Origin of the sequence: Parafrankia sp. Ea1.12, from assembly GCF_900465275.1 — a bacterium.
GTDB classification, from domain to species: domain Bacteria; phylum Actinomycetota; class Actinomycetes; order Frankiales; family Frankiaceae; genus Parafrankia; species Parafrankia soli.
In genome coordinates this window covers 1-57,671 of the sequence record NZ_UBIZ01000458.1, presented here as the reverse complement: position 1 = coordinate 57,671, position 57,671 = coordinate 1, and the positions used below count along the sequence as shown (strand labels likewise).

Here is a 57,671-nt window from a genome sequence, read left to right as displayed (position 1 = left end):
TCGCGAGCCCTGAAAGCAACCGCGCCCGGGACTGTCCCGGCGGTGTCGGGAGCCGCCGGGACCCGCCAGCGACCGTCCCGTTGGTGACCCCGTGATCGGGGGCAGACTGGACGAGCGGGCAGCACGCTGCTCGGTGTGGGGGTTTGCGGATGGGGATCCCAGCAGACGCCACCGAGCCGGGACCCGCCGGCGATGGTGCGGACGGAGCTGTTGCACGAGACGGCCCGGACCAGGGTGACGAGGCTGCTGCTCCCGGCCGGGAGCGTGATCCGCAAGGAACCGCTGGGTCCGGGCGCCCGGTGGCGGCTGCGCCACGAGGTCGACATCCTCGAGCGGCTGGCCGGGGTCGAGGGGGTCGCACACCTGGTGGGCGCCGGGCCCGACGGCCCGGCCCCCGCCCTGCCGGCCGCCGAGCTCGACGGCGCGGGCTCCGCCCTTCTGGCCGACAGGGGCGGCGTCCCGCTGGCCGGCCTCGGCGGCCTCCTGCTGGCCGACGTCGGTGGCGCGGACCTGTCCCGGCGGGTCACGCCCATGGACCCGGCCGAGCTGGTCGACCTGGCCGGGGCGCTCGCCCGGGCGGTGGCGGGGATGCACGGGCGCGGTGTGCTGCACCGGGACATCAGCCCGGCGAACATCGTGGTGAACCGGGCCGGGAACCGGCCGTACCTGATCGACTTCGCGCTCGCGACGACCGCCACCGAGATCCAGCCCGGGTTCGCCCATCACAACGAGATCGTCGGGACGGTGCCCTACCTCGCGCCGGAGCAGACCGGCTGGACGGGGAGCCCCGTCGACCAGCGGGCCGACCTGTACGCCGTCGGCGCCACCCTGTACGAGCTGGCGACCGGCGCGCCGCCGTTCGGCTCGGGTGACCCGCTGCGGATCATCCACGACCATCTCACCCGGGTGCCCGTGGCGCCGTCGGTGGTGAACCCGGCACTGCCGGCCGGGCTGTCGGACGTCGTCATGCACCTGCTGGAGAAGGAGCCGGACGACCGCTACCAGAGTGCCGAGGGCCTGGCCCTCGACCTCGTCCTGGTGCACCGCGGCGCGTGCGTGCGGCCCGGCGAGCACGATCTTCCGGAGCGGCCGCTGACGCCGTCCCGGCTGGCCGGCCGGGAGCGGGAGACCGGCGAGCTCCGCGCGGCGTTCACCGACGCGGTGGCGGGCCGCTGCCGCGGGATTCTCGTCGCCGGGGTGCCCGGGGTGGGGAAGACGTCCCTGGTGAACGAGCTGCGGTCGATCGTGGCCGGTGCCGGCGGCTGGTTCGTGACGGGCAAGTTCGACCAGTACCGGCGGGACCAGGAGTACGACGGGGTCCGCCAGGCGCTGCGGGCGCTGGGCCGGCTGCTGCTGGCCGAGCCGGAGGGCTCCCTGGACGAGGTCCGGGAGCGGCTCCTGGGCGGGCTGGGCCCCGGAGCCGGCATGGCCGCCGCTGTGGTGCCCGAGCTGGCCGTGCTGCTGCGGATCCCGCCGAAGGCGGGCGACCCGATGACCGCGCAGGTACGTGCGCAGCGCGGCGCCGCCGAGACGCTGCGCGCCGTCGCGTCCCGGGAACGTCCGCTGGTGATCTTCGTCGACGACCTGCAGTGGGCCGGTCGGACCCCGCTCGGCGTGCTCGACCTGATCCTCGGCGGAGAGAAGGACCACGAGGGGCTGCTGGTCGTCGGCGCCTACCGGGACGACGAGGTCGACGCCACGCACCCGATGGCGCCGATGCTCGCGCGCTGGCGGCGCCAGCCGGCCGGGCCGCGCCACCTGCGGCTGCGGAACCTGCCCCCGCCCGACCAGGCCGCCATGGTGACCGACCTGCTGCGGCTGCCTCCGGAGCGCGGCCGGCAGCTCGCGCGGCTGATCGCGCCGGCCACCGGGGGCAATCCGTACGACACCGTCGAGCTGGTCAACTCGCTGCGCCACGACGGCCTGCTGACCCGGGTGGCCGGCCGCTGGCGGTGGGCGCCGGAGACGCTGCGCGCCCGGCTCGCCCGGGCGGACGTGATCGAGCTGCTGCGCGCCCGGGTGGCGGCGCTGGCCCCGCCCGCCCGGGAGGCACTGGCGGCGGCCGCGTGCCTGGCCGGCCAGGTGGAGTTCGAGCTCCTGGCGGCCGCGACCGGGCAGGCGGCGTGGGAGCTTGAGCGGCGGCTCGCCCCGGCGTTCGCACGCGGGCTGCTGGTGCTGGAGACCGACGGGCGACGCGGCGTGCGCTTCCGCCACGACCGGGCGCAGGAGGCCGTCCTGGCCGGCCTCACCGGGCCGGCGGAGCGGGCTCTGCGGCTGGCCCTGGCCCGGCGGCTCGCCGGCCGGCCCGAGTATCTCGCCGTCGCGGCCGCGCAGTACCTGCCGGTGCTCGACGAGGTGCGCCTGCCCGCGGAGCGGCGGTTGACCGCCGACCTGCTGCGGCGTGCCGCCGACGAGGCCACGCTGCTGAGCAACTACCCGCTGGCGGAGCGGCTGCTGGCCGCCGCGGTGGCGTTCACCGACCCGGCGGACACCGACCAGCTGATCGAGGTGCACACCGGCCGGCACGCCGCCCTGTACATGCCCGGCCGGCTGGAGGACGCCGACGAGGAGTACGGGACCCTCGGCCGGCTGTGCGCCGATCCGGCGCGGCGCACGGCCGCGACCCTGGTCCAGGTCAGCAGCCTCACCAACCGGGGCCGGGCGGGGGCGGCGCTGAGTCTGGGTTACCAGCAGTTGCGGTGGCTCGGCCTCGCCATCCCGGAGCGGGACGACCTCGACGGGGAGATCGACCGCGGCCTGGACACGCTCGATCAGTGGCTCGAGCGGACCACGACGGCCGACGACCTGCGGCGGGCCCGTGGCGCGGACCTGGCGGGGTCCGGCGCCGCCGAGCTCATCAACCGGCTCATGCCCGCCGCGTTCTTCGAGGACCAGCAGATGCTGGCCTGGCTGGCCATACAGACACTGCGGATGTGGATCCGGGACGGTCCCGGCCCGGCCCTGGCCGGCCCTGCCGGCCACGCCGGGTTCGCCGCCGTCGTCCGGCGCGACGACTATCGCACCGGGTGGCGGGCGCTGCGGCGGATCATCGAGGTCTGCCGGGCCCGCGGCTACGAACCCGCGCTGTGGCAGGTGCGTTTCCTGTATGTGCTCGGCGCCGGTCACTGGTTCGACCCGCTCGAGGAGAACGTGGGCGCGGCGCGCCGCGCCCTGGAGGGCCTGATCCGCAGCGGCGACCTGCAGAACGCGTGCTGGACCCACTACGCGCTGGTGTACGGCCTGTTCGACTGCGCGCCGTCCCTCGACGTCGTCGCCGCCGAGGTCGACGAGGCGCTGGCGTTCGCCGCGTGCACCGGCAACGGCCACGCCGAGGAGACGTTCTGCATGTACCGCCACCTGACGGACGTGCTCCGCGGCGCGGCCGGCCCCCCGGCGGCCGACGGGACGTCCGACCTGGGCCGGCTGGGCGCGGAGCTGCTGGCCGCCAACCCGCTGGCCGCCGCCCAACTGCACATCACCCGGGCGGTCGCCGCGGCCATCCTCGACCACCCGGTGGAGCTGGCCCGGCACACCGCGGGGGCGATGGCGGTGCTGCCGGCCGTCCAGGCGCACTACTCGACGGCGCTGGCGCGGCTGCTGCGCTCGCTGGCGCTGGCCGGCCAGGCCCGGGCCGCGGTGCCGTCCCGGCGTGCCGCCGTGCTGGCCGAGCTGGACGAGCTGGACGAGTCGATCGACTGGCTGGCGGCGCGCGCGGCCGACGCGCCGTCCAACTACCTGCACCTGCTGCGCCTGGTGGAGGCGGAGCGGGCCTGGGCGGCCGGGGAGTTCCGCGAGGCGGCTTACGCGTACGACGTGGCGCAGCGGGAGGCCGCCACCCGGGCCCGGCCGTGGCACCAGGCGCTGATCCTGGAGCGCGCGGCGCGGTTCTACCTGGCGCACGGGCTGGAGGAGGCCGGCCACGTGCTGCTCGCCGCCGCCCGCCGCCACTACCTCGCGTGGGGCGCGACGGCGAAGGTCGCCCAGCTTGACTGGGCCCACCCGGCGCTGCCCGCCGGGCCTGTCGAGCTCACCGGGCCCGGTGGACTCGTCAGGCCTGAGAGCATCACCGGGCCCGGCGGACTCACCGGGTCCGACGTGGCGGGTCCGGCCGCCGACGTCGCCCGCCCGGCGCCGGTGCCGGCGAACGCGTCGGGCGCGGACCCACCGGCCGGGCGGCGCGCCGTCCTGACGACCGGGACCATCGATCTGCTCGGCGGCGTCGCGCACGCTCAGCTCCGAGACCAACGTCGGCGGGCTGCGGGCCAGGGTCGCGGGCATCCTGTCGGAGATGGCCGGCGCGACCGGCGTCCACCTGCTGCTCCGTGACCAGCAGGATCAGGGTTGGCTGGTGCCGGTCGGGAACGGCGGCTCCGTGCCGCTGCCCGAGGCCGCCCGGCGGCGCCTGCTGCCGGCCTCGGTCGTCCGCTACGCCGAACGCACCCGGGAGCCGGTCGTCGTCGTCGACTCGATCCGCGACGACCGGTTCTGCCGCGACCCGTACTTCACCGACATCGACCGCTGCTCCCTGCTGGCCGTCCCCCTCATGATCCGGGGCAGGCTGCGGGCGATGCTGCTGCTGGAGAACCGGATGATCCGCGGTGCGTTCGCCACCGAACGCCTCGAAGGGATCATGCTCATCGCCGGGCAGCTGGCCGTCTCTCTCGACAACGCCCTGGTGTACGCCTCGCTGGAGCGCAAGGTCGCCGAGCGCACCCAGCAGCTCGCCGCCGCCAACCGGCGGCTGGAGCAGCTCTCGCGTACCGACTCGCTCACCGGCCTGGCGAACCGGCGGCGCCTCGAGGAGGTCCTCGACGCCGAGTGGCACCGCGCCCGGCTGCACTCGACGCCGATCGCGCTGGCGATGATCGACATCGACCACTTCAAGCTCTACAACGACCACTTCGGGCACACCGCCGGTGACCGGTGCCTGCAGCGGGTCGCCGCCGGCCTGGCCGCGAGCCTGCGGCCCACCCATACGGCGGCGCGGTTCGGCGGGGAGGAGTTCGCCGTCGTCATGCCCGACACCGGCCCGGAGACCGCCGTCGAGCTGGCCCGGCACCTGCGCCGTGCGGTCGTCGAGCTGGCCGAGCCGCATCCGCTGGTGATCCACCGGATCGTCACCGTGAGCATCGGGGTCGCGGCGACCATTCCCGCCCCGGGCGACGAGGTGGCGGCGTTCGTCGAACGCGCCGACGTCGAGCTCTACCGGGCCAAGCGCGGCGGCCGGGACCGGGTGGAAGGCCCCCTCCCGCGCCCCGTCACCCGTTGAGCACCCGGATTACCACGGCGCGGGCGAGAGGCCGGGCTCGAACGCGGCCGCGCTCCCTTCAACGGCGGCTGAGCGCACCGAACGGGACCTCGACACCGTGCCCCACGGCCCCGTACCCGGCTGTCAGAGCTGTGGTCATCGTGCGCCTCCGGTCTCCTGTATCGCGGCGACGAACCGCCGCGCCACGTCGATGAGCTCGTGCCCGGGGACGTCCCCGGGCACGTCCCCGGCCGCGTTGTCGAGCGCGCCCGCCATCAGCGTGACGTCCTTGGCGAGTGTCGGGCCGGCCGGTGTCGCGGCGATGGCGGCCAGGGAGCCGGCGCGCAGGCGCAACCCGGAGGCGACGCACGCCGAGCTGCTGGTCGTCAGGATCGCCGCGAGGCCCTCGGGGTCGACGCCCAGGGATCCGCCGGCCGCCATCGCGGCGTCCGTGAGCGCGATCTGCGCGGCGAACAGCGTGTTGTTGATGAGTTTCGCGTGCGATCCGGCCCCGACCGGGCCGAGGTGGACGACGTGGTCGGACAGCGTCGACAGCAGCTCGCGCGCCGCGGCGACCGCCTCGGTGTCCCCGCCGATCATGATCGTCAACTTGCCGTCCAGTGCCCGGGGGGCACCGCCGCTCACCGGCGCGTCGAGGACGCGCAGACCGTGCTCCGCCGCCCGCGCGGCGATCTCCCGGATCTGCGTGGGGGAGACGGTGCTGTGCACGAGCACGACGGCACCGGGCCGCAGGGTGCGGACGAGGCCGTGTGGGCCGAACACGACCTCCTGGACGCCGTCCGCGTCGAAGACGCAGATCCCGACCGCGTCGAGCCCCGGATCCATCTCCGCCGGCGTCGCCGCGACGGTCACGCCGGTGCCCGCGAACGGCTCCAGCGAGGCCGCCCGCCGGGCGTACAGGGTGAGATCGTGGCCCTCGGCCTGGATCCGCTGCGCCATCGGCAGCCCCATGCTTCCCAGCCCGACGAAACCCACCTTCACCGCGTCCTCCTTCGGCAAGAATTGACCTGTATCCAACACGCGGGTTCCCTGGTCAGAGGTGACCCCGCCGTACCAGCGCCGCCATGACGCAGGCCGAGGGCGCGAGCGGGATCCACACCGTGATCAGCCGGTACCCGAGGACGGCGGCGAGGGCGGAGGTGGGTGACTGCCCCGCCGCGACGATCGCCGCGGTCAGCGCCGCGTCCAGCGAGCCGAAACCACCCGGCGACGGGATGAGCGCGGACGCGCTGCTGGCCAGGTAGTAGATGGCGAACACCGCGCCGGCGGCCAGCGGGAGATGCAGCGCCCGCACCACGAACAGCAGGGTCGCCGCGTGCAGGAGCGGGATCGCGGTGGAGCCGCCCCAGAGCATCACCGCCCGGCTCGGCACCCGCAGGATCTCCGCCAGCATCCGGGCCTGGGCCGTCACGTGCGTCCAGCCGCGCCGGCACGCCCGCCGGACCGGCGGCAGGGCCCAGCCGACCGCGAGCAGCCCGGCCACCACGGCGGCCACCGTGGCGATCAGCCCACCAGGTGGCCCGCTCATGTGCAGGAACCCGCCGGAGAGCAGCGCGACCAGGACCGCGACATGGGTGATCATTCCGGCGGTGGCGTCGAGTCCGACCGCGGCCACCGCCTCGCGCAGGGGGACGCCGTGCCGGTTGAGGAAGCGCAGCTTCACCGCCCCGACGCCGAAGCCGGCGGGCAGCACGTGGTTGGCGACGCTGCCCGCCACCTGCACGGCCAGCATCGGCCCGACGGGCAGCCGCCGGGCGACCGCCCCCTGCAGGCTGGCGGCTCCCGCGATCCAGGTCGGCAGGGCGGCGAGCATCGCGACGACGAGCCAGCCCGGGTGCGCGGCCGTCAGGTGGCGGACGCTCGCCGTGACCGTCGACCAGCTGTGGAGCAGCCAGAGCACCGCGAGCAGCGGGACGACGCAGGCGAGGGCCGTCCGCCACCGGTGGCTCGCCGAGCCCGCCGGCGGCCGCCGGCCGTACGCGGGCTCGGGCCCTACGGCCTCGGCCGGCGCCTCAACGACCATCGCCGCGCTCCGGCACCGTCATGCCCACCCGGGCGCCGCCCACCGCGACAGCCGTCCGGGCCCCGGCCTCGGCATCTGCCCCATCCTCGGCATCTGCCGCGGTCCATGCCGCATCGGCGGCGGCGCCGGCGCCGGTCGGGGCCTGCCCGCTGAGGATGCCGGCGAGGCGCAGGCTGAGCGTCTCCCAGCTCCACGCCGCCCGCATCCACGCGCGGCCGGCCGCGCCCATCCGCTCCGCCTGCCGCGGGTCGTCGAGCAGGTCGATGACGGCGGCGGCCACGGCCGTGCGGTCGTGCCCGTTGACGGCCACGCCGGTGCGGCCGGGGATGACGACGTCCGGTGCGCCGCCCTGGGCGCCGGTGATCACCGGCAGGCCGCTGGCCGCCCCCTCGAGCGCGGAGAGCCCGAGGCCCTCCAGGTCGAGCCCGCACAGCCGGGTGCGTGACGGCATCGCGAAGACGTCCGCCGCGTCGAGGTAGGCGGGGAGGAGCTCCTCGGGCACGGGACCGGCGAAGTGCACACCGTCGGAGACGCCGGTCCGCGCGGCCAGGCGGCGCAGGCGGTCCTCGGCGGGCCCGCCGCCCACGAGCAGCAGCCGCGCGTACGGGTGCCGGCGTCGGACGTCGTGCCAGCCCCGGATGAGTGTGTCCTGGCCCTTGCGGGTGACGAGGCGGGCCACGCAGATCACGACCGGCTCGTCCGACCAGCCCAGGCCCCGGCGGATCTCGTCCCCGCCGGCGCCCGGCTGGAACCGCTCGGTGTCGACGCCGCCGGTGAGCCGGGCCAGCTCGGTCCCCGGCGGGGTGACCGCCGCGAGCCGGCGGCGGGTGAACTCGGTGAGGTAGGTCAGCACGTCGACCCGCGCGCCGACGGTGGAGACCAGCAGCCGTCCGAACGGCAGCCGGGACCAGGCGACCTCGTGCCCGTGGCTGGAGGCCACCACCCGCTCGACGCCGGCCTCGCGCAGCACCGGCGCGAGCACGCCGAGCGGGGCGGCGGTGGGGAACCACGCCACCTCGCACCCGTGCGCCCGGACGGCGGCCCGCAGCTCCCGCCGGCCACGCGGCGAGGTGATCATGCCGTGCTCGGTGCGGATCACCGGAAAGCCGAGGGTGCGGTCGAACTCGGCGTCACCGGGCTGGGTCGGGGCGAGGACGACGGCCCGGTCTGGGGGCAGGCCGGCCGTCAGCCGGCAGGCGAACGTCTGGATCCCGCCGATCGTCGGCGGGAACTTGTCCGCCACCACCAGCCCCCCGCGCGCCCCGGTGATCGCCCGGCAGCGGGAGCCCCTGCCCGCCGTCCACGACATGCCGCGTGTGCTGGTGATGGCAGTGGACAACCTCTCACGAAGGGGAGCTTCGCCGCTGGATCGTGTGACGCTGATGAGAGCGCTCCAGGCGCGCGGGTCACCGCTTGTCCCTCGGGCCGGCTCCGGGGTCGAGGGCGCGCATCCCACGATTTTGCCGTCCGCCTGTGGCCGCCTGGTCAGGGCGTTGCCGCCGGCTTCCCGACACCACCGTCCGGCGCGGACATGGGACTCCTCCAGGTTCTACCGGTCCGGCGGGGAACCGCCCGCGGCGGGCAGCGTGAGCGTGACGACGGCGCCGCCGTCGGGATGGTTGGCGGCGGTGGCGGTCCCCTGGTGGGCCCGCGCCACCGCCGCGGCGATGGCGAGCCCGAGCCCGGTGCCCCCGAGGCCCGTCCCGCCGCTGTTTCCGCTGGTGCCGGCGCCGCCGTGGTCGCGGGTGCGCGCGGCGTCGGCGCGGCTGAAACGTTCGAAGGCACGCGGCAGGAAGTCCGGGGGGAACCCCGGGCCGCGGTCACGCACCCGCACGACGACGGTCCTCCCGGCCTCACCCGGCCCGGCCCGGACGTCCACGGCGGTGCCGGGCGGCGCGTGGCGGATGGCGTTGGCCACCAGGTTGTCGACCGCCTGGCGGAGCATATCGGGGTCCGCGTCCACGGCGAGGGCCGGGTCGGCGTCCAGGTGGAGGCGGACCTGCCTGGTCTCGGCGTGGCCGGTCGCGGCGCGGGCGGCCCGCTCGAGGAGGTCGCCGACGTCCAGCCGCCGCGGGGCGGTGATGCCGCTGTCCATCCGGGCGAGCGTGAGCAGTGACTCGGAGAGCCGGATCAGCCGCTCGGTCTCCTCCGCCGCGCCCGCGACCGCGTCGACGAGCTCGTCACGGGTGCGGGCCGGGCGGCCGGCGAGCTCGAGCTCGGCCTTGAGGTTGGTGAGCGGGGTCCGCAGCTCGTGCCCGGCGTCGGCGACGAACGCCCGGTCGCGGGCGCGGGCGGCGTGCAGCCGGCGCAGCAGGTTGTTCATCGTGGCGGCCAGGGCGGCGATCTCGTCGCGGGTCGGGGGCACGTCCAGCTCGGCGGAGCTGTCCGACTCGCTGATGGCGGCGGTCTGCCGGCGCATGCGGTCGACCGGGCGCAGGGCGGCGCCCGACAGCAGCCAGGCCGCGAGCCCGGAGAGCGCGACCATCGGCGCCGTCGCGCTGACCATGATGTTGCGGACGCGGTCCTCGGCCGAGTCGGTCAGATCGGTGCTCGTCGCGACGACCAGAACCCCGCCCCGAGCCCCGGTCCGCACCGGGACGGCCAGCGCGCGCGCGTCGTCGTCATCGTCGCCCGGCTCCTGCAGCTCGCCGGATGTGAGCAACTCCGGGCGGACGAGCGCGGTGGCCACCTGCTCGGGCTCGAGCAGCGGCTCGGGACCGGCGCTGTCGTTCGAGGCGGCGACGGAGCCGTCGGGGCGCAGCAGCTGGGCGGGCCCGGCGCCGTATGCCCGCAGCTGCGCGGCCGGGTCCGCCGCGGCGGGGACCTGCACGGCGAGCACGGCCATCCGGGTGCGCAGGTTCGCGTCGACGGAGTTCCGCAGGTTGGTGCGCAGCAGCGCGTAGAACAGCACGCCGGCGGCCGCGAGTACCAGCGTGGTGCCCAGGACGAACAGCAGGGTCAGTCGTACCCGCAGCGGCACGGGCGCTACGTCCCCGTCTCGGCTGTGTCAGCTGTGTCGGTGGTCTCGGTGGTCTCGGTGGTCTCGGTGCGGAGGCGGTAGCCGGCGCCGCGGACCGTCTCGATGCGCGACAGGCCGTCCGCCGGGTCGATCTTCCTGCGCAGGTACCGCACGTACTGGTCGACCACGTTGGACGTGCCGCCGTAGCCGAGGTCCCACATGTGATCCAGGATGTAGCTCCTGGTGAGGACCTCGCCGGGGCGCCGCATCAGCAGCTCCAGCAGCGAGAACTCCTTGGCCGACAGGTCGACGGGCTCGCCGGCCCGCCGCACGCTCCGCGCGGCGGGGTCGAGGTGGATGTCGCCGACCCGCAGCGTGGCCGGCCGCTCGACGGCACCGCGGCGGATCAGCGCGCGGAGCCGGGCCGTCAGCTCACCGAAGCTGAACGGCTTGGCGAGGTAGTCGTCGGCGCCGGCGTCGAGGCCGTGGATGCGGTCGTCGACGTCGCCGCGGGCGGTGAGCATCAGGATCGGGGACCACCGCCGGGCCGCCCGGAGCCGGCGGCAGACCTCGAAGCCGTCGAGGCCGGGCAGCATCAGGTCGAGCACGATGGCGTCGTAGGAGATCTCGCCGGCCTGCCAGACCGCGTCCGTGCCGTCGTGCACCAGGTCGACGGCGTAACCCGCTTCGGTCAGGCCCCGGCGGAGCAGGTCCGCGGTGCGCTCCTCGTCCTCCACGACCAGTACCCGCACCGCTCGATCGTAGAAGGCCGGCGCCGTGTCGGCCGTCGCGCCGGATGGGCCGATCGTCACGCCGGGGACGCCGGCGCCGCCGGCCCGCGGTGTCACGTGGTGAGCGTGCCGGTCGCCAGCAGCCCGATCAGGATGACGGCGACGGCGACCCGGTAGCCGACGAAGAGGTCGAACGAGTGCCGGGCGACGTACCGGAGCAGCCAGGCGATCGAGGCGTAGGCGACGACGAACGACACCAGCGTGCCGACGGCGAGCGGGAGCACGGAGACTCCGCCGCCCACCGCGTCCTTCAGCTCGTAGAGCCCGGCTCCGGTCAGCGCCGGGATCGACAGGAAGAACGACAGCCGGGTCGCCGCCACCCGGTCCAGGTCGCGCACCAGCGCCGTCGACATCGTCGCGCCGGAGCGGGAGAAGCCGGGGAACAGCAGTGCCAGGATCTGCGACGAGCCGACCGCCATGGCGTCGGTGAGGTCGATGTCGTCCTCACCGCGCTTGCGGCGGCCGAACCGGTCGGCGAACCACATCACGGCGCTGCCGGCGAGCAGCGAGCCGGCGACGACCCACAGCGAGGCGAGCGGGCCGTCGATCAGGGACTTGGCGGCCAGCCCGACGGCGACCACGGGCAGCGTCGCGTAGAAGACCCAGCAGGCGAACTTGAAGTCGTGGCGCTGCCGGGCCTCCCGGTCGACGAGCCCGTTCGCGAAGGCGCCGACGAAGCGCCGGATGTCGGCGAAGAAGTACAGCAGTACCGCGGCGATCGCGCCGACCTGGATGACGGCGGTGAAAGCGACGACCGACCTGTCGTCGACGGGGATGTCCATCAGCCCTTCAGCGATCTTGAGGTGGCCGGTGGAGGAGACGGGCAGGAACTCCGTCACCCCCTCGACGATCCCGAGGAGGACGGCCTGGCCGACGCTGATCGCACTCACCGGATTGGATCCTCTGGCTGGTTCGGGCACGGCGGCGCCGCGCGCGGTCATGTGCCAGGCAGAGTAGGACGGCACCCATGTGAGGACGATGTGGTGGTCTCCGAAGACGCAGGTGGGAGCCCTGGAACGGCTCTGCGGGACCGCTGCCAGGCCCCGGGCAGGGCGTCGGAATACAGTTCCCGACATGAAGAGCGAAGTTCTGCGGATGTCGCGGGACGTCGCCGCGCGCATCGAGCGACGGTGACGCCCGGGCCCGGGTCGGGCGAGGACAGGTCGGGCGAGGACAGGGTGCGGCTGGTGCGCCTCGAGGGCGCCGTCAACGTCCGTGACCTGGGCGGCTACCCGACCACGGGCGGGGGCCGGGTGCGCTGGGGCCGGGTCTACCGGTCGGCGGCGCTGCACCGCCTCACCGCCGCCGACCTGGCCACCGTCGAGCAACTCGGCCTGCGGGTCGTCTACGACCTGCGGACCGAGGCCGAGATCGAGCGGGCGCCGTCGCTGCTACCCGGCGGGGTCCGGTGCGAGCGGCTCGCCATCGGCGGCAGCGCGGCGCGGACCAGGGAGTTGACCGATCTCGTCGTCGCGGGCCGGCTGGCAGAGGTGCCGCCGGACTTCCTCGCGCGCGTCTACGACGCGATGGCCGAGACGGGCGCACCGACGTTCGGCCGACTCCTCACCGGGCTCGCCGAGCCGGACGCGACGCCGGCCCTGTTCCACTGCACGGCCGGCAAGGACCGGACCGGGGTCGCCGCCGCGCTGCTGCTCTCGCTTCTCGGCGTCGACGAGGCGGTGATCCTCGACGACTTCGAGCTCAGCGCCGTCCACTACACCGACCCCAAGATGGCGCGGCTGCGGCGCCGGCTCGACGGCACCGACGTGGACGTCGAGCGTTACCGGGCCGTGTTCGGCGCGCCCAGGGAGGCACTGGGCACGCTGCTGGCGGCCCTCACCGAGCGGCACGGGTCGGTGCAGGGCTACCTCGAGGAGGCCGCCGGGATCGCCCCCGACCTGCCCGAGCGGCTGCGAGCCCAACTCGTCGAGCCGCTCGGGCAGGGATGAGGATGCCTCAGGAGGCGCCCTCGACCACCTCCACCGCGTTGCCGTCCGGGTCCTGCAGCACAGCGATGCGCACACCGGGCCCGATGGACGCGGGGCCGTGCGTCACCTTGCCGCCGTGGGCGGTGGCCCGCTCGACGATGCCGTCGAGATCGTCCGAGTAGAGGGTGATGTACCGCAGCCCGGTCGCGGCGAAGAAGTGCGTGGCCGGCTCGGTGGCCGCCGGCGCCCGCTTGGGGACCATCACCTTGATCACGATGTCGGACGTCCGCAGTCGGTGCACGACTCCGGGGCCCGCCTCGATGCCGGGCAGGCGCTCCATCCCGAACGTGGTGGCGTAGAACTCCGCCAGGGACTCGTCGGTGCTGACCAGCCCGACCTCGATCCGCTGCAGCGTCAAGGCACTCCCTCAGTAGGTCTGCCGGCTCTCACTCGGCCGGCTCTGTTCGTCCGGTACTCGTTCGTCCGGGTCCCGGCCCCGGTCGTTCTTCGGTGCCCGTCGCGCGGGCGGGGTCACCTCGGCGTCGCCGTGACCGGGAGCTTCGCCCAGCCGCGGACGGTGGAGGTGCGGGCCTGGACGGCGCGGTCGTAGTCGACCTCCCAGTGGTCCCAGCGCTTGAGCACCTCGTCCAGCGCCACCCGTCCCTCGAGGCGGGCGAGCGCGGCGCCCAGGCAGAAGTGCAGCCCGCGGCCGAAGCTGACATGACGGCTGATCGACCGGTGGATGTCGAAGCTGTCGCCGTTGACGAACTGGCGCTCGTCGCGGTTGGCCGAGCCGTTGAGTAGCACCATGACACTGCCCTCCGGCACCGTCTGGCCGTGCACCTCGACGTCCCGGGCGACGTAGCGGGCCTGGATCGGGGAGGGCGCCTCGAAACGGAGCACCTCCTCGATCACCTGGTTGACCAGCGAGCGGTCCTGCGCGACCTGCCGCAACTGGTCCGGGTGCTCGGCGAGGATCTTCCCGGTCCAGCCGATCAGCCGGGCGGTCGTCTCGTTGCCGGCGCTCGCCAGCATGTTCACGTAGGTCAGGACCTCGGCGCGGGTCAGCCGGCGGGTCGTGCCCGTCTCGTCCTCGAACTCGGCGGTGATCAGGTCGGTCATGAGATCGTCCGAGGGGTTGCGCGCCCGCCAGTCGAGGTAGTCGGCGAACATGCCCTCGGAGCGGGCGAGGGGATCAGCGGGCAGCGGCTTCGGCGCGCCCTCGGTGAGGGTGAGGCCCTCGTCGATGGCGTCGCGGATCGCCTCCTGGTCCTGCTCGGGGATGCCGAGCAGCATGCCGATCGTCCGCATGGGCATCTGGGCGCCGAGGTCGGCGATGAAGTCGAAGTCGCCGGCGGCCACCAGCGGGTCCAGCGAGCGGGCGCAGAACTCGCGCACCTCCGGCTCGATCGCGAGCATCCTGCGCGGGGTGAAGACCCGGCCGAGGATGCCGCGGTGCAGGTCGTGCAGGGGCGGGTCCTCGAAGAGGATGTTGCCCGGAGGGAAGCGGATGTCCGACCTGATCAGCTCGATGAGCGTGCCGCGGCCCGAGAGGAAGATGTCCGGCTCGCCCATGGCCTTCTCGACGTCGTCGAACCGGCTGACGGCGTAGAAGTCGTATTTGACGTTGTAGTACAGCGGCACGGAGTCCCGCATCCGCCGCCACACCGGGTACGGGTCGGCGTCGATCTCGAAGTCGTACGGGTCGTAGTAGACGTCGCCGGCGGCGTCGCTGGTTTCCGTCGTCACCGTCGTCATCGCCGCGCCCCCGCCGGTGCGGTCGCCAGCGCGGTCGCGCGGGTCCGCCGGTCCGCCGGCGTCCTCGAGGGCGCTGTGATCTCGGATGCGTCCGCCACGGTCCGTGCTCCTTGTCGCCGTCCTGCCCGGTGCGTGCCGACGCACGCCCCCGGCCCAACCGTCTGGCCTGGGCATATCGTGCGTCGGGTGACGCCCCTCACAGAATCATCTAATTGTATGGCGCAGTCAACATTGTCTCCGGGGCTGACCTTCGCCGCCGGACGACCGTCGACAGGCCGGCACGGCTGATACAGCATGGGGGCGTGACCGGTGCGTCCGTGCGGGTGGTGCTGCTCCAGATCGCCTGCCCGGACGACGAGTCGCCGGCCGACCGCGGCGCGCGGGTCCTGGCCGATCTGCGCGGGCTCGGCGCGGGCGAGGCCGACCTGGTCGTCCTGCCCGAGCTGTGGCGCACCGGCTACTTCCACTTCGACCGCTACAGCGAGGATGCCGAGGAGCTGGCCGGCCCCACGATCGGCGCGCTGCGGGAGGTGGCGGCCGAGCGCGGCCTGCACATCGTCACCGGCAGCATCGTCGAGCGCGCTCCCGGTGGGGCGCTGCACAACACCACCGCCCTCGCCGGCCCGGACGGAGCCCTCCTCGGCCGGTACCGCAAGATCCACCTGTTCGGCCACGAATCCGCCGAGGCGACGCTGCTCACCGCCGGCGACGACGTGTTCGTCGCGCCGACGTCGCTCGGGGCCGTCGGTCTGGCCACCTGCTACGACCTGCGGTTCCCCGAGCTGTTCCGGCTGCTGGTCGACCGCGGCGCCGAGGTGGTCGTGGTGGTGTCGGCCTGGCCGCTGGCCCGCCTGGAGCACTGGGAGCTGCTGGTGCGGGCCAGGGCGGTCGAGAACCAGGTCTTCGTCGTCGCCTGCAACGCCGCCGGCCGGCACGGGGGAGTGGAGCTGGCCGGCACCAGCCTCGTCGTCGACCCGTGGGGCACCGTGCTGGCCCGGGCCGGTACCGGCCCGCAGACCCTGCGGGCGGTGCTCGACCGGGCCAGGCTGGCCGCCGTGCGCGCCGACTTCCCAGTGCTCGCGTCGCGGCGCCTTGCATCACCCGATGTAGGGCGGCCCCGGCTGATGTAGCCGCACCACCCGGGGCCTCGGACACGAGACCCGTGGAGGTCCCGAACGGTGCGATCCACGTCCAGCGACGCCCGTGTCCGGCCGTCCTGCTTCGCCAGTGCGCCGGCGGCGACCGACCACGTGAGCCCGGCCGCCTGGGCGTCACCCGCCTCGACGGCCAGCGACGCGGCCATGTCCGCCGTCCGGGCGGCGTCGGCGTGCTCGCCGAGCGCGCTGGCCACCGTCGCGGACATGGCGAGCACCTGGCTGGTCGGCCGTCTCCGTCGATCTCAGGGCGCCGTCCTCGCCCCCGGAACGGCCACGGCCCGCCGGTGGTGTCCAGCGGGCCGATGGTCCCGCCCGGGTGTGCGGATATCGCCGGCTCCGCCCCGGACGGAGGGCCACCTCCAGGGCCGAGATGACGCCAACGGCGCCGGGGGCAACGTCTCCAGACCGCCGGCCCGGGATTGACAGAGTGGGGTCGGCGGCCGGGCGGGGCGCCGTAGGCCACTGTCGTGCGAGATGGCAGCCCCGCGGCACCCCAATTCGCCTAGTACCCAGGGGCGGGTCGGCCAAACCCCCGTCCCGGCATCACTCCGGCCGGTATCCGAAGGCCGGTATCCGAACGGCGCTCCGCGTCCATCTGAGGGCGCCGTCTACGGGGCCCAGGAACGCCACAGCCCGCCCGGATGTCCGGGCGGGCTGGTGTGTGAGGCGCGTGCCAGTGCACCAGGATCTCCTCGCCGTCGCACCCCCGTCTGACCTGCGCACCGACCTGCGCAGACGGGAGTAATTGTGCTCAAACGGGACAGTCACACCAAACCCGACATGGTGCAACGCGGCCACCGACGAGACTCCCGATCTGGCTTATACGAGGGCATTGTGCTTGGCATCACACCTCGCTAGACTGCCGGACAACCGGTCATATGGATAACCATACGAGTGGGGGTGCTGCTGCGGTCGTGGAGCCACATGAGGTGGTCGGATCGCTGGGATTCTGAGACCTTCCTGGTGCTGGGACCGGCAACGTTTACCCTGCCCGCCGTGCCCCGGCGGCGCCTGGCGGCGTTGCCGGAATCCTCGAGGAGCGCTGCTACGCGGCGGATCCCGGCGCCTTGCCATCCATCCACCTGGCCACGACGGACAGGGCGAACATTGCCGGTCCCAGCACTAGCTTTCCAGCGTCGATCAATGCCCGTGCGTTAGCGCGGCCCGCGGCGACACGTGGCGGTGAATCTTCGTCGGTGCGTCGCGAGGCCCACTGATGGCACCAGGTGCTGGAGCGGTCCGCGAATGACCTGCGGCGTCTATGCCGACCGATCGACCTGAAGGAGTTTCTGTATGCGTTTCGCCCGTGTCCGTGTTGGTGGCGTGCCGCGTTTTTGTCACGTCGATGGTGAGCAGTTGTACCTGCTTGGTGAGGGCGAGCCCGAGCGCGCTGAGCGTACTGGTGAGCGCGTGGCGATTGGTGATGTGGAGTTTCTGGCGCCGGTTGAGCCGACGAAGATTCTGGCTGTATTGGGTGCGTTTCGCTTCGGTCGCGAGCCCGAGGTGGCCCGTCAGACGTCGCCGAAGTTCACTTCCAAGCTGATCACATCAGTCAATGCGCATGGATGTTCGATCATCAAGCCGTTCGATATGCCGAACACGTTGGATGGTGAGGCGGAGCTGGGTGTGGTTCTGGGTCGCGATGTTCGGCGGGTCAGTCCTGAGGGTGCTCGTGATGCGATTCTCGGGTTCACCTGTGTGAATGACATAACTCTGACCGATCAAGGGGTGGAGGACATGGACTTCATGCGTGCTAAGTCGGTGGACACGTTCGCCTCATTCGGCCCCTGGATTGATACGGATGTGAGCCCGGACCAGGTTAGGAAGGGGTTGGTGATCAGCGGGTCCGTCAACGGTGTACCGAGCCAGCTGGGCAATACGGCGGACTACACCTGGGACGTGCTGGAGACCATCAGCTGGGCCTCGCAACTGTTCACCTTGCGCCGGTTCGACCTGATCGCTTTGGGCACTCCGGTTCCGGTGTCGCGGGTCGACGTGGGCGACGTCATGACCGTCACCGTCGAGGGGGTGGGCACCTTGATCAACAAGATCGCAAGGGAGGAGTTGATCGCGAGTTGATCCGGGCGTTGGTACCGACTGAAAGATCGAGCCGGAAGACATGAGGGGGCAGCATTGAGATGACCGCGTTGATCATTGAGGCCGATAGTCATATCACCGAGCCGGCCGACGTGTGGACCAGCCGGGTGGCGTCGAAGGATGTGGAGCGAGTGCCGCACGTGTTTCGCGACAAGGACGGTCGAGACGTGTGGGTTCTGAATGACATGAAGATCGACATGGTGGGTGTGTCGGCTCCGGCCGGTTGGGAGGACTTTCTGGCGAGCTACCCTCCGGGGTTCGACGAGGTTCACCCCGGCGCCTACAGTTCGGCCGAACGGATCAAGTACATGGACCAGGCGGATACCTGGGCGCAGGTCCTGTATCCGAACATCGCGGGGTTCGGAGCTCAGTGGTTCCTGAGCATGAACGACGGGAAGCTGCAGCTGGACTGCGTGCGGGCGTACAACGACTTCCAGCATGAGTTGGTGTCGGTTGCCCCGCGGCGGTTGATTCCCAACGTGTCCTTGCCGTTCTGAGATGTGTAGGCGTCAGTGGCCGAGATCGAGCGGTGTACCGAGTTGGGGTTCAAGTCAATTCTGTTCACGGGGGAACCGCACCGTTTCGGCCTGCCTCCGCGCGTGACCGGTATTGGGATCCGCTGTACTCAACCGCGCAGGACGCGGACATGCCGCTGCACTTCCACATCGGCGGCGGCGAGGGCAGTAGCAGTAGGAAAGCGCAGATCAATGCCGATCGGATCGCCGTGCACGGCATCGCCGGTTTCATCACCTATTTAGCCGTCGACCTGTTCTTTAAGAACGGAATCCAGTGCGCGGATCTCATCTCATCCGGCGTGCTGCAGCGCTTCCCCCGCCTGAACTTCGTCTCTGTCGAGAGCGGAATCGGGTGGTGCCGTTCATGCTCGAGGCCGCCGACTACTCCTACCTGGGGGCCGTCTCATCCGGGCGCGAACGCCACGCCGACGATCTGCTGCCCTCAGACCTGTTCCGCATTTTCACCAGCCAATGACGTTTGGGCCACGGCTCGCACAGTCTTCCTCCAGTGGCACGACATTCTTCCAGTGAGATGAGGCAATCGATAGCCACGGCGATCTGGTGCTCGAAGGCGGCTCGGCGGAGCTGAGTCGAAGCCGGGAGGTACTGGAGAGCAGCTACTTGGGTGTGCGAGCCCTTTGACCACGTGCATCGCTTCGGATCTGGCTGACAAGGAGTCTTCGATGACAGTCGTATCAACCACAGCAGCACGTCAGGACGTCGCCCGGTGCAGGTACGCGATGACGTTCGCCGTACAGAAGGTGAGCTCATGACCACCGCCGACGGCTGGGACTACGTCACCGACCTCCTGGTGGTCGGCAGTGGCGGCGGTGCGTTGTGTGCGGGTCTCGCTGCGCATTCGAGGGGCCTGCAGACGCTCATCGTCGAGAAGACCGACAAGATCGGCGGTTCCACAGCGATGTCCGGCGGGGTCCTCTGGCTTCCCGACAATCCGGTATCCCGCCGGGCGGGGGTCGAGGACAGCCGAGAGGACGCCCGGAACTACTTTGCCGCCGTCGTCGGTGACGAAGGACCTGCGACGTCACGGGCCCGTACCGAAGCCTTCCTTGATGCCGTCGAGCCGTTGGTCGAGTTCCTGACCGACGCCGGCGTGCCGTTGCGGCACTGCGAAGGCTACTCGGACTATTACGACGAACGTCCGGGCGGCAAGGCTCGCGGGCGAGCCATCGAACCCGAGCTGTTCGACACTGGCCTGCTCGGGCCGTGGGAGTCCAAGCTCCGGATCGCCGAAGGCCTCCCACCGCTGCCGGCCTACACGAACGACATCGCACCGCTCGCGGTCGCTCCGCGGACGATGAAGAGTGTACGCACAGTGGCCAAGGTGGTGGGCCGGTATTTGTGGGCCACCGCGCGTGGCCGGCAGGTGCGTGGCTCGGGGGCGGCACTGCAGGGATACATGCTGATGAGCCTGCAGCGGGCCGGTATTCCGATCTGGACGGACAGTCCGCTTGCTGACCTCATCGTCGAGGACGGCAGGGTCGTCGGTGGGATTGTCGAGCACGGAGGCCAGGCCCGCCGAGTGCGTGCACGGCGCGGGGTCCTGCTCGCGGCCGGCGGTTTCGCGCGCAACGCGGAAATGCGCCAGAAGTACGGGCGCCAGCCCTCCTCCGCGGAGTGGACATCCGCCAACCCCGGGGACACCGGCGAGGTGATCGAGACCGCGATGCGCCTTGGAGCCGCGGTCGATCTGATGGACGAGGCATGGTGGATCCCCTCCTCGATACTCCCCAACGGGTACCCGCTGTTCGCCGTCTTCGAGCGCTCGAAGCCGTTCGCGATCATGGTTGACGGCGACGGCGACCGGTACTGCAACGAGGCTGCGTCCTATATGGAGGTCGGCCGTGAGATGTACAAGCGGCACGAGGCCAACGCGTCGGCGGTGCCCAGTTGGTGGATCACCGATTCACGCAACCGCAATCGCTATCTCTGGGGCCAGACTCCTGGGCGGATTACCCCGAAGGACTGGATCTCCAGCGGCTACATGAAACGCGCGGACACGATCGAAGAGCTGGCGGGAATCTGTGGCATCGATCCGGCGCACCTACGCCAGACGGTCGATCGGTATAACCGGAGTGCCGCGCATGGCCAGGACCCCGACTTCCACAAGGGCGAGCGCGCCTACGACCGCTTTTACGGCGACCCCACGGTCAAGCCTAATCCGTGTGTCGGCACCATCGAAAAGGGACCGTTCTACGCCGTCGCTCTCTACCCCGGAGATGTGGGCACCTCCGGTGGCCTGCTCACCGATGAACACGCACGGGTCGTGGACCAGAAAGGCCGTCCCATCGAGGGGTTGTACGCGACCGGAAACGGCACTGCCTCGGTGATGGGCAGGCACTACCCCGGCGCTGGGGCGAGCATCGGTGCGACATTTGCCTTCGGCTGGATCGCGGCACAGCATGCGGCCGAGTCCGCTACCGTGCCCGCTCCATCGACACCTCCCGTCTCGATTGGGACAATCCGTCGGCCTGGCACCAGACGACCAGCTACAGCTCCCCCAGAGAAAGGCGACCAACGATGACCCTGACTGGCCCCCGACCCGCCGCGCGCGAGATCGAGCAGGCCCTGGCCGCTGGGCCCAACGGCGATGAGGTGAATTCCAAGGTTCCATTCCACATGAACGACTCATTACACGTGCCCGCCGAGCGCTACTACTCCCGAGAGTTCTACGACCTCGAGAAGGAGAAGCTCTGGCCGCATGTGTGGCAGATGGCTGCGCGCGAGGAAGAGATCCCTGAGCCGGGAGACTTCGTCGAGTACGAGGTCGTCGGCCAGTCCATCCTGATCGTCCGGCAGGAGGACGGGTCGGTGAAGGCCTTGCACAACGCCTGCCGGCACCGCGCCACCCAACTGGCTGTGGGCGCAGGCCGGTTCCCTGGTGGGCAGATCGCGTGTCCGTTCCATGGCTGGCGGTGGAAGACCGACGGGCAGTGCTCACACATCTTCGGACGGGAAGGTTTCTCCGATGAGGTGCTCCGTCCCGACGATCTCGCCCTGCGCGAGTGTCTCGTGGAGACGTGGGGTGGGCATGTGTGGATAAACATGGACCACAATGCGCCGCCACTGCTCGAGGCGCTGTTTCCGGCGGCACAGATCCTCAGCGGGGTCGGCGTCGGGAACATGCGGGTGAAGTGGTGGAAGGAAGCCATAATAAACTGCAACTGGAAGCTGGCCCAGGAGGCGTTCTTCGAGGGCTGGCATCTGAAGCAGACCCATCCCCAGCTTTACACCTTCGACCAGGACGACAGCGACGAGACCGATCTGGCAGCCTTCGAGTACACGGCGTTCGTGAACGGACACGGCCGCTTCCAGAGCGGCGACGCCAAGGAGAGCTACGGCGGCCGTCCCGGCGCAGAGGTCGAGGATGCGGAGGACAAGTCCGACTTCATCGAGTTCCACCGCGTGCTCCAATCGGGTCAGGACGCGATGGCGCTCGAGCGCGACATCCACGTGTTCGAGGGACTGGCGGGCGAGCTCGACCCCAAGGATCCGGAGTTCGCCGGTAAGGCCATCCAGGCACTCTTCGAGTATTGGAAGGGTGCCGGCATCCCGAACCCGGTGTCGGATCCGGCGGCGATGAGGCTCTGGGGCGGGGACATCTTCCTGTTTCCCAACTACCTGATGCTGCCCATGTACGCCAACTCGCTGAACTATCGGGTGCGGCCCTACAACGACGACCCGGAATGGTGCCGCTTCGAGGTCTGGTCGGTGACCACGTACCCGGCCGGGCAGGAGCCGGAGCGCGCCGAGCTCACCGGACGCTTCGACACGGACGACACGGACCACTGGGGTCTGATCCCGCGCCAGGACTTCGAAAACCTGGAGCGCCTGCAGCGCGGGATCAAGTCCAAGAGCATCTCCGAGACCCGGTTGTCGCAGCTGTGGGAGCAGACCATCAGCAATATGCACCAGGAGTTGGACCGCCGACTCGCAGCTGACTACAGCACTCGGCCGGCTGGAGACGCGACTCGGTGAGGGGTGGTGTGTTCCGTGCCCTGGGTGACCGTTGAGCCCTCGGGCATCCGGATCGAGGTACATGAGAAGGAGTCCGTGGCCGCGGCGGCTTGGCGACAGGGAATCACTTGGCCAACCAAGTGCTGGGGCCAGGCTGAATGCATGTCCTGCTTCACCAAGATCGTGGGCGACGAGCTGGCTGCTGAGCCGATGACTCAGGAGGAGTCCGATGCGATGAGACTCCGGATGGCCAAGCGGGTGCGGAGTCCTCCCGTGCGTCTGGCCTGCCGGCTGCACGTCGAGAAGGACGGCCTCGTCCTCGAGAAACGGGGCGTCCGGACCGCGACAGGGACTGACAACAACATGACCCGTGCCCGCCAACCGACGCCGGAGTCAGAAGGAACATGGGGAGCTAGCCCAGAAGGAGTCTTGAATGACAGTCATATCGACGACTGCCGTGAGTCAGGACGTCGCCCGGCGGATGTACACGACGATGACGCTCGCCGCCGCCTGCGATGAACGCCTGCGCCGGGGCATCTTGCGGGGGGAGTTCGCCGCCACCATCTGGCCGTCGCGGGGTCAGGAGGCAATTCCCGCTGGCATGGGGGCCGCCCTTCGCACCGACGACCGGCTGGTCACGACCTACCGCGGGCTGCACGACCTGATCGGCAAGGGCGTGCCGCTGACCCAGGTGATTGGTGAGGTGCTCGGCCATAGCGTCGGCGCATCTCGTGGCAAGGGCGGGACGATGCACATCACCGCACCCGAGCAGGGGGTCATGCTCTGCACCGGCATCGTCGGTGCGGGCGTCCCGGTCGCCGTCGGGCTGGCCTTGGCGGCCGTGCAGCAGGGGAGTGACCGAGTCGCGGCCGTCTGCTTCGGCGACGGCGCGACGAACACCGGGTCGTTCCACGAGGGTATGAACCTCGCGTCGACCTGGCAGCTGCCGGTCATCTTCGTCTGCCAGAACAACCTCTTCGCGGAGATGACGCCGATCGGCGACACGATGCACATCGACCAGGTCGCCGACCGGGCGCTCGCGTACGCGATGCCGGGCTTGCGGATCGACGGCAACGACCCGGAGGCGGTGTACCAGGCGGTCACCGTGGCCGCCGAACGGAGCCGCGGCGGCGGTGGTCCGACGCTACTGGAATGCGTCACCTTCCGCTTCAAAGGCCACTATACCGGGGACCAGATGTCATACATGCCACCGGACGAACTCGCCGCCGCTGAGGCGGTCGATCCCATCCCGCGCTACCGGCAGAAGCTCCTCGACAACGGCGTGTCGTCAGAGGACGAACTCGCCGCCATAGACGAGCAGGCGACGCAGCAAGTCGATACGGCGCTCCAGGAGGTTCTGGCCGCATCCGTACCCGGGCTCGACGAGCTCGAGAAGGACTTCTTCGTCGACATGAAAGGCATTCCGGCATGACCACTATCGCTGACACAAAGACCCTGACGGTCGTCGGCGCGATCAACGAAGCGCTCGACGAGGCGTTGGCCGCCGATCCACGCGTTTTCCTCTTGGGCGAGGACCTGGCCGACCCGGGCGGCGGCGTGTCGGGCGCGACCAGCGGGTTGTCGACCAAGCACGGCAAGAGTCGGGTCCTGGACACTCCGATCTCCGAGGCGGCAATCGCGGGTGCAGCGATCGGTGCGGCTCTCGAAGGTCAGATTCCCGTCGCCGAGATCATGATCATGGACTTCATCGCGATCGCAATGGACCAGATCGTCAACATCGCGGCGAAGGCGCGCTTCATGTCGGCAAACCGGACGTCGTGCCCGCTCACGGTGCGAACCGCGACGTTCGGCGGACTGGGGTCGGGGGCCACGCACTCGCAGTCCCTCGAGAGCTGGTTCATGCATGTTCCCGGCCTGAAGGTGATCGTGCCGAGCACGCCGGCGGACGTTAAAGGCCTGCTGAAGGCGGCCATCTTCGATCCCGATCCGTCCATCTTCGTCGAGACGATCGCCTGTTATGGCATTCGCGGTGAAGTTCCGGCCGGCGACCACGTCGTCGAGATCGGCACCGCCGACATCAAGCGCAGCGGCAGCGACGTCACCCTCATCACCTACGGCCGCGGCGTATTCGACTCGCTGCAGGCCGCCGAGCAACTCGCCGCCGAGGGCATCGACGCCGAGGTGCTCGACCTGCGCACGCTGGTCCCGCTCGACACGGAGGCTGTCCTGGAATCGGTGGGCCGCACGGGCCGGGCGGTTATGGTGCACTACGCGGTTGAGTTTGCCGGACCGGGCGCGGAGATCGCCACACGCATCAACTCGGAGCTCTTCGGACAACTCAAGGCGCCGGTCCAGCGTGTCGCGTCTCGGTACCGGCCGATCCCCGCGGCCGTGGGTCTCGAGGCCGCTGTGTACCCGAGCGTCGACCGCATCACGGCAGCAGCCCGTGCTTCCGTGGAGTACGTCAAGTGACCGACATCGTTCCGGTTCGGATGCCCAAGCTCACCATGGCGGCGATCGAGGGCACCTTCATAGAGTGGCTGGTCGCGGACGGCGAGCACGTCAACGAGGAGCAGCCGCTCTACCTCGTCGGGACCGACAAGGTCGAGACGGAGGTACTCTCACCGGCCACCGGCGTGCTCCGGCATGGAGACGCCGAGCCTGAGGCTGTCTACCCGGTCGGGGCGCAACTCGCCGTGATCGACGTCGAATGCAGCTAACGGGGCTTCGCCCCAGCCCGACGAGCGTGTGTCTGCGGTCCGGTATGCGGGTTGCTTCCACCGCCCCGCTGGCGTCAGTCATCGAGGGCTTCGTGACCGCGGTCCGCCGGTTCGCCGCCAACCACGACATCCCGATCGTCGACTTCGCCAAGGGACACCGCAGCAGCGTCCTATAGGAGGTGGAAAGTGAGCCGATACAGACTCGTTGTTCTCAGCGAGCCGACGGCCGGGAAAGAGGATGAATACAACGAGTGGTACGACCAACAGCACTTGGGTGACCTTGTGGCCATCGACGGCATCGAGTCGGCCCAGCGGTTCCGCAGGGTGGATGGACTCCCGCCGGAAGCCGCCCAGGTGGCCCCGCAACGATACCTTGCCCTGTATGAGATCGAGACCGATAATATCGAGGATGTTCTTGGCGATTTGATGAAGCGTGCCGGCACTACGGCCATGCCCATCAGCGAGGCCCTCGATCTCGCTAATGCAACGCCCTGGGTCTTCGAGGAGATCGGCGAGCCACGGAAGTCGGAGCCGCCGGTTAGCTGACTACCAGCTGGGCTGATAGTGGAGGTAGGATAGGGAGCTGGCGCCGTCACCCAGGGTGATAGTTTCCAGCTCCTTCTCTCGGTCAGGAGGGCTTTACCAGGCAGCGTCACGGTTCGCCCATCGACCATCCGATAGCGCCGGTCTGGGTGCAGGGTACACGTGAATGTGCTTGCGCCCCTGGGTACCTTCGTACTTAAAGCACCGAACGGACTCGCGGCACTCTGCCCGAAATATGCTACGGCGTCACCGTCCGCCGATCAGGCCCGCCATTTGCCGTCGCGGTCGCCGCCACCGCGACAGCACACGGGGTCATCCCGCTCCGACTCCCGAGCGGTGGCGCCGGTCGGAATTTTCCAGCATCGGGCCATCCCTGTCTCCATCCTTTTCGGCCAAATTCTTGCTTTCCGTGGCCATGGCCCGCAACGTGCTCGGCGAGGACGACGACGAGACCAGATCACGCTTGCGACAATGGCGATTCGCGGTATAGATTCACAATTCACGGTCCGTGTATAGGCGGGCCTGCCCCCGGCTCGCCGGTAGAACTCGCGAGACTCGCCCTGCTGCTGTCCGTCGTGATCTCGGTGGCGTCGGCCATCGCCTCCGCGATCCCATCGGTCGCTCCGGGCCGTCGTGCGAGGACCTCGTCGGTGCGAGGACGTCGTAGGGCCGGCTCGTACCACCGGGATCAGCCCGGTCTACGCGCGGATCCGCCACGCACCGCAGCCTTCGTCGTTTGCTCCACCCCTCCTCCATCGCCAACGTAGTTGAGAGGTGCATCATGCCGACCAAGAGGGGCTTCCCCCTGGCCGCCGTGGCCTGCTGTCTGTTCCTTGTCCTGGCGGCCTGTGGCGGTGGCGCTTCGCCCGCCGGTAGTTCGGCAGCCGCTGACGGCGAGCCGGTGCCGGGCGGTACTGCGCGTGTGTTGACATTAAGCGACGCACGCAGTCTCGATCCCGCGATGCTCTTCAACGCGTACGCGAGTACCGCAGTGCTGGGCAATGCGCTCTACGGGACGTTGCTGACCGACGATCCGGCGTCCGGAGAAGTCCGGTACCGGATGGCCGAGTCCTTCACGACCTCGGACAACGGCACGACGTTCGAGTTGAAGCTGCGCCCGGGGCTGGTGTTCTCCGACGGCACCCCGTTGGACGCAGCAGCCGTCAAGTACAACTGGGACCGGCTCAAGACGGTCCCCGGGGCGTCCGCCGCGGACGCGTCGCTGGTTGGATCGACCGAGGTGATCGACCCGCGGACGCTTCGGATCACGCTGACCACGCCGATCCCGAAGTTCGCCCAGATCGTCGTCATCTCCTCGATGAACTGGATCGCGTCGCCTGCTGCGCTGGCGGCGGGCCAGCAGGCGTTCGACGCGCACCCGATCGGCGCGGGCCCGTTCACATTGGAGCGCTGGACCAGGCAGGACGCCATCGAGCTGGTCAAGAATCCGCGGTACTGGGACGCACCCAAGCCCTATCTCGACCGCCTGACCCTGCGCGTGGCACTCGACGGCGGCCAGCGGCTCAACACGGTGGTCAGCGGTGGCGCCGACGTCGCTATCGAGTCGCACTGGTGGAACGTCTCGCGCGCGGCAGAGGCGGGGCTGCGGACCAACGTCATGCAGCTGAGTGGAGGGGTGTACGTCGCGCTGAACCAGCGCCGGGCACCGTTCAATGACGTCCGAGCTCGTCAGGCGCTCGCGTACGCGAGCGACCTGCAGGCACTGAACCTGGCGGCCTACAACGGCGCCGGACAGGTCGCGGACACGTTGTTCAGCAAGCAATCGACGTTCTACACGGACACCCCACTGACGACGCCGAACCGCGACACGGCGCAGCGGCTGTTCGACGAGCTGGCCGCCGCGGGCAAGCCGGTGTCGTTCACGCTAACCGTCTCCCCCACGGCCGACAGCAAGGCGTTGGCGGAGGGCATCCAGGCGCAGCTCAGCGCGTTCCGAAACGTGTCTGTCCAGATCGACGTCGTCGACCACGCACGGTCGGCTGCCCTGCGCACCAGCCACGACTTCGACGCGATCTTCTCGGGGGTCTTCTTCGTCGACCCCGAGCCACGGCTGTGGAATGCCTTCAACGGGCAGTCGGACGCGAACATCTCGGGCGTCAACGACGAGGCCCTGAACACCGACCTCCAGGCCGCCCGGACGGCGACCGGCGAGGCCGAACGCAAGGCGCTCTACGCCGCCGTGCAGCAGCGGCTGGCCGAGCTGGTTCCGGTGATCTTTCTCGTGCGGGCTGCGCCCAGCGCCTTGGCCGGGAAGAACGTCGGTGGTCTCGTGCAGTACGGCAACGGCTCGTTGTTGCCCGAAGAACTGTGGATCCGACGGTAACCGAGAATCTGTGCGGCAGCGCACCCACAAGGCAGGACGCGATCCAAATGACTAATTGGGACTGCACAACAGACTTCCTCGTGGTCGGCAGCGGAGCAGGACCTTCCTGTGGGGTTCCAGAACTCGGCCACCGGCGTTGACCTGGCCTTTTACAGGGTGTTTGACCCCTCATCGGGGACTACCGGCCGGTTCATTTTCCGTCGACGATCACACATAGCACGTAATCGCCGAGATCCATGTGCAATTTTAGACGATCTGACCGGTAAAACGCTTATGGCGGTGCGGTGTTCGCACAGAAGGATCCTGTCTCATCCCGCCATCGGACGGTCTACCACTTTTACCGGTGACGCAGAGAAGTCCGGGTAGCCATGGCCGATCCGCGGAAAGCCACCACCATGACCGAGCAGCGACGCTACCCCAGCGACCTATCCGACGCCCGGTGGAGGCTGGTTGAACCCGTGCTCACCGCCTGGCGCGCCGAACGCCACCAGAAAGGCCTGAACATCGGCCGCACCCCGACACACGATCTGCGCAGCATCCTGAACGCCACCCTGTACGTCGACCGCACCGGTATCCCCTGGCGCTACCTGCCCCACGACTAGCCGCCCTGGGAAACCGTCTACGGCTACTTCGCCCACTGGCACAACGATGGCATCCTCGACCAGCTCGTCACCCTGACCCGCCGCCACGTCCGCACCGCCGCAGGCCACAACCCCGAACCCACCGCCTGCGTGGTCGACTCCCAGAGCGTCAAGACCGCCCCCACCGTTCCCGCCACCACCCAGGGCATCGACCCCGGCAAAAAGATCATCGGACGAAAACGGACCATCATCGTCGACACCCTCGGACTGCTCCTCACCGTCCTGGTCACCACCGCCGGCACCTCCGACAGCCGTGCCGGCCTCCACCTGCTGACCACTCTCGCCGCCACCCATCCCGGAATCCGTAAAGCCTGGGCCGACAGCGCCTACCGCACCACGGTCATCGAACACGCCGCCGGGCTGGGTATCGATGTCGAAACCGTCCGCCGTGACCCCGCCGCCAAAGGGTTCATTCCTCTTCCGCACAGGTGGATCGTGGAACGAACCTTCGGCTGGCTCATGTCCTACCGACGTCTCGCCCGTGACCACGAAACCCACCCCACCCGCTCCGAAGCCATGATCCACCTTGCGATGATCGACCTCACGGCCCGCCGCGCCACCGGCGAATCAACCCCAACCTGGCGAGGAACCTAAACCCGAACCAAACAGAACCCACAGGATCAAACACCCTGTCAGAGGGCGTTCAGGTAGCCCTGATGAGGATAAGTCGTTTTTGGGTCCGGAGCTTTTTGATGTGTTCTGCGTCGTAGAAGCATGTTCGTGTACCCCGAGACGATGATCGGGGTGTCCGTTCAACCGGTAGATGCTCCTCAGATTCCGTCTGGTGTGGCGATGAGATGGAAGCTCCCGACTGGTCGAACGGACACGTCCGGTCACACGGTTTGAGGTATGAGCGTCTGTCGTGAACCAGCGCAAGCCGTACCCCGGCGACCTGTCGGACGCCCGGTGGGCGCTGATCGCCCCGATCCTGCACACCTGGCGCCAGGCCCGGCTCGACCGCCGGCCCACCGGCCAGCCAGCCCAGGTCGAGCTGCGTGAGATCTTCAACGCGATCCTGTATGTCAACCGGACAGGGATCGCCTGGAAATATCTGCCCCACGACTTCCCGCCGCACGGCACCGTCTACTTCTACTTCGCCGCCTGGCGGGACGAGGGAATCTTCGCCCAGCTCAACTACGACCTGACCGGCCTGGCCCGAGCCAAGGCCGGCCGCACCCCCGAACCGACCGCGTGCATCCTCGACACCCAGAGCGTCAAGACCTCCACCAACGTACCCCTGACCAGCCAGGGCACGGACGCCAGCAAGAAGATCGTCGGCCGGAAGCGGGGCATCGTCGCCGACACCCTCGGCCTGATCCTCGCCGTGACCGTCACCGCCGCGCATCTGTCGGACAACACCATCGGAATACGCCTGCTCGACCAGGCCGAGAACACCTCCCAGGCGATATCCAAGACCTGGGTCGACACCGGCTTCAAAAACACCGCCATCGAACACGGGGCCACCCTCGGCATCGACGTCGAAGTCGTTCCCAGAAAAACCGGGACCCCCGGCTTCCACGTCGTGAAACGACGCTGGGTCGTCGAACGCAGCCTGGGCTGGCTCATGCTGCGCCGCCGCCTGGCCCGCGACTACGAGAACCTCCCCACCAGCTCCGAAGCGATGATCCACGTTGCCGCGATCGACAACCTCGTCAGGCGCATAACAGACGAGACCACCCCAACCTGGCGAGGCACCTACTAAAATATAAGCCGCAATCGGGGCAGATTAAACGCCCTCTTATTCGCCGCCCTGCATCAGCAACAGCCAGTTGCGGTAACCGAGCACCTTGTCCGCCGCGTCCACGGCCGCGGCCGAGTCCTCGAGATCCATGATGGTGCTGACCGCGGTCTCGATCACGAGATCCTTGACCCCCGCCAGGTCGGCGGACCCGATTGGGCTGGCTCGGTCGATCTGGATCTCGACGTGCAGGCCGTGATGGCGTCCAAGGGCAGCTGATTGTCGAGGAACGCCCGGCCGCGGGCAACAAGCTCGGCCCCGCGCCTCGGGTTGTATCCGGTGCCACGCTCGCGACCGTCGGCCTCGTCGATGACATCCGTACCGTACTAGCGCGTCGTATAGAGAACCCCAGCGTGCGTTCGCAGGGCAGACAGCGAACCGTGTGTTCAGCAGCGGCACGACGAGCTGCGCTCCTGTCTGTCTCGACACTCCGAATCGACATCAGCAGTGCCAACCTCGAACACCTCCGGGCTCGGGCGCGAGGTAGCCGATCTCGGTCGGAAACTCTTGATATGCGGCGTCGGTTCACGGTCCAGGGAGTCGACGGTGGTACTTATCGATTGCGGTCTGTAGCTCGACCCGACGGGCAAGCAGCTCTTGGTGCCGCAGTGCGAAATCGTGGATCAGTGCCTCGGCCCGCGACCAGAAGGCTGCTGGATTGACGCCAGAGCCAGGTATTGCTTCCTCGACGGCAAACTCACACAAGACCCTGGCGACTTTGAGCTGACCAACCTGAACTCGATTCGGCACTCCCGTTGTCTACTCTCTGAACAGCCTTCGAAGGCCGTTTTCAACGAAAAGATAGCCGCTCTACCCTGGCCTGCGATCAATGACCGTCGACCCGCCCCCCCCACGACGTCGACCGCCGCTCACCGAAGTCTCGGGGCAGCTTCATTTCGCCGGAATGGACGGCTCGTCCACGGATACCGTAACAGTCAGATTTGTGCCGCTCCAGGCGAAGCTCAGATCCGCCTGCCACTTGAACATATCGCCCCGATACCACGTATGAATGAACTCCACCGGCCTCAGCTCGCTCCGCACGACGCGCTCGGAGAACAGAACGGGCTGGCCGATTTCGATCGATAGGTTGGTCGCGACCAGCGAGTCGGCGATCTCAGCCGACATCGACTGCGTTGCTCCCGTGATCGGCATACCGCGCTTCATCTCGAAATGGGCACGTTCAAAGGGAACGATCTCTTCGGGCTCGAGGAGCTCGACAACTGCCGGAGACAGGTAGACGACCGTGTAGGCGAACGGCTCCCCGCGCAAGTCGCGACGATAGACCAGAGCCGTACCCGAAGATGATTGCATCCCGAGCGCCTCACGAACGTTCACAGGGAACGGCACATCGTGTTCAACGCTGAATTCGCGAAACGACATGTCGTCCGTGCCTATAATGAGCTCGGTAAACGAGCCGACAAAGGCGTGCGGCCTGTGGACCGCGGCGTCTTCACGTACGAATGTGCCACGCCCCTGACGTCGCTCCACGAGTCCTCGCTCGACGAGTACCCCAACGGCCTGCCGAATGGTCGCTTTGCTCACCGCGAACTCAGCAACGAGCTCGTCTTCGCTCTCGAGAGCGGCTCCCGGCGCGTACACACCGCGCTGGATACGTCGGTAGAGAACCCCGTATATCCGCTGATACAGCGGTGCTGAGAGTGGACTATGAGGCATGTACTCAACCCCACCCGGCGGTCTGTGCGGTGTTGGACATCGCGTGATCCCAGTGATGCGGTCCACTCGAGTTGTTAGTCAACTCGCACTTCCCTTCCGACCACACCGACGCCCCCGATGGAAGTAGCCGACGGAGCGGCGTAAGTGGGCGATGCGGCTGGTGCAGCAAGCCCTTGAGCAGGATCCAGGTCATTCGCTGAACGTCGCGGCGAGGAGCAGATCGGCCACAGCCTGTACGAGGTGCGCAGACGCCGCTCTGGTCCGCGAGGCCGGCTTCGACGGGCAAGCGGTCACGCCAGCAGATCAAACGGCTCATGCGCTGAGTCGGCAGCCAGGCACCCGGCGCGGGCGGCCCGCCTCCCCGTGACCAGGCCCGCCCGGCTCGTCCCGGCCGTCGCCGAAGTGTTCTCGGATCGACGCGGCCAGCCGCAGCAGCCCGTCGACGTCGACCCGGTCGGTGCGACCGAGGTTCATCAGCACCTGCGGCTTCACCGTGCATCCACCTGCCGGTTGTTGTGCCAACGCCGCGTACCGCACCACCGCCCCGTCGGCGTTCCACCGCTGCGTGAACCGCAAGTACATGCCCACACCGAACACATCAGACCAGGCATAGCAAACAAAATCAGTCAAGTGATGATACCACACTTTCGGCTCCACGCGACTGAAATTCGAGATCGGCAGGCCCATGACCTGCGGTTTCATCTCAGCGATCTTCGCCATGTGCCCACGAACTGTGGAACCCGGGGCGGAGGATGAAGGTGGTCGACGCCCGCCCGGTCGGCGTGACGTGGTTGTTGGACGCGCTGTGGCGCGAGCTCGGGGTCGCTGCCGCGATCGAGAAGGCGGTGGCGGACCGCGGGTTCACGGCGGCGGTGGAACGGGTGCTGTTCGCGCTCGTGGCGAACCGGGCGATCGAGCCGATGTCGAAGCTGTCCGCAGCCGAGTGGGCCTGCGAGGACGTCGTCATACCCGGGCTTTCGGGTATGGACGACGACCAGGCGTACCGGGCGCTGGACAGTCATGACGGCGCAACGACGGCCGGACCGCGTGCTGACTGGCGCGCACGAGGAGTTCTGTGCCATTGCGCGGCTCTCGGCCGGGAGCTGGTTACCCGGGGGGTCGAAGATCGCGACCTCGACGTCGGGCAGGATGCGCCCGACCACTGACTGTCTGCTTCAGAGAATGGCGCCGCTGCTCTTGAGCTGCCCGATCTCTTCCCAGGACAGACCCAACTCGAGGAGGGTGGACTCGGTGTGTTCGCCGTGTTCCGGGCCCCGAGTCGGCTTTCCCGGCTGCCCGTCGAACTGTACCGGGCTGGTGACCAAGGGGATTTCGACGCCGTCGAAGTCGACCGTCTGCAGATAGCCGTTGGCGATCACCTGCGTGTCATCGGCCGCTTCGTGAGGGCTGACCACGGGCACCCACTCACCGTCGAAATCGGCGAGGATCTGGCACCATTCGTCGAAATTCCGATCGCCGAAGACGCCGTCGAGCCATTCGATGCACTCGAGGCGGTTCTCCCGACGGGCCTCCAGGTCGATGAACCGTGGATCCGCGGCTATCTCCGGCTGGCCGATCGCCCGACACAGGTCAGGCCAGTAGCGATCGGGCGAAAGCATCTGCAGCGCGACGAATCGATTGTCCTTGGTCCGGTACGAGAGCATCAGCGGGTTCGGGAACTGGTACCGATCCGGCGCGCCGTGATGGGCTAGGCCGGAGATGCGCGCGTTCATCACGTTGACCTGGAGCTGCCACATCCCGGACGCGAGCAACGATACGTCGATGACCGATGGCTGACCCGAAGTGGCCCGCCGGTACAGCGCCGTGCTGATCGCCCCCGCGATGGTGAGACCACCCACCACGTCGCCGAAGGCCGGCTTGCCCATCGTCGGCCATTCGGCCTCCGGCGGCGTGAAGGTGTACTGCATGCCGGTGCGCGCCCAGTACGCGCCGGAGTCGTACCCACCCCGGCCGGCATCCGGCCCCTTGGCGCCGAAGGCCGTGCCACGGACGTAGATGATCGAAGGATTGTCGCGTCGTATGTCCTCGACCTCAATCTTCAGGCGAGTGAGGGCTCCCGCTCGCAGATTGGTGACGAACACATCGGAGGCCGCCACGAGCCGCGAGAGCAGTGCCCGACCCTCCGGATGTTTGACGTCCAGGGCAACCGAGCGTTTGCCGCGGTTCGCGGAATGGAAGTAAGGGTCGATGCCCCCATGGAGCTTGTGCAGACCAGCTGTCACTAGACCACGGTAGGGATCGCCAGTCTTCGGATGCTCGATCTTGATGACATCGGCCCCCCATTCCGACAACACCGCGCCCGCCGCCGGGACAAATACATGGGAAGCGACTTCAAGTACCTTCACGCCACTGAGCGGCAGCGATCCTGTCTCGTTAGGTTCCACAACCCGTCCCATTCTCGCGGCGATAGGTGTAACCATGTACGATCGGAGCAATTGTGAGCGAGCCATCAGCTCGTCCGCATCGAACCCATCATCGACTGAGTGATCTTGCCGAGCCCGTATTGTTTGCCGGGCACGTAGGAGACGTCGTGACCGGCGCTGCGGGCGCGAAGGGCTGCGACAGTCGCATGCTCCTTCGGGATGTACTTGAATGGGTCGAAGTTGAATATCCGCATGGCGTTCAGGTGTGTGATCTTGTTGACGATCTCGTCGTTGTTGACCCGCTGGAGGTACGGCCACGCCTCTTCCGGCGTGTACGGCCAGGTGCTGTCCGGGTGCGGGTAGTCGCACTCCCACGTGACGTTCTCGACATTCATCAGGTGGAGATTCTCCACGCCGTGAGCGTCGTCGATGAAGCATGTCACGATCCGGCGGTTGAACCGCTGGCTCGGGGTCTCGCCATAGAACGGGTGCTCCTCGATGTCGGCCACGTGGTGCTTGTAGGTGAAGTCGGCGCGCTCGAGGAAGTACGGGACCCACCCGATGCCGCCCTCGGACAGAGCGAAGGTCAGGTTCGGGAACTTGTTCATCATCGGCGACCAGATCAGGTCGGCGGCCGTCGGGTAGATGTTGATGCCCGAACACGTCACCCGGGTCAGCATCGGTGCGTCCGGCGAGGTCTGAATCATGGCGGCGCCGGATCCGATATGCATGCAGACGACGATCTGGTTCTCTTCGCAGGTCTCCCAGAATGGGTCCCAGTACGAGTCATGCAGCGAGGGGAACCCGAGCCCGAACGGGTTCATGGAGAACGCGACGGCATGCACGCCCTTGGCGGCCACCCGGCGCATCTCGGCCGCCATGAGGTGGACGTCCCAGATTGGGCCGAGGGCACAGGGGATGAAGCGCTCGGGGTAGGAGCCGCACCACTCGTCGATGTGCCAGTCGTTGTATGCCCGCACCACGGCCAGGGCTAAATCGCTGTCCTTCTGCCCGACCTGGGCGAACAGCGCGCCGGAGAAGCGGGGGAACGACGGGAAGTTGAGCGATCCGAGGACACCGTTGGCGTCCATGTCCTTGACCCGCTCGTGGACGTCGTACGTCCCCGGGCGGATCTCAGCGAACGACTTAGGCTCCTCGTGGTACTGCTGGGCCTTGCCGCCCACGCCGCGGCCCGCGGTGGCGGCCAGCGCCAGCTGGCTCGCTTTAGCGCCGTCGAAGACCCAGTTGAAGCCAATCTTGCTGTCGCCGACCACCCGAGGAGCGCGGTCCGCGTACTTGGCTGGCAGTCGACCGTCGAACATGTTGGGCGGCTCGATGATGTGATCATCGGTACTCACCAGAATCAGGTCGTTCATGTTCACCGCGGTCACCTTCGCCTTCACTTTGCCGATTGATTGGTGGTATCGAACTATCGAAGTTCCTAGCTTGGGCACCATGGCAGTCAAGGTCTACGGGTGGAGACGACCTGCCCCCTGGCGACGGACCCACAGCTCGCGCCGGCCGCCTGGTGCCCGCCGCGCCGGTCCCCGGTCGACACAACGCCGCTAGGCGCCGCCGGGGCGCGGCGGGCAGGGTAAACGTTGCCGGTCCCAGCATCAGGAAGGTCTCAGAATCCCAGCGATCCGACCACCTCATGTGGCCCACGACCGCGTGGCAGCACCCCCACTCGTATGGTTATCCATATGACCGGTTGTCTGGCATTTTAGCGAGGTGTGATGCCAAGCACAATGCCCTCGTATGAACCAGATCGAGAGGTCGTCGGTCCGCGTGGCACCAGGGGCGGTGGCTCGGTCGGTCGGCCGACGTTGCCCGGCCAGTGCTCAACGACGATTCAGCAGCCGTCGCCAGATCGGCAGCCAAGCCCTTCGCGAAGTGTGGACGATCATGAAATTCCCACCCCGAGGGGCCGTGGTGCGCGACCCCGCACGCCACCGCGACCTGCCGTTCGACATCCGGGTGGTGGCCGGTGACGTCACGGATGCGGTGAGCGCCGAGCGTGCGGCGGCCGGACAGGACGCGGCCGTCAGCGCTGCGGCGGACCTGTCCGTGCCAGCACACGACTTCTTCACCGCGTCGTCTCGCGCGCTGGCCACCGGTCTGGCGAAGGCAGGGGCGCGCCACCTGGCGGTCGTCGGCCTCTCCTCGGTCCTGCCGGGGGCATCCGGCGCTGCGTTGATGGACGAGCCCGGCTACCCGAACGAGTACCGTTCCTTCTCCCTCGGCCACCTGGCGGGCCTCGACGAGCCGTCGGGCCAGCGAGCTCGACTGGGCGTACGTCGCAGCAGTGATCATCTGCCTGTTTCCCGATGTAGATCGCGACGTGGTGGATGTTGTCGCGGGTCCCGCAGTAGGACGAGGTCGCCAATCGCCAGCGGTTCTCCGGGTGGGACAACGGGTCCTGCCTCGTACTGGGTTTGGGTCGTGCGGGGTAGGTCGATGCCTGCGGCCAGGTAGGCGGCGCGGGTGAGGCCGGAGCAGTCGAAGCCACCCTCGGCCGGTCCGTCTCCGCCCCATAAATACGGGATACCAATCTGCCCTTGGATGTACACGACAGCGGCGTAGCCGGCGGGTCCTCCGTCAACGCCGGGTCCAGCCCGAGCGCCGGCCTGCCCGCCGCAGAGCGGCCATTTTCAGATGCACTGTGAGTGGTCGATTTCGATCAGCCACCAGTTGTGATAGAGCCGGACCAGGTCGGTGGCGGGGATCGCCGGGTCGAGCAGGGTGGAGACCAGCAGGTAGTAGCCGGTCTTCCTACCGGCGTCGGTGGTGATCGTGATCTCGCAGCGGATCACCCGGACGTCGAGCCGGCCGGCCCGCGAGCGCCAGGAGCCGTCCCGGTAGGTCTCCCCGACCGGGAAGAGCCGGTTGTTGGTGACCCGGACCAGCGGGTCCGCCTCGGTCGCGGCGATCTTCTCCAGCAGCGGCTGGCCGCCGACGTTGCGGTCGGCGAGCACGATCATCCCGGCACGCAGGCTGCTGAGGAGGCGGGTCGCGCAGGTCGGCTCGCCGTCGGACGTCGGTGCGAACACCGCGTCGATCACCCCGCGGGTGCCGCAGGCGATCAGCACGACGAGGCGGACCAGCGGGTAGCCGGTCCCGCCGTGGTTGCCGCCGCCCTTGCGGTAGACGGTCTTGTTCTCGTCGGTGTCCGGCACGACGACCTGTGTCCCGTCGAGCGCGCAGACCAGCCGGCCGTGCCACCACACCGACCCCGTCCAGCCCGCCGCGACCGCCCCACGCACCGCCTCGAACAGGCCGCGCAGTGGCGCGACGCCCAGCCGGCGGCGCGAGGCGGCCATCGACGACGCCGACGGGGACGCTACCGGCATCCCCTTCCTGATCCCGCCGACCAGCTCACGCCACACCCCCGGCCAGCCGGTGTCGGCATGGAGCACACCGGCAAGCAGCAGGTAGACCCCGACCGGGCCGGCAGGCCCCGGACCCTTTTCTGGATCTTCCCGGTCTCGGCCAGCGCGGCGTCGACCAACTCGAAGGGGACCTGGCGGGTGAGCTCACCGAGGTGGCCCGGCGCGAACCGGCCCCCGGCGACACGGACAACACGCGTGACAGATTCGATGGACAGCGGAGCTCCTGGAGCAGGGGACTTGTCTTGGTCGACTGCCTCCTAACGGGGCTCCGCTGCCCGTTTCAGCACGACACTCCGGTCCCCACCGAGTCTTGACAGACCGTTGCCCCCGCTGTAAAACCTGCCAGGCCCGCGGCCGCGCACCCGGGGTGTGGTGAGCGGGAAGGCCGGTCGCCCAGCTCGTGGTGCGAGGCGAAGCCGGTCGCCCGGCGCGCGGTGAGTGGAGAGGCTGGTCGCCCGGCCCGTGGCGAGATCGACATGGTTCGAATGATTTGTGAGGTTCGCCACCTAGCGGACGTCGTGGCGGTCGCGCGACGGCCCGCGGTCGGCTCCTGACACCGTTCGGCGGCTGTCGCCGCCGCGCCCCGGGGCGGGTGGCCGTTACGGCCTGGCGGGCCGCGGCCCGCGTGCCGCGGACGTCCCATCGCTGCTTGGCCGGTAGGCCTTCCCAGGTCAGGGCGGCTCTGCCCGGCCCAGCGCGAGAGCGAAGTTCCTGCTGACTGGAAGTCAAGATCTGGATCCGTCGGGCCACCGGTGCGGCCCCCGGCCGCCGGGCGTCGGCCGACCCCCGGGGCGACATCGATGTCTAGCCGGTCGGCTAGCGTGACAGTCGTATCCCAGGTGTCGCCCAGGGAGGCGGGGGGACGGCCGGCGCAGGCGGCGTGCCCGCGCGCGGGCTGGCCGGTGGGGCGGGCCCGCGGGCGGCCTCGGCCCCCGGTCGGGACCCATGGGGGCGGGTTTGATTCTCGCGGTCGGAGCCGATAGTTTCCTCTCACCGAGAAGGAGCCTTCCGGAAACTGGCAGTGACACTTACCTCATCATGATCGGCCGGGGCAGGGCTGGCAGCGCTGCATCAAAGCCGTTCGGGTGATGAGATTCGGGGCACCGCCACGGCGCGCGAGAAGAATCGGAAACGCGAATGTCACGCCCGACCAAGGGCCGGCGGGGAGCGGAACCAGCGGCCTCGTCCCCCTGGCCCCGCCGGTCCCGCGGCCTGATCGCCGGCCGACAGCGGCAACGCTGTTCTCGGTGGGGCGATACGCTCGTCCGCGAACCGCGGGTACGTCGTGCCGTCCAGCGGTGGGCCGGTGTGTCGTCGTGGTTTCCGCGGTGCGCGCTCGCCGGTTTCCGGCAGCGATTCGGTTGCTCCAGCATGCCCAGCCCGACCGGACTCGGTTGATCCGCGTTGTCCGGCCGCCCAGGTAGGACCCGGGCGACCAGGTCGCATCCAGGCGATGCGGCCGGTCGGGATAGCAAGAGGAGGAGATCCGTGAGACCCCGTAGAACTGTCGCGGCCGTCGCTGCCCTCGCAGCGGTGACCGTCTTCGTCGCAGGATGTGGCCGCGACTCGGGCGGCGAATTAGGGAGTGAGGACACTCCCGCCACCCAGGGGTCCACGGCCGCCGCAGCGGGTGACTTCGGCGACCTGAAGGACGTCTGTGGCACCGGCGACCCGAAGGGTGCGCCCGCTCAGGGCGTGACCGCGAGCGAGATCAGCGTCGGTGTCTTCAGTGACGTCGGCTTCACCAAGAACTCTGAGTTCGACGACGCCGCCAAGGTGTTCACCTCCTGGTGCAACGAGGCCGGCGGCATCAACGGACGCAAGATCGCCTACAACCTGCGGGACTCGAAGATCTTCGAGACCCGCCAGCGGATGATCGAGTCCTGCCGCGAGGACTTCGCGATCGTCGGCGGTGGCAGCGCGCTCGACGCCGGCGGCGTGGAAGAGCGCCTCAAGTGCCTGCTCCCCGACATCCCCGCGCAGACGAGCCAGCCGGAGAACATCGGCTCGGACCTGCAGATCGACGCGATCGGCGCCGGGCACTCCTACATCCGCTACGCCGGTTACTTCAACTGGCTGCTGAAGGAGGCCTACCCGGCCTCCGCCGGTGCGGTCGGCATCATCGCCGGTGACTCCCCGGTGACCAAGGTCATCGGGGACCAGACGGTGGAGGCCGTGCAGAAGGCCGGCGGGACGGTCGCCTACAACGACCTCTACCCGGCGGCCGGCGTCTCGGACTGGACGCCCTACGCCCAGGCGCTCAAGAGCAAGGGCGTGAAGGGCCTGGTCTTCCAGGGCGACTTCCGCAGCCTCGCGAAGCTCGAGCAGGTGCTGTCGTCGATCGACTACAAGCTCGACTGGATCGACGCCAACAGCAACGCCTACGGATCCGCGTTCGTGGAGCTCGCCGGCGACGCCATCAGCACCCAGAACAACCTGGCCGACCTCAGCGGGGTCGCGCCTCTCGAGGTGGCGGACGAGGCCCCCGCCGTCCAGAAGGTCCTGGACCTCTACAAGGAGTACGCGCCCGACGCGGAGGTCACCTTCCCGGCACTGCGCGCCTTCTCGTCCTGGCTGCTGTTCGCGGAGTCGGCCAAGGAGTGCGGGGACGACCTCACCCGCAAGTGCCTCTACGACACGGCGCGCGAGCAGACCGAATGGACTGCCGGTGGCCTGCAGGCCTCGGTCGACATCACCAAGGCCGACGCGCCGCTGAAGTGCTTCAACGTCGTGCAGGCGAGCGCGGACGGCTGGAAGCCCGCGGACTTCGAGCCTGACACCGGTGCGTTCCGCTGCGATGCCCCTTCCGTCAAGTACACGGGCTCGTACGGCACGCCGCTCACCCTCGCCAGCGTCGGCAAGAGCCTGAGCGACCTCAAGTAAATGGAACAGCTGTTCACTTTCGGGATTGTGGGGCTGAGCACCGCCGCGATCTACGCCATCATCGGCAGCGGTCTGGTGCTCACCTACACCACCACCGGCGTGTTCAACTTCGCGCACGGTGCCGCGGGCATGATGGCCGCGTTCGTGTACTGGCAGCTCACCGAGGGCTGGGGGCTGCCGGTACCGATCGCGCTGGTCCTGGTGCTGGCCGTGCTCGCGCCCGGTTTCGGCCTCCTGGTCGAACGGGTGGTGCTCCGGCCGGTCCAGGGCCTGGGCGAGGCCGAACGCCTGGTGATGACGGTCGCGATGCTGAGCGGTCTCATCGCGGTCGCCCGGTGGATCTGGGACCCGAACGAGGCGCGGTCGCTGCCGACCTTCTTCGCTGACCAGGGCGCGATCGACATCGGGCCCGCCACGATCACCTGGCACCAGGCCCTGACGATGATCGTCGCGGTGGCGGTCGCGGTCGGCCTGCGCGTCCTGCTCTACGGGACGCGCATCGGCGCGGAGATGCGGGCGAGTGTCGACGACCGGGCGCTGGTGGGCCTCACCGGCGCCAACCCGGTCCGCTCGAACCAGGTCGCCTGGATCCTCGGCACCCAGCTGGCGGCGATCGGCGGCATCCTCATCGCGCCGTCGGTCTCCCTGGACGCCGGCCAGCTCTCGCTGCTGATCGTCAGCGCCTACACGGCGGCCATCTTCGGGCGGCTGCGCAGCCTGCCGCTGACCTTCCTCGGCGCGGTCGTCGTCGGGTGCCTGGAGAGCTACCTGACCGGGTACCTCCCGAGCAACGACTACCTGCCGGGGCTGCGGCTCGCGGCGCCCGCGTTGCTGCTGTTCCTGGCGCTGCTGGTCTTCCCGCACCGCCGGCTGCGCGGGCGGGACACGAAGGCCCGCCCGGTCGCCGTCCCGTCGATCCGGGGGACTCTCGTGTTCGCCGGGGTGATCGTGGTGTTCGGGGTCGTGCTGGCCTCGGTCCTGGGCGAGGGCGACCTGATCACCTACGGGACGATCTTCTCGTTCGGTGTGATCGCGCTGTCCTACGTCCCGCTCGCGGGTTACGCCGGGCAGATCTCGCTGTGCCAGCTCAGCATGGCCGGCATCGGCGCCGCGGTCTGGGCGCACATGGGCGCCGACGGCGGGATCTGGGCGCTCGCGGCCACCGTGGTGATCTCGGGGGCGGCCGGTGCGCTGGTCGCGCTGCCGGCACTGCGGCTCTCCGGCGTGTACCTGGCGCTGGGTACGGCGGCCTTCGCGGTCATCCTCGACCGGTGGATCTTCACCCTTCCCGCGTTCGACCTGTTCGGGGCGAAGATCTCGCTGTACGACGGGGGAACGGTCGACGTGTCCGGGCCGTCGCTGTTCGGCTGGCATCTGGACAGTGGCTCCGAGCTGATGGTGTTCTCCGCGGTCTGGCTCGCGCTCACCACCCTGGCGGTGGCGTGGCTGCGTCGTGGCAGGTTCGGCCGTCAGCTCATCGCGCTGCGGGACAGCGAGGCGGCCTACGCCACCCTCGGTGGCAACCTGCTGCGGTCCAAGGTGGCGGTCTTCGCGATGTCCGCGGGCATCGCGGGCCTCGGTGGGGCGCTGTACGGCATGCAGCAGCGGTCGGTCACCGCCGAGCAGTTCGGTCTCGTCGCCGGCCTGCCGCTGTTCCTGATCGCCGTGATCGGCGGCCTCACCTCGGTGGGCAACGGCCTGTTCTCGGGGGCCGCACTGGGCGGATCTTTCCCCGTGATCTCCGCAGCGGGGACGTTCGCGCAGAACATCACCTCGGTGCTGCCCGGCCTCGCCGGGCTCGGGCTCGCGCGGAACCCCGACGGTGCCGTCCCCGAGATGCGCGCCGGCGCCGAGCCGCTCGGCCGGAACAAGCCCGTCCTGGCCGGGCTCATCGGCGTGCTCGTCGTGCTCTGGGTTCTCCAGCTCGGCGACGTGCTCGACGGCTGGCTGACCTTCAGCCTGGCGCTGGTCCTGATCGTCGCGGCCCAGACCTACGCGCAGGTCCGGGAGGCGAAGCCCGTCGAGTCGGACGTCCCCGTCGAATGGTGGGGCGTGCGCCGGGCCTGGCGTCGCGAGGACGAGGAGGTGCTGGCCCGTGGCATTGCTGGAGGTTAAGAACGTGACGGTCGCCTTCGGGGGCGTTCGCGCCCTCGACGGCGTCGCCATCGCGGCCGAGAAGGGGCGGGTCACCGGGCTGATCGGGCCCAACGGGGCCGGCAAGAGCACGCTGTTCGACGTGATCTCCGGGCTGCGCCGGCCGTCGTCCGGGCAGGTGTTCATCGACGGCCACGACGTCACCCGGCTGGGCCCGTCACGGCGCAGCAAGCACGGGCTGGCCCGGACGTTCCAGCGGCTGGAGCTGTTCGGCCGGCTGAGCGTGCGCGACAACCTCCTCGTCGCCGCGGAGCTGGGCCCGGAGCGCCGCAAGGCGGCGACCCTGGTCCCCGAGGTACTGGACAGGCTCGGCCTGACCGGCATCGCGGACACCTCCGCCGACACGCTGCCGACGGGCGTCGCCCGGCTGGTGGAGGTGGCCCGGGCGCTGACGGTCCGGCCGAAGCTCCTCCTGCTCGACGAGCCCGCCGCCGGGCAGGACGCCGAGGAGACCGAGCGCTTCGCCGACCTGCTGCGCTCGCTCGCCGCCGACGGGACCACCGTGGTCATCGTCGAACACGACATGGATCTGGTCATGAGCGTGTGCGACGACCTGTACGTGCTCGACCTGGGCAAGGTCATCGCCGCCGGCTCTCCGGAGGAGATCCGGCGCGACGAGCTCGTCCTGGCCGCCTACCTGGGAGACGCGGCATGACACCTCTCCTGGAACTGCGGGACGTCCGCGCCGCCTACGGGAAGATCACCGTCCTGCACGGCGTGAGCCTGAGCGTCGCGGCGGGTCAGGTGGTCGCCCTGCTCGGGCCGAACGGCGCGGGCAAGACGACCACGCTGAAAGTCGCGGCCGGCACGCACCGGGCCGAGTCGGGCCGGCTGCTGCTGGGCGGGCGCGACATGACCGGAGCGAACCCCCGCGACCTGGCGCGCGCGGGGGTCTGCCTCATCCCGGAGGGGCGTGGGGTTTTCCCCAACCTGTCCGTCCGGGACAACCTCCTGATGATGACCTTCACCGGTCGTTCCCGGGAGCAGATCGAGGAGATCGCGTTCGCGCGGTTCCCCATCCTCGCGAAGCGTGCCAACCAGGCCGCGGGAAGCATGTCGGGCGGGGAGCAGCAGATGCTCGCCCTCGCCCGCGGGCTGGCCACCGACCCCGCCGTCCTGCTCCTCGACGAGCTGTCCATGGGGCTGGCCCCGCTGGTGGTCGCCCGTCTCTACGAGCAGGTGGCCGAGATCGCCCAGCAGGGCGTCGCCGTCCTGGTGGTGGAGCAGTTCGCCGCCGCGGTTCTCGGTATCGCCGACCACGCGGCGGTACTGGTGCGTGGACGGGTCGAACGCCAGGGCGCCCCTGACAGCGAGTTGCGCGCCGAACTATCCGCCCTCTATCTGGGGAGTTCCACATGACGTCCACTGACGCGCGCGCGGACCGCTTCGTCCGCGAGCTCGGGGAGTTGAAGATCCCCGATCCGGCGGCCGGCCGGCCTCAGCTGTGGGTACGGCTCGGGGTGGCGTTACTGGTGGTCGGCGCCGCTCTCGGCGTGACGGCGTACGCGATGTCGCACGGCACCCGGGACCCGCTCGTCCAGCGCGACGCCCTCGCGCTCGGCCTGGGCGGCGTGGTCGCGAGCGTGGTGGGGGCGGCGCTGTTCCTGCGTTACTCCCTGACCGGCTTCCTCCGGTTCTGGATGGCCCGCCAGTCCTACGACCTCGCCCAGCTCGGCGACCGGCTGGCCGGGGTCGAGGCCGTCACCGGCCCGGCGGCCGCGGCGGCCGCGGCGGCCGCGAACGGTGCGGTCGCCAGCTCGGCGGCCGAGCCCGCCGCCGCCGAGGCGCCGGCGGAGACGCCCGAGGCGGCGGCGGAGACGCCCGAGGCGGCGGCCTCCGAGACGGCGGCGCCGGCTGCGGAGCCGGCGACGAAGGAGTCCGTCTCGACCTGACCTGGCGGTCCTGAAAAGGCTTGCGGCCAACGACATCCTCGTTGGCCGCAAGCCTTTTCGCGTTCCCGGAGCCGTCTGGCCAGGCCTTCCGCCATTGCGGACCCACCCGTATTCATGACATTATCCTGCCGTCAAAGCTTCCCGACCGGAGATGGGGGAAATGGTGCGCGCTCGTGTAGCCGGTGCCGAGGGGGTCACGTGGGGGATGAGGGCCGACTGCCCGCAGGCCGTGACGCTACGCCCGCGCCGGCCGTTCCGCTACGAGTCCTCATGATCGGCCGTCCGACCGGACGCCGGTCCCGACGGCTGCTGGTGGTTGTTCCCCTCGCCCTGGCCGGGTTGCTCGCGGCGGCCTGCGGCGGGAGCGACCCGGCGCCGGCGCCGGCGCCGGGTACGGCCGCGGCGGCGGCGAACGACCTCTCCGGCGTCACGCTGCGTTTCGGTGACCAGGTCAACGGGGTCCGCTCCGTGCTGGAAGCCTCCGGCGAGCTGGAGGACACGCCCTACAAGATCGAGTGGAGCCAGTTCCAGGGCGGTGGCCCCACGGTGATCGCGGCGCAGACCGGCGGGGACGTCGACCTCGGGGTGATGGGCGAGACCCCGGTGGTGTTCGCGCAGGCCGCGCACAGCCCGGTGACGGTCGTCGGGGCCGCCCGGATCGTCGACCCGGCGAAGTCGAACTTCGCGCTGGTCGTGAAGAAGGACTCGCCGATCCGGTCCGTCGCGGACCTGCGGGGCGCGACGATCCTCAACAGCCAGGGCACGGTGTCGCAGTACCTGGTCGCGAAGGCGCTGGAGAAGGGCGGCCTCACGACCGACGACGTGAAACTGGTGAACCTCCAGCAGGGCGCGCAGGCCGCCTACGACCGCGGCGACATCGACGTCATCGCCAGCGGGGGACCGCCCCTGGCGATGATGCTGGCGAAGGGCACCGACCGGGTCCTCATGACCGGCACGGGTGTGCTGCCCGGAGTCAACTACCTGGTCGCACGGAACGGCGCTCTCTCCGACGCCGGGCTCAGCGACGCCATCGGCGACTTCCTCGGCCGGCTCGCGCAGGCGCAGGACTGGTACAACGCCCACCCGGACGCCGCCATCGCGATCGTGAAGCCCACCTACAAGGTGGACGACACCGTCGCCCGCGCCCTCATCGACCTCGCGCCCCTGCGCTACGTGCCGATCGACAGGACGGTCACCGACGCCCACCAGCGCGAGGCGGACTTCTTCGCCGATCAGGGCGTGCTGAAGGCGAAGATCGACACGTCGACGGTCTTCGACGACCGTTACAACCCGATCATCAACGCGGTGGCCCAGGGCCGGCCTGGTCCGTCATGACCGACCTGCTGCCCTCGGGCGCGTCCCGCGCCGGGGCGCCCGACCTGGCCGGCGGGGGGCCTGGGCTGGCCGGGGCGGCCGCCGCTCCGGGCGCCGGGGCGGACCTGCCGCCGGCGCCCGGCCTCGTCCGCCCGCGGGCGTCACGGCGGCACACGCACGGGCGCGGGGCGTCACTGGCGCTGCGCGCTCTGCTGCCCCTCATCCTGTTCGGCCTGTGGTGGTGGGGCACCGAGGCGGGCTGGATCTCGTCCGACGTTCTCGTCTCACCCCCGCGGATGGTCGAGACCTTCGGTGACCTGGTGCGCGAGGACGAGCTGTTCCACCAGGTGTCGGTGTCGCTCGGCCTGGCCCTGCGGGGGGCGCTGTTCGGGGCGGCGGCCGGTTTGCTGTTCGGTGTCGTCGCCGGCCTGTGGCGGATCGGCGAGGAGCTGCTCGACGCGGTGCTGCAGATGCTGCGGACCATTCCCTTCCTCGCGGTCGTGCCGCTGTTCATCGTCTGGCTCGGCATCGGCGACCTGCCGAAGGTGCTGCTGATCTCGCTCGCCACGCTGTTCCCGATGTACCTGAACACCTACAACGGCGTCCGCAACGTGGACCGCCGGGTCATCGAGGCCATGGAGGTGTTCGGCCTGCGCGGGGCCCGGCTCGTGCTCACAGTGATCATTCCGCTGGCGCTGCCGTCGATCCTCACCGGGCTGCGGTACTGCCTCGGGATCTCCGTCCTCGCGCTCATCGCCGCCGAGCAGATCAACTCCAGCGCCGGCCTCGGCTACCTCATGTACCAGGCGCAGTCGATGCAGCAGGTCGACGTCCTGGTGGTGGTGCTGGCCATCTACGCCGTGCTCGGGCTCCTGTCGGACCTGGTGGTCCGGGTGCTCGAACGCCTGCTGATGCCGTGGCACCGCGGCCTGGCCGTCCGATGAGCCGCTCGACGAGCGCGGGCCCGGCGGCGCCGCCACGCCCGGGCACCGGCGCGCAGGCCGGCGGTGAGCTGGCCGTACAGGTCCGGGCGGCCCGTAAGACCTTCGAACGCCCGGTGCTCGACGGGGTGGATCTCGCCATCCACGCCGGCGAGTTCGTGGCGCTGCTCGGTGCCAGTGGCAGCGGCAAGACCACACTGCTGCGCATCCTCGCCGGCCTCGAGGCCGCCGACGACGGCGCGGTCTGGGTGCCGCCCACCCGCACCGTCGTCTTCCAGGAGCCCCGGCTGGTGCCGTCGCAGAAGGTCTGGCGCAACGTCGTCGTCGGGCAGCGGGGTGGCCGCGGCGCGCGCGAGGCGGCCCGCGCCGCCCTCGCCGAGGTCGGGCTGGCCGAATGGGCGGACGCCTGGCCGTCCACGCTCTCCGGCGGCCAGGCCCAGCGGGTCGCCCTGGCCCGGGCGCTGGTGCGCGAGCCGCGGCTGCTCCTGCTCGACGAACCGTTCGCCGCGCTCGACGCGCTCACCCGGATCAGGATGCGCGAGCTCATCGGCGAGCTCTGCGCCCGGCACCGGCCGGCCGTGCTCCTGGTGACCCACGACGTCGACGAGGCCGTCGTCCTCGCCGACCGCGCCGTCGTGCTGACCGACGGCCGGATCTCGCTCGACCGGCCGATCGGCCTGCCCCGCCCGCGCGCCGTGGGCGACCCGGGCTTCGCACAGGCCCGCCGCCTGCTGCTCGAGGAGCTGGGCGTCCACGAGTCGCGGCAGGCCGAGGGCCCGATCCCCGGCACGACCGAGAACGGCAAGCCTGTGGATGCCCGGGAGACCCCGGGCTTTACTACCTGACTACCTGTTCCGCGGCGCGGGCGCGTGGGCGCCCGGCCGACCGAGATGTGGAGGAGACACCATGGCGATCGACCTGACCGGCGGTCTGAGCGACGACCGCGAGTACGTGTTCCCCGCCCAGCCCGACAACCCGGACATGCGCGAGTCGGTCAACGCGTGGGTGTGGGACGACGGCGTCGAGTTCGGATTACCCCGAATCGGCATCGAGGCCGCCGCGGACCAGTGGGACACCCACGACATCCAGGTGAACATCGCGTTCGCCGGCGGCCGGGTGCTCAACATGTACGGCCCCAGGAAGGTGCACGACCCGCTGGGCGCGGACGGGAAGGCCCGCGTCCTGGGCGCGGGGCCGCTGTCCTTCGAGCTGGTCGAGCCCTATCGGCACTGGAAGATGCACCTGGAGGGCCCCGCGGTGGTGACCTCCGCCGAAGGCCAGATCGGCGGCTGGAAGCGCGGCGTCACCGGCGGGCCGACCGTCGAGGTGCGCCTCGAGCTGGACATCAGGTCCGCGGTGCCGCCGTGGGAGGGCGGCACGCTCCTCGAGGAGGCCGGCCGGGTCCTCGCCACCCAGGAGGAGGGCGACCTGATGGGCGGCCCCCGCTTCGAGCAGCTCTCCCGGGTGACCGGCAGCCTGCAGGTCGACGACGAGGTCCACGAGCTCGACGGCGGTGGCCTGCGGATCCGCCGCGCGGGCGTTCGCCGGCTCGCCACCTTCCGCGGGCACGTCTGGCAGTCGGCGCTGTTCCCGAGCGGGCGCGCGTTCGGTCTGTGCCTCTACCCGCCGCGCGCCGACGGCAAGGCGACCTTCAACGAGGGCTTCCTCTTCGAGGGCGACGGTGCGCTCATCCCGGCCCGCGTCGTGGACGCGCCCTGGCTGCGTGAGCTGCGGCCCACCGGCGAGGATGTCTCCGTCACCCTCGAGACCGAGGACGGCCGGACGACGACGATCCACGGCGAGTCGCTCCTGTCGACCTTCGCGGTGATGGGCGCGGACATCGGCTCCCAGCGCCTGAACCTGCAGCAGGCCATCGCCCGCTACACCTGGGACGGCGAGACCGCGAACGGCATGATGGAACGCTCCAGCGTGAGCGACACGGTCGCCCGGTGACCGCGGCCACCTCCGGCGCCGAGCCCGGGTCCGGCCGGGAGTCGACGGCGCCGGAGGCGGCCCGCAGGTCGGGCTTCTGATTGTCGCTGGCTCGGTCAGCCGCCGACAGTGGAGTTCTGAGCCGCGGTGACGATGGTCCTGGCGTCCGCGGGTGTCAGGAACCCGCGGAACACCGACGTCCACGCGGACGCCCGCACCTTGTTCACGTAGTCGGCGTGGGTCGGGTAGAGCTGGCGAAGCACCGGCTCCGCGGTCTGCGGCGCGGTCGGGTTGGACGGGTCGCCCGCGTTGTGCGTGTCCCAGGGGTCGGCGTCGCCGTTCCACGGGTCGGTCGCGCCGAACAGGCCGCAGAACAGGGCTGCGGCACCCTCGGCGAAGCGCTGTCCGGTCAGGGTCCTGGTGGGCACCGCGACGTCCGGAAGCCGGATGCCACCGCGGGCCAGCCCGGTGGCCGGGTCGCGGACCGGCGTGTTGCCCTGCATGCTGAGGGTCGTGCCGGTGGCCGGCGCGGGCCCGCCCCGCATCCACCGGTTCACGGCCGACAGGGCGGCGTTCAGAGAGTAGTGCGCCGGGCCGTCGTTGATGGGCGGTGTATTGGCCCCGCAGTCGCGAGGCGGAACGGGCTTGCCGAACATGCGCTCGTACACGGGCTGCCCGGTGGTGAGGAGCCACTGGTCGGCATGGGAGGTGCCGGCGAGCTCCCAGGTGTGCACGGTCGCCGAGTCCGGCTGCCGGGCGGTCACATGGAGCGTCATGTCGGTCTCGGTCAGCACGACGAAGGTCGGCACCCTCAGATCGGTACGGATGAGGGTCGGATTGGGCATCGTCTCCGACGGGTCGGCGTTCAGCGGGGGCGGTGCCGCCATGTTGCTGTGGATGAGATACCCGTCGTACGCCCGGGCCACCGGAGCCACCGCGTTGACATAGGTCGTCAGGCGCATCGCGGACTGCGACTCACCCACGCCGAGCAGCTTCGTGAACTTGAGTTTCCCGAGCGGATTCGGTCCGTTCGGAGTGCGCAACGCCTGCGCCGCCTGCGAGAAGATGTCGTACGAGTACTGGTCGCCGGGGTGGCTGAGGGTCCCGTACCGGGCCTGGTCCCAGGCCTTGAGGCCGGGGTAGGCTCCCGTCGCGTTGACGCCGAGCTGCTGGGCGGAGACGCCGACGTAGGCGTAGCCGGAACGCAGGATCTCGTCGCGCATGGTTGTCCAGTCCACCTGCGCGTCGATGCCGCCGCTGACGTTGAACCACTCGACCAGGACGGTCCCGTTGAACTTCGCCGGGTCCGACGGATAACGGACCAGCATCCTGCTCTGGTAGGGGGCCTGCGTGCCCGGTGTCACCTGCCATCTGCCATCCGAGCCGAATGTGCCGTTCCTGTTGTAGGCGGTGGCCGTGCCGCCGAACAGGAACTCCCGCTCCACGTAGCCCCTGGCGGCGAGGAGCGCCGGGTCCTCCGCCTGGAACGGGAAGCCGTGGCTACCAGCCGCCGGCTCGGTGATCGTCGGGGACGCGACGGCGCCCGCTCCGGCGCCCGCTCCGGCGCCCGCCCCGGGCGCCGCGGTCGCGGCCGGGCCGCAGACCGCGAGCACCGCGGACGTGCAGGCCGCCGCGGCGAGCAGCGCGGTGACGCGCCTGCCCGGTAATCGTGGAAAGGGCATGTGAAACCTCCACCGATTTTCCGTCTTGAGATGGGAGATGGTCATTCTCGCGCCAACCTGATCTGAGGTGCCAGGCTCACCCGATGGCTGGCACCGAGGTGCCAGTTCCCGACGGCGTCCGTTCTGCCGCCGATGGTCGCGGGCTTTCCGTTGCTCGCAGAAAGGCTCGCCTTCAGCGCGGAGAATGACACGGGCTGGCGAAGGCCCACAGGTCGAAACCGTCGTCGGAGTTGTCGAAGAGCCGGACGTCACAGCGCACGAGAAGATGACCGCGCTCGGCGCCTGATTCGCCTGGAACAGAGAACCTCCGGTCGCGGTTTGGTCAGGACATGACCGACTCACCGTTCGACCCGCACGCGCTGCTCGCGCAGAGCCGGCTCGGTGTCCTGGCCACGATCAGATCGGACGGCCGTCCGCAGCTGTCGCCCGTCCTGCCGTTCTACGAGGAGCAGTCCGGTGTGCTCTACGTGTCGATGACGGAGGGCCGGGCCAAGACGGCGAACCTGCGCCGCAAGCCCTGGGCGGCGCTGGAGGTCACCAGCCCCGACGGCCGGTCGTGGGCGACCGTGGAGGGCCCGGTCACCCTCACCGGGCCGGGAGCGGACCCACACGGCCCCGAGGTCGAGGCCCTGGTCGACTACTACCGGGCCGCCGCCGGCGAGCACCCGGACTGGCACGAGTACCGCGCGGTCATGGTGACCGAGCGCAGGGTGCTCATGGCGATGGCAGTGGCTCACCTGTACGGGCAACACCTCGGCTGACTCCCGTCGCACAGGCCGGCCGTCCACTGGGGCGGGAACGGACCCTGATCACCCAGACAGCAAATCCCCTTCAAAGGCGGGGCGGATCGCCGCCTCGCCGCTCAGGCTGTGCCGGTGGACCGAGATCCCGACGCCATCAGTCTCGTTCCGGCGCAGCGAGAGGCCCGATCCCGACCGCCCGAGGGGCCCGATCCGGGGACCGGCGCACCGGAGCAGGCACGTGACCCGGTACTGACCTATGGAAGGGAGGACGACGACACCCCACGCCCATGGAGCCGGCACGACCGGACAATGGAACGGACCGGCGTGCTCGCGATGACCCGGCGGCTGCCAGGGCTGCTCCGGCTGGCCTGGTCACTGGCCTGGGAGGCCGACCGGATCGGCCTGGTCACCATGGTCGGCCTGCGAGTTCTGTCCGGGTTGGTCGAGGCCGCCGGCCTGCTCGCCGTCGCCGGCGCGCTGACGGCGGTGCTCAGCGAGGGTCCGACCCCGCAGCGGCTGCACGACGCGATTCCCGCGCTGGTCCTCGTCGTCGGCGCCGGCGTCGTCCGGACGGCGATCTCCCTGGTCACCAGCCTCCTGCAGAGCCGCTTCGGGCCCAGGGTCGACCGCGTCTCGATCGTGCGGCTACTCGACCTGGCCACCCGGACGTCCGTGATGTCCTTCGACGACCCCCGGTTCGTCGACGATCTTGATGCGGCCGAGCGGGGTGCCGCCAGCGGGCGTCAGCTCGTCGACAACGCGGTCAACGTGTTCACCTCGGGGGTGCAGATGGTCGCCGCCGGCAGCGTCCTGGGTGTGTTGCACCCGCTCCTGCTGCCGCTGCTGGTGCTCTCGATTCTGCCGGACGGCTGGGCGACGGCGCGTTCGGCGCGGCTGGCGCACGCCTCCTGGCTCGGGCGCATCCGCAAGATCCGGCGTCAGTTCATGCTGCGCAACCACATGACCGACCGGGACTGCTCCGCGGAGATCCGCTCGTTCGGCCTGAACCGCTTCCTGCTGGACGAGTACATCGCGCTGGCCCGGGAGAACGAGGCCGAGCAGGTGCGCGTCGCCCGGGGCCAGGCGCTGTACCGGCTGACCGGGGAGGTCGTGTCCGGACTCGCGCTGGGGGCCGTGTACGTGACGCTGGTCCTCCTGCTCAACGCCGAGATCATGCCGCTCGCCGCCGCGGGCACGGCGGTCCTGGCCATCCGGAACGGGCGAGGCGCGCTGTCCTCGGCGCTCGACAGCCTGAACAGCGCCTTCGAGAACTTCCTGTACTTCGGGGAGTACCGGTCGTGGATCGCGGAGGCGGCCCGCCGGGTACCGGCGCCACGCGGCGACATGGCGCCGGCCGAACCGGCGGTCGTCCGGGTCGACGCCGCCACCTACACCTACCCGCACACCGACACCCCGGCGCTGCGCGGGGTCACCGTCGAGCTGCGGCGCGGCCAGGTCGTCGCGTTCGTCGGCGCCAACGGCAGCGGCAAGTCCACCCTCGCGAAGATCCTCGCGGGCCTGTACGAACCGGACGAGGGGACGGTCAGCTGGGACGGGGTCGACCTGGCCCAGGTCGACCCGGACAGCGTCCGGGCACGGGTCGGTCTGATCCCGCAGCAGTACACACAGTGGCCGATGTCGGCCCGGCTCAACATCGCCGTCGGGAACATCGACCGGCTCGCGGCGGACGGCCCGGACAGCGTGATCCCGGCCGCGACGGCCACCGGCGCGGCCGAGGTGATCGAGAAGCTGCCGTACGGCTACGACACCTCGCTGGCCCGGCAGTACAACTCGGGGCACGACCTCTCCGGCGGGCAGTGGCAGCGGATCGCCTGCGCGCGGGCGGTCTACCGGGACGCCCCGTTCCTCATCGCGGACGAGCCGTCCGCGGCCCTCGACGCCCGCGCCGAGCAGGCGCTCTTCGACCTGATCCGCGAGCAGGGGCGGGACAGGGTGGTCCTGCTGATCACCCACCGGCTGGCCAGCGTGCGCACCGCCGACCGCATCTACGTCCTCGACGAGGGCCTGGTCGTCGACAACGGCACGCACGCCGAGCTGATGACGCGGCCCGGCATCTACCAGGAGCTGTTCAACCTGCAGGCACGACAGTTCGTCGACCTGCCGGATCCGGCGGCGCCAATGCCCTGACGGCCCGGTGGGCGCGCGGACGCCAGTCGCTCGGCGGTGGTACCGCGGAGCGCGGGTCCGCGCCGTCGGCTAGCATGCCCCGCATGCTCGCGCGGATGAACTTCTGGTGGCCCGTCACAGTGGCGGCCCACTCCCACCGCGCGTAGATCTCTCCCGCGGCCGCCCTGCCCGGCGGCCGCCGTTGTTTCCCATCCCGGGGCAGGGCTGATCGCCGAGTCCAGGCGACCGCCCGGCGACCAAGGAAACGACCATGGAACTGCTCCGCCACCTGCTCGGCGCGCTCACCGCGGGCCGGGACCCCGGCCCGTTCGCGCTGCTCCGCCGCGAAGGCGCCGATCATCTCGACGTCCTCACCGGGGACGTCGAGGTCGCCTCCCGGCTGGCCGACATCCCGCTGCCACCGGGGCCGGCCGGGCCGCGCACGCTGGCGCTCGTGCCGTTCCGGCAGATCGTCGAACGCGGCTTCGCCTGCGTCGACGACGGCGCCCCGCTGGAGTGCCTGCGGGTCAACGGGCACGAGCGGGTGCCGCTGCCGGCCGCCCTTGCGGCTCTGCCGGCGGGTGCCGTGACCGCCACCGGCGGGCGGTTCGACATCGGTGACGAGCGTTACGCCGAGATCGTGGGCGAGGTGCTCCGCGACGAGATCGGTCGCGGGGAGGGCGCGAACTTCGTCATCCACCGCACCTACACCGCCTCGATCGCGGGCCCGCCGCTGACCGCCGCGCTCACCGCGCTGCGCCGCCTGCTCACCGGCGAACGGGGCGCCTACTGGACGTTCCTCGTCCACACCGGAACGCGCATCCTGGTCGGGGCCACCCCGGAACGCCACGTCAGCGTCGACGCCGGGCTGGTGCGGATGAACCCGATCTCCGGCACCCACCGGCTGCCGGCCTCCGGGCCCGACCGCGGCGCCCTGCTGCGGTTCCTGTCCGACCGCAAGGAGATCGACGAGCTGTTCATGGTGCTCGACGAGGAGCTGAAGATGATGGCCCGGGTCGCCGAGCACGGCGGGCAGGTGCTCGGGCCGTACCTCAAGGAGATGTCGCACCTCGTCCACACCGAGTACCTGCTGGCCGGACGGGGCTGCCTCGACGTCCGGGAGGTACTGCGCGAGACGATGTTCGCCCCGACCGTCACCGGCAGCCCGCTGGAGAACGCGTTCCGGGTGATCGCCCGGCACGAGGGCCGCGGGCGGCGTTACTACGCCGGCGTGCTCGCCCTGCTCGGCCGGGACGAGGCGGGCGCGCAGACCCTCGACGCGCCGATCCTGATCCGGACCGCGGAGATCTCGCCCGGCGGCGACCTGCGCGTGCCGGTCGGCGCGACCCTCGTCCGCCACTCCACCCCGGCCGGCGAGACGGCGGAGACACACACCAAGGCCGCCGGGATGCTCGCCGCCCTGGGCCTGCGCCCGCCCGCCACCGGCGCGGCCCCGGCCCCGGGCGCCGTCAGGGACGTGGCTGACCCCGTCGGCGCGGGCGTCCCGCTGGGAGCCGATCCGGAGATCGCCGCCGTGCTCGCCGGCCGCAACCTCGGCCTGGCCCGGTTCTGGATGGCGGAACGCGCCCCGGCGCCGAACCCGGCCCCCGGGCTGGCCGGCAGGTCGGCGCTCGTCGTCGACGGCGAGGACACCTTCACGGGGATGCTCGCCCACCAGCTGCGCGCACTCGGCCTGACGGTCACCGTGCGGCCGTGGCACTCGGCCGGGGACACCGCCCGATTCGATCTGGTGGTGCCCGGCCCCGGCCCGGGAGATCCAACAGTGCGTGCCGACCCCCGGATGGCAGCGATGCGCGGTGTCGTGGCCGACCTGCTGGCACGGCGGCGGCCGATGCTCGCGATCTGCCTGGGCCACCAGCTCCTCGCCGGCCTGCTCGGGCTGCGCCTGCGCCGCCGGGAGGCCACCTACCAGGGGCTGGCCCGCGAGATCGACCTGTTCGGCCACCGGCGCCGGGTCGGTTTCTACTCCACGTTCACCGCGGAGTTCGACCAGGACGAGATCCTCACCCCCCACGGTGTGGTCCAACTCGCCCGCGACCCCGCGGGCGTTCGGGACCTCGCCGGCAATTCGGACGACCGGCGGGACGAGGCGGTGCACGCGTTGCGTGGGCCGACCTTCGCCGGGCTCCAGTTCCACCCGGAGTCGGTGCTCAGCCTGGACGGCCACGAGGTTCTGCGCGACCTGCTGACGGATCTGCTGCTCGTTCCCGTGCGCCTGGCCTGATCGCGCGCCCGTCACACGCCACATCGTCTACTCGCCCTTTTGACGTCCTTCTCGCCGTTTCAGAATCGGATCCGGCCCGATTCACCCTCGAAACAGCGAGAAGGACACTAAACGACGAGCAGTTCTATTTGTGACCCCGGCCCCGGGGCCCGGGCCCGGATTTCGGTTCGTCCCGCGATCGGGTCGGGCTGGTTACTCGACGACGTAGCGGCGGGGGATCCAGGTCTGGCTGTCGATCGGCGGGCGCTTGTAGGCCCGGTCCTGGCGGGGCGGCAGGTCGACGGCGGGGTACGGGAGGGCCTCGTAGGGCACCGTCGACAGCAGGTGGCTGATCAGGTTCAGCCGGGCGCTGCGCTTGTCGTCCGCGTCGACCACGTACCACGGGGCCTGCCGGATGTCGGTGTAGGCGAACATCTCGTCCTTGGCCTCGGCGTAGTCGACCCAGTGGGCACGGGCCTGCAGGTCCATGTCGGAGAGCTTCCAGCGCTTCTCCGGGTTCTTGATCCGGTCCGCGAACCGGCGCTCCTGCTCGGCGTCGCTCAGCGAGAGCCAGTACTTGACCAGGGTCAGCCCCGACCGGACCAGCGCGCGCTCCAGCTGGGGGCACGTCCGCAGGAACTCCTCGTATTCCTCGTCGGTGCAGAATCCCATCACCCGTTCCACCCCGGCGCGGTTGTACCAGCTCCGGTCGAAGAACACGATCTCGCCGCCCGCCGGCAGATGGGTGATGTAACGCTGGAAGTACCATTGGGTGCGTTCCCGCTCGGTCGGCGTGCCGAGGGCGACGACCCGGAAATGGCGGGGGTTGAGACGTTCGGTGATGCGTTTGATGACGCCGCCCTTGCCGGCGGTGTCCCGGCCCTCCATGATGACGGCGACCCGCCGCCCGGAGTGGACGATCCATTCCTGCATTCGCACCAGCTCGGTCTGCAGCCGGGCCAGCTCCTTGTCGTAGGCCGTTCTCGACAGGCGCTCCGGGGTCACGTCGGCGGGCATAGCGGCAACTGTCGGCCGCGGCGCCCGGCCTGTCAACGCCCGTACCCGGGCGGTTACCAGAGGCGGTCAGAGACCTACGGTGCTGTCGAGGAGCTCTCGGATCATGTCCGCGTGGCCGTTGTGCCGGGCCTACTCCCGGATGCGGACTGCCCGCGACCGCCGGGTCGTACCAGATCCGTCCCAGGTCGGGCTTCGCCTCCAGGATCCGGCTGAACCAGTTCCGCTCGGTCTCCGCCAGGTGGCAGAGCAGGCCGTGCAGGGACAGCGGCGACGTGACCACCGGCCTGGCTCTGCGCAGGTCGTCGCTCAGCCCGTCGCACTTCGCCAACAGGGTCGACCGGTGGAACTCGAGCCAGCCGTCGAGCAGCTCCCGTTCGTCCTGGAGGTAGGTGAGGCGAGCCCTGGCGGGCGGCTCCGGTTCGTCAGCCACCAACCGTTCCTTCGCGCGCCGCGGTCGGCAGGTCGTGGGCTCGGGCGCGGGCGTAGGGCTCGAACACGGTCGCGATGTGCCCCTGTTCCGCGGCGGACTTCGGCCGTTGCAGCTCGGTAGAGGTGGGGAAGCCCGGCCCAGGCGGTCACCGCGTCCCACAGCCGGCCGGCGGCCGCGCCGACCGGCGCCGGGGCCACAACCGGGCCGAACTGATCTCCCTGCCAACTCTGTCCGGTCGATCGTGTCGGCCCCGGGAACGGGCGCCTTTGCGGTCCGGTCACGTGCGTGGCACGCAAATTGGCAACAGCAACCTTTCGCCGGCCCGGAGGCCTGCCAACGTCGCCGGAACTCGCCGGGAGAGACCCACCGTGGGCAGGCCTGCGGGGCCCCGGGGAAGCCGGGCAGCGGCCGGTGACAGGCGGTCGGGGAGCCTTCGCCGGGCTCGGCGGCGGGCGGGGGTGGGGCC

General features: G+C 70.1%; 45 protein-coding genes and 5 pseudogenes. 31 read left to right on the top strand and 19 right to left on the bottom strand.

What is annotated here, in order from left to right; genetic code table 11:
• Window positions 1-192: 192 nt before the first annotated feature.
• Window positions 193-5,269: pseudogene (locus tag FMEAI12_RS27035) on the top strand (diguanylate cyclase).
• 135 nt (window positions 5,270-5,404) lie between these two features.
• Here FMEAI12_RS27035 and FMEAI12_RS27030 read toward each other — a convergent pair.
• From FMEAI12_RS27030 to FMEAI12_RS27005, 6 genes are all read right to left on the bottom strand, one after another.
• Window positions 5,405-6,250, bottom strand: coding sequence for an NAD(P)-dependent oxidoreductase (locus tag FMEAI12_RS27030; protein ID WP_112108305.1), 846 nt, complete (start codon window positions 6,248-6,250; stop codon window positions 5,405-5,407).
• Between the two features lie 52 nt (window positions 6,251-6,302).
• Window positions 6,303-7,292, bottom strand: coding sequence for a lysylphosphatidylglycerol synthase transmembrane domain-containing protein (locus tag FMEAI12_RS27025; RefSeq protein WP_112108298.1), 990 nt, complete (start codon window positions 7,290-7,292; stop codon window positions 6,303-6,305).
• Complete coding sequence (locus FMEAI12_RS27020) at window positions 7,282-8,631, bottom strand: glycosyltransferase family 4 protein (RefSeq protein ID WP_235014580.1); 1,350 nt, start codon at window positions 8,629-8,631, stop codon at window positions 7,282-7,284. The genes FMEAI12_RS27025 and FMEAI12_RS27020 overlap by 11 nt, the downstream gene beginning before the upstream one ends.
• 210 nt (window positions 8,632-8,841) lie before the next feature.
• On the bottom strand, window positions 8,842-10,272 hold the full coding sequence (locus FMEAI12_RS27015) for an ATP-binding protein (RefSeq protein ID WP_112108296.1): 1,431 nt from the start codon (window positions 10,270-10,272) through the stop codon (window positions 8,842-8,844).
• A 5-nt stretch (window positions 10,273-10,277) separates the two neighbouring features.
• Window positions 10,278-11,003, bottom strand: a complete 726-nt coding sequence (locus FMEAI12_RS27010) for a response regulator transcription factor (protein ID WP_112108304.1) — start codon at window positions 11,001-11,003, stop codon at window positions 10,278-10,280.
• A 92-nt stretch (window positions 11,004-11,095) separates the two neighbouring features.
• Window positions 11,096-11,932, bottom strand: coding sequence for an undecaprenyl-diphosphate phosphatase (locus tag FMEAI12_RS27005; RefSeq protein WP_112108303.1), 837 nt, complete (start codon window positions 11,930-11,932; stop codon window positions 11,096-11,098).
• Window positions 11,933-12,172: 240 nt separating this feature from the next.
• On the opposite strand from FMEAI12_RS27005, the gene FMEAI12_RS27000 reads away from it, so the two are divergent.
• On the top strand, window positions 12,173-12,991 hold the full coding sequence (locus tag FMEAI12_RS27000) for a tyrosine-protein phosphatase (RefSeq protein ID WP_112108295.1): 819 nt from the start codon (window positions 12,173-12,175) through the stop codon (window positions 12,989-12,991).
• 7 nt (window positions 12,992-12,998) lie between these two features.
• Here FMEAI12_RS27000 and FMEAI12_RS26995 read toward each other — a convergent pair whose 3' ends face one another.
• Both FMEAI12_RS26995 and FMEAI12_RS26990 read right to left on the bottom strand, forming a co-directional pair.
• Window positions 12,999-13,388, bottom strand: a complete 390-nt coding sequence (locus tag FMEAI12_RS26995; protein WP_071067259.1) for a VOC family protein — start codon at window positions 13,386-13,388, stop codon at window positions 12,999-13,001.
• 113 nt (window positions 13,389-13,501) lie between these two features.
• Entirely contained in the window at window positions 13,502-14,728 is a 1,227-nt protein-coding gene (locus tag FMEAI12_RS26990; RefSeq protein ID WP_112108302.1) for a cytochrome P450, read from the bottom strand.
• A 317-nt stretch (window positions 14,729-15,045) separates the two neighbouring features.
• Here FMEAI12_RS26990 and FMEAI12_RS26985 point away from each other — a divergent pair, with 317 nt between their 5' ends.
• The 15 genes and pseudogenes from FMEAI12_RS26985 to FMEAI12_RS26925 all read left to right on the top strand — a co-directional run bounded on the left by FMEAI12_RS26985 (window position 15,046) and on the right by FMEAI12_RS26925 (window position 30,383).
• Window positions 15,046-15,858, top strand: a complete 813-nt coding sequence (locus FMEAI12_RS26985; RefSeq protein WP_112108301.1) for a carbon-nitrogen family hydrolase — start codon at window positions 15,046-15,048, stop codon at window positions 15,856-15,858.
• 1,320 nt (window positions 15,859-17,178) lie between these two features.
• A complete protein-coding gene (locus FMEAI12_RS26980; RefSeq protein WP_112108294.1) occupies window positions 17,179-17,964 on the top strand; it encodes a fumarylacetoacetate hydrolase family protein in 786 nt (261 codons plus the stop codon).
• 59 nt (window positions 17,965-18,023) lie between these two features.
• Entirely contained in the window at window positions 18,024-18,479 is a 456-nt protein-coding gene (locus tag FMEAI12_RS26975; protein WP_112108293.1) for a hypothetical protein, read from the top strand.
• A 32-nt stretch (window positions 18,480-18,511) separates the two neighbouring features.
• Window positions 18,512-19,033, top strand: a complete 522-nt coding sequence (locus FMEAI12_RS36335; RefSeq protein WP_368672111.1) for an amidohydrolase family protein — start codon at window positions 18,512-18,514, stop codon at window positions 19,031-19,033.
• Between the two features lie 233 nt (window positions 19,034-19,266).
• Window positions 19,267-21,039 (top strand): FAD-binding protein, encoded by a 1,773-nt coding sequence (locus tag FMEAI12_RS26970; RefSeq protein ID WP_112108292.1) that lies wholly within the window; start codon window positions 19,267-19,269, stop codon window positions 21,037-21,039.
• Window positions 21,036-22,493 carry an SRPBCC family protein gene (locus FMEAI12_RS26965; RefSeq protein WP_200835427.1) on the top strand — a complete coding sequence of 486 codons (1,458 nt, stop codon included), beginning with the start codon at window positions 21,036-21,038 and terminating at the stop codon, window positions 22,491-22,493. Before FMEAI12_RS26970 ends, FMEAI12_RS26965 begins: the two co-directional genes overlap by 4 nt.
• A 3-nt stretch (window positions 22,494-22,496) precedes the next feature.
• The gene (locus tag FMEAI12_RS40240) at window positions 22,497-22,991 is read left to right on the top strand and encodes a 2Fe-2S iron-sulfur cluster-binding protein (RefSeq protein ID WP_112108291.1); all 495 of its coding nucleotides are present in this window, start codon (window positions 22,497-22,499) and stop codon (window positions 22,989-22,991) included.
• Complete coding sequence (locus FMEAI12_RS26955) at window positions 22,906-23,904, top strand: thiamine pyrophosphate-dependent dehydrogenase E1 component subunit alpha (RefSeq protein ID WP_235014579.1); 999 nt, start codon at window positions 22,906-22,908, stop codon at window positions 23,902-23,904. Before FMEAI12_RS40240 ends, FMEAI12_RS26955 begins: the two co-directional genes overlap by 86 nt.
• On the top strand, window positions 23,901-24,905 hold the full coding sequence (locus FMEAI12_RS26950; protein WP_112108289.1) for an alpha-ketoacid dehydrogenase subunit beta: 1,005 nt from the start codon (window positions 23,901-23,903) through the stop codon (window positions 24,903-24,905). The genes FMEAI12_RS26955 and FMEAI12_RS26950 overlap by 4 nt, the downstream gene beginning before the upstream one ends.
• Window positions 24,902-25,153, top strand: a complete 252-nt coding sequence (locus tag FMEAI12_RS26945; protein ID WP_112108288.1) for a biotin/lipoyl-containing protein — start codon at window positions 24,902-24,904, stop codon at window positions 25,151-25,153. Before FMEAI12_RS26950 ends, FMEAI12_RS26945 begins: the two co-directional genes overlap by 4 nt.
• 44 nt (window positions 25,154-25,197) lie before the next feature.
• On the top strand, window positions 25,198-25,329 hold the full coding sequence (locus FMEAI12_RS39340) for a hypothetical protein (protein WP_255565743.1): 132 nt from the start codon (window positions 25,198-25,200) through the stop codon (window positions 25,327-25,329).
• Window positions 25,330-25,339: 10 nt separating this feature from the next.
• Window positions 25,340-25,699 (top strand): hypothetical protein, encoded by a 360-nt coding sequence (locus FMEAI12_RS26940; RefSeq protein WP_112108287.1) that lies wholly within the window; start codon window positions 25,340-25,342, stop codon window positions 25,697-25,699.
• Between the two features lie 778 nt (window positions 25,700-26,477).
• Window positions 26,478-28,040, top strand: coding sequence for an ABC transporter substrate-binding protein (locus FMEAI12_RS26935; protein ID WP_112108286.1), 1,563 nt, complete (start codon window positions 26,478-26,480; stop codon window positions 28,038-28,040).
• Window positions 28,041-28,435: 395 nt separating this feature from the next.
• A pseudogene (locus FMEAI12_RS26930) lies at window positions 28,436-29,275 on the top strand (IS5 family transposase).
• Between the two features lie 268 nt (window positions 29,276-29,543).
• Window positions 29,544-30,383 carry an IS5 family transposase gene (locus FMEAI12_RS26925; protein ID WP_112108285.1) on the top strand — a complete coding sequence of 280 codons (840 nt, stop codon included), beginning with the start codon at window positions 29,544-29,546 and terminating at the stop codon, window positions 30,381-30,383.
• 561 nt (window positions 30,384-30,944) lie between these two features.
• Here the strand turns inward: FMEAI12_RS26925 and FMEAI12_RS38690 are convergent.
• The 3 genes from FMEAI12_RS38690 to FMEAI12_RS26910 all read right to left on the bottom strand — a co-directional run bounded on the left by FMEAI12_RS38690 (window position 30,945) and on the right by FMEAI12_RS26910 (window position 32,813).
• Entirely contained in the window at window positions 30,945-31,169 is a 225-nt protein-coding gene (locus tag FMEAI12_RS38690) for a hypothetical protein (protein ID WP_235014574.1), read from the bottom strand.
• A 141-nt stretch (window positions 31,170-31,310) separates the two neighbouring features.
• Window positions 31,311-32,093 carry a GntR family transcriptional regulator gene (locus FMEAI12_RS26915; protein ID WP_112108284.1) on the bottom strand — a complete coding sequence of 261 codons (783 nt, stop codon included), beginning with the start codon at window positions 32,091-32,093 and terminating at the stop codon, window positions 31,311-31,313.
• Window positions 32,094-32,405: 312 nt separating this feature from the next.
• Window positions 32,406-32,813 carry a hypothetical protein gene (locus tag FMEAI12_RS26910; protein WP_131626757.1) on the bottom strand — a complete coding sequence of 136 codons (408 nt, stop codon included), beginning with the start codon at window positions 32,811-32,813 and terminating at the stop codon, window positions 32,406-32,408.
• Between the two features lie 38 nt (window positions 32,814-32,851).
• Here FMEAI12_RS26910 and FMEAI12_RS26905 point away from each other — a divergent pair, with 38 nt between their 5' ends.
• Window positions 32,852-33,259, top strand: a complete 408-nt coding sequence (locus FMEAI12_RS26905) for a hypothetical protein (protein WP_160144334.1) — start codon at window positions 32,852-32,854, stop codon at window positions 33,257-33,259.
• A 9-nt stretch (window positions 33,260-33,268) separates the two neighbouring features.
• Here FMEAI12_RS26905 and FMEAI12_RS26900 read toward each other — a convergent pair whose 3' ends face one another.
• Both FMEAI12_RS26900 and FMEAI12_RS26895 read right to left on the bottom strand, forming a co-directional pair.
• Entirely contained in the window at window positions 33,269-34,498 is a 1,230-nt protein-coding gene (locus FMEAI12_RS26900) for a CaiB/BaiF CoA-transferase family protein (RefSeq protein ID WP_235014573.1), read from the bottom strand.
• A 65-nt stretch (window positions 34,499-34,563) separates the two neighbouring features.
• A complete protein-coding gene (locus FMEAI12_RS26895) occupies window positions 34,564-35,868 on the bottom strand; it encodes an amidohydrolase family protein (protein ID WP_160144333.1) in 1,305 nt (434 codons plus the stop codon).
• 367 nt (window positions 35,869-36,235) lie between these two features.
• Here FMEAI12_RS26895 and FMEAI12_RS40235 point away from each other — a divergent pair.
• Window positions 36,236-36,589, top strand: a pseudogene (locus tag FMEAI12_RS40235) (hypothetical protein); the annotation flags it as partial.
• A 197-nt stretch (window positions 36,590-36,786) separates the two neighbouring features.
• Here FMEAI12_RS40235 and FMEAI12_RS26885 read toward each other — a convergent pair.
• The 3 genes and pseudogenes from FMEAI12_RS26885 to FMEAI12_RS36735 all read right to left on the bottom strand — a co-directional run.
• The gene (locus FMEAI12_RS26885; RefSeq protein ID WP_235014571.1) at window positions 36,787-37,047 is read right to left on the bottom strand and encodes a C40 family peptidase; all 261 of its coding nucleotides are present in this window, start codon (window positions 37,045-37,047) and stop codon (window positions 36,787-36,789) included.
• 81 nt (window positions 37,048-37,128) lie between these two features.
• A complete protein-coding gene (locus FMEAI12_RS26880) occupies window positions 37,129-37,797 on the bottom strand; it encodes a transposase (protein WP_235014582.1) in 669 nt (222 codons plus the stop codon).
• Window positions 37,798-37,803: 6 nt separating this feature from the next.
• Window positions 37,804-37,985, bottom strand: a pseudogene (locus tag FMEAI12_RS36735) (transposase domain-containing protein); the annotation flags it as partial.
• Window positions 37,986-39,354: 1,369 nt separating this feature from the next.
• Between FMEAI12_RS36735 and FMEAI12_RS26870 the strand changes: the two are divergent.
• The 9 genes from FMEAI12_RS26870 to FMEAI12_RS26830 all read left to right on the top strand — a co-directional run bounded on the left by FMEAI12_RS26870 (window position 39,355) and on the right by FMEAI12_RS26830 (window position 49,003).
• The gene (locus FMEAI12_RS26870; protein ID WP_112108278.1) at window positions 39,355-40,749 is read left to right on the top strand and encodes an ABC transporter substrate-binding protein; all 1,395 of its coding nucleotides are present in this window, start codon (window positions 39,355-39,357) and stop codon (window positions 40,747-40,749) included.
• Window positions 40,750-42,864: an ABC transporter permease gene (locus FMEAI12_RS26865; protein WP_112108277.1), complete on the top strand. Its 2,115-nt coding sequence runs from the start codon at window positions 40,750-40,752 to the stop codon at window positions 42,862-42,864.
• Window positions 42,845-43,558, top strand: coding sequence for an ABC transporter ATP-binding protein (locus FMEAI12_RS26860; RefSeq protein ID WP_071066977.1), 714 nt, complete (start codon window positions 42,845-42,847; stop codon window positions 43,556-43,558). The genes FMEAI12_RS26865 and FMEAI12_RS26860 overlap by 20 nt, the downstream gene beginning before the upstream one ends.
• Window positions 43,555-44,262 carry an ABC transporter ATP-binding protein gene (locus FMEAI12_RS26855; RefSeq protein WP_020461396.1) on the top strand — a complete coding sequence of 236 codons (708 nt, stop codon included), beginning with the start codon at window positions 43,555-43,557 and terminating at the stop codon, window positions 44,260-44,262. Before FMEAI12_RS26860 ends, FMEAI12_RS26855 begins: the two co-directional genes overlap by 4 nt.
• Window positions 44,259-44,795 carry a hypothetical protein gene (locus FMEAI12_RS26850; protein WP_112108276.1) on the top strand — a complete coding sequence of 179 codons (537 nt, stop codon included), beginning with the start codon at window positions 44,259-44,261 and terminating at the stop codon, window positions 44,793-44,795. The genes FMEAI12_RS26855 and FMEAI12_RS26850 overlap by 4 nt, the downstream gene beginning before the upstream one ends.
• 312 nt (window positions 44,796-45,107) lie before the next feature.
• The gene (locus tag FMEAI12_RS26845; protein WP_235014569.1) at window positions 45,108-46,130 is read left to right on the top strand and encodes an ABC transporter substrate-binding protein; all 1,023 of its coding nucleotides are present in this window, start codon (window positions 45,108-45,110) and stop codon (window positions 46,128-46,130) included.
• A complete protein-coding gene (locus tag FMEAI12_RS26840) occupies window positions 46,127-47,053 on the top strand; it encodes an ABC transporter permease (RefSeq protein WP_112108274.1) in 927 nt (308 codons plus the stop codon). The genes FMEAI12_RS26845 and FMEAI12_RS26840 overlap by 4 nt, the downstream gene beginning before the upstream one ends.
• Window positions 47,050-47,895: an ABC transporter ATP-binding protein gene (locus tag FMEAI12_RS26835; protein ID WP_112108273.1), complete on the top strand. Its 846-nt coding sequence runs from the start codon at window positions 47,050-47,052 to the stop codon at window positions 47,893-47,895. Before FMEAI12_RS26840 ends, FMEAI12_RS26835 begins: the two co-directional genes overlap by 4 nt.
• A 61-nt stretch (window positions 47,896-47,956) precedes the next feature.
• Window positions 47,957-49,003, top strand: a complete 1,047-nt coding sequence (locus tag FMEAI12_RS26830) for a hypothetical protein (RefSeq protein ID WP_112108272.1) — start codon at window positions 47,957-47,959, stop codon at window positions 49,001-49,003.
• Between the two features lie 95 nt (window positions 49,004-49,098).
• Here FMEAI12_RS26830 and FMEAI12_RS26825 read toward each other — a convergent pair whose 3' ends face one another.
• Complete coding sequence (locus FMEAI12_RS26825) at window positions 49,099-50,664, bottom strand: alpha/beta hydrolase domain-containing protein (protein WP_112108271.1); 1,566 nt, start codon at window positions 50,662-50,664, stop codon at window positions 49,099-49,101.
• A 329-nt stretch (window positions 50,665-50,993) separates the two neighbouring features.
• Between FMEAI12_RS26825 and FMEAI12_RS26820 the strand changes: the two genes are divergently transcribed.
• From FMEAI12_RS26820 to FMEAI12_RS26810, 3 genes are all read left to right on the top strand, one after another.
• Window positions 50,994-51,425 (top strand): PPOX class F420-dependent oxidoreductase, encoded by a 432-nt coding sequence (locus tag FMEAI12_RS26820; RefSeq protein ID WP_071066984.1) that lies wholly within the window; start codon window positions 50,994-50,996, stop codon window positions 51,423-51,425.
• A gap of 291 nt (window positions 51,426-51,716) precedes the next feature.
• On the top strand, window positions 51,717-53,555 hold the full coding sequence (locus FMEAI12_RS26815) for an ABC transporter ATP-binding protein (protein WP_235014567.1): 1,839 nt from the start codon (window positions 51,717-51,719) through the stop codon (window positions 53,553-53,555).
• A 250-nt stretch (window positions 53,556-53,805) separates the two neighbouring features.
• Window positions 53,806-55,779 carry a chorismate-binding protein gene (locus FMEAI12_RS26810; RefSeq protein WP_112108269.1) on the top strand — a complete coding sequence of 658 codons (1,974 nt, stop codon included), beginning with the start codon at window positions 53,806-53,808 and terminating at the stop codon, window positions 55,777-55,779.
• A 192-nt stretch (window positions 55,780-55,971) separates the two neighbouring features.
• On the opposite strand, the gene ppk2 is transcribed toward FMEAI12_RS26810, so the two are convergent.
• Both ppk2 and FMEAI12_RS40230 read right to left on the bottom strand, forming a co-directional pair.
• Complete coding sequence (gene ppk2 / locus FMEAI12_RS26805) at window positions 55,972-56,775, bottom strand: polyphosphate kinase 2 (RefSeq protein ID WP_112108268.1); 804 nt, start codon at window positions 56,773-56,775, stop codon at window positions 55,972-55,974.
• 229 nt (window positions 56,776-57,004) lie between these two features.
• A pseudogene (locus FMEAI12_RS40230) lies at window positions 57,005-57,205 on the bottom strand (DUF664 domain-containing protein); the annotation flags it as partial.
• Window positions 57,206-57,671: the final 466 nt, after the last annotated feature.

What these genes read in the sequence shown, in the direction of transcription:
- FMEAI12_RS27025 (WP_112108298.1), bottom strand. Translation starts at nt 7,292, where the DNA reads ATGGTCGTTGAGGCGCCGGCCGAGGCCGTAGGGCCCGAGCCCGCGTAC.
- FMEAI12_RS26865 (WP_112108277.1), top strand. Translation starts at nt 40,750, where the DNA reads ATGGAACAGCTGTTCACTTTCGGGATTGTGGGGCTGAGCACCGCCGCG.
- FMEAI12_RS26825 (WP_112108271.1), bottom strand. Translation starts at nt 50,664, where the DNA reads ATGCCCTTTCCACGATTACCGGGCAGGCGCGTCACCGCGCTGCTCGCC.
- FMEAI12_RS39340 (WP_255565743.1), top strand. Translation starts at nt 25,198, where the DNA reads ATGCGGGTTGCTTCCACCGCCCCGCTGGCGTCAGTCATCGAGGGCTTC.
- FMEAI12_RS26975 (WP_112108293.1), top strand. Translation starts at nt 18,024, where the DNA reads ATGACCGCGTTGATCATTGAGGCCGATAGTCATATCACCGAGCCGGCC.
- FMEAI12_RS26955 (WP_235014579.1), top strand. Translation starts at nt 22,906, where the DNA reads ATGACAGTCATATCGACGACTGCCGTGAGTCAGGACGTCGCCCGGCGG.
- FMEAI12_RS26850 (WP_112108276.1), top strand. Translation starts at nt 44,259, where the DNA reads ATGACGTCCACTGACGCGCGCGCGGACCGCTTCGTCCGCGAGCTCGGG.
- ppk2 (WP_112108268.1), bottom strand. Translation starts at nt 56,775, where the DNA reads ATGCCCGCCGACGTGACCCCGGAGCGCCTGTCGAGAACGGCCTACGAC.
- FMEAI12_RS26935 (WP_112108286.1), top strand. Translation starts at nt 26,478, where the DNA reads ATGCCGACCAAGAGGGGCTTCCCCCTGGCCGCCGTGGCCTGCTGTCTG.
- FMEAI12_RS26950 (WP_112108289.1), top strand. Translation starts at nt 23,901, where the DNA reads ATGACCACTATCGCTGACACAAAGACCCTGACGGTCGTCGGCGCGATC.
- FMEAI12_RS26855 (WP_020461396.1), top strand. Translation starts at nt 43,555, where the DNA reads ATGACACCTCTCCTGGAACTGCGGGACGTCCGCGCCGCCTACGGGAAG.
- FMEAI12_RS26815 (WP_235014567.1), top strand. Translation starts at nt 51,717, where the DNA reads ATGGAACGGACCGGCGTGCTCGCGATGACCCGGCGGCTGCCAGGGCTG.
- FMEAI12_RS26915 (WP_112108284.1), bottom strand. Translation starts at nt 32,093, where the DNA reads ATGCCTCATAGTCCACTCTCAGCACCGCTGTATCAGCGGATATACGGG.
- FMEAI12_RS26810 (WP_112108269.1), top strand. Translation starts at nt 53,806, where the DNA reads ATGGAACTGCTCCGCCACCTGCTCGGCGCGCTCACCGCGGGCCGGGAC.
- FMEAI12_RS26910 (WP_131626757.1), bottom strand. Translation starts at nt 32,813, where the DNA reads ATGGCGAAGATCGCTGAGATGAAACCGCAGGTCATGGGCCTGCCGATC.
- FMEAI12_RS26835 (WP_112108273.1), top strand. Translation starts at nt 47,050, where the DNA reads ATGAGCCGCTCGACGAGCGCGGGCCCGGCGGCGCCGCCACGCCCGGGC.
- FMEAI12_RS26820 (WP_071066984.1), top strand. Translation starts at nt 50,994, where the DNA reads ATGACCGACTCACCGTTCGACCCGCACGCGCTGCTCGCGCAGAGCCGG.
- FMEAI12_RS26970 (WP_112108292.1), top strand. Translation starts at nt 19,267, where the DNA reads ATGACCACCGCCGACGGCTGGGACTACGTCACCGACCTCCTGGTGGTC.
- FMEAI12_RS26880 (WP_235014582.1), bottom strand. Translation starts at nt 37,797, where the DNA reads ATGGCCGCCTCGCGCCGCCGGCTGGGCGTCGCGCCACTGCGCGGCCTG.
- FMEAI12_RS26830 (WP_112108272.1), top strand. Translation starts at nt 47,957, where the DNA reads ATGGCGATCGACCTGACCGGCGGTCTGAGCGACGACCGCGAGTACGTG.
- FMEAI12_RS26980 (WP_112108294.1), top strand. Translation starts at nt 17,179, where the DNA reads ATGCGTTTCGCCCGTGTCCGTGTTGGTGGCGTGCCGCGTTTTTGTCAC.
- FMEAI12_RS26990 (WP_112108302.1), bottom strand. Translation starts at nt 14,728, where the DNA reads ATGACGACGGTGACGACGGAAACCAGCGACGCCGCCGGCGACGTCTAC.
- FMEAI12_RS26840 (WP_112108274.1), top strand. Translation starts at nt 46,127, where the DNA reads ATGACCGACCTGCTGCCCTCGGGCGCGTCCCGCGCCGGGGCGCCCGAC.
- FMEAI12_RS26965 (WP_200835427.1), top strand. Translation starts at nt 21,036, where the DNA reads ATGACCCTGACTGGCCCCCGACCCGCCGCGCGCGAGATCGAGCAGGCC.